This window comes from Paenibacillus sp. 01T424, from assembly GCF_056398745.1.
This window is the reverse complement of record NZ_JBFTPZ010000036.1, coordinates 1-57,671: the sequence shown is the minus strand read 5'-3', so window position 1 is coordinate 57,671 and position 57,671 is coordinate 1. Positions and strand designations below refer to the sequence as shown.

The 57,671-nt window shown below is 44.0% G+C and carries 54 protein-coding genes; 44 read left to right on the top strand and 10 right to left on the bottom strand.

What is annotated here, in order from left to right; translation table 11 throughout:
* Positions 1-196 precede the first annotated feature (196 nt).
* From AC1DPK_RS24320 to AC1DPK_RS24305, 4 genes are all read left to right on the top strand, one after another.
* Positions 197-640, top strand: a complete 444-nt coding sequence (locus AC1DPK_RS24320; protein WP_477511889.1) for a MarR family winged helix-turn-helix transcriptional regulator — start codon at positions 197-199, stop codon at positions 638-640.
* A 179-nt stretch (positions 641-819) separates the two neighbouring features.
* Positions 820-2,196: an MATE family efflux transporter gene (locus AC1DPK_RS24315; RefSeq protein ID WP_477511888.1), complete on the top strand. Its 1,377-nt coding sequence runs from the start codon at positions 820-822 to the stop codon at positions 2,194-2,196.
* A 160-nt stretch (positions 2,197-2,356) separates the two neighbouring features.
* Entirely contained in the window at positions 2,357-2,506 is a 150-nt protein-coding gene (locus tag AC1DPK_RS24310) for a hypothetical protein (RefSeq protein WP_477511887.1), read from the top strand.
* A 257-nt stretch (positions 2,507-2,763) separates the two neighbouring features.
* Positions 2,764-4,041, top strand: coding sequence for an ATP-binding protein (locus AC1DPK_RS24305; RefSeq protein WP_477511886.1), 1,278 nt, complete (start codon positions 2,764-2,766; stop codon positions 4,039-4,041).
* 53 nt (positions 4,042-4,094) lie between these two features.
* Here the strand turns inward: AC1DPK_RS24305 and AC1DPK_RS24300 are convergent, their stop codons facing one another.
* The 3 genes from AC1DPK_RS24300 to AC1DPK_RS24290 form a co-directional block, all read right to left on the bottom strand.
* Positions 4,095-6,002, bottom strand: a complete 1,908-nt coding sequence (locus tag AC1DPK_RS24300; protein ID WP_477511885.1) for a glycosyl hydrolase family 18 protein — start codon at positions 6,000-6,002, stop codon at positions 4,095-4,097.
* A 193-nt stretch (positions 6,003-6,195) separates the two neighbouring features.
* Entirely contained in the window at positions 6,196-6,474 is a 279-nt protein-coding gene (locus AC1DPK_RS24295) for a YxcD family protein (protein WP_076265783.1), read from the bottom strand.
* 2 nt (positions 6,475-6,476) lie between these two features.
* Entirely contained in the window at positions 6,477-6,893 is a 417-nt protein-coding gene (locus tag AC1DPK_RS24290; protein WP_076265784.1) for a hypothetical protein, read from the bottom strand.
* A 192-nt stretch (positions 6,894-7,085) separates the two neighbouring features.
* Here AC1DPK_RS24290 and AC1DPK_RS24285 point away from each other — a divergent pair, with 192 nt between their 5' ends.
* Entirely contained in the window at positions 7,086-7,628 is a 543-nt protein-coding gene (locus AC1DPK_RS24285) for a DUF309 domain-containing protein (protein ID WP_477511884.1), read from the top strand.
* A gap of 24 nt (positions 7,629-7,652) precedes the next feature.
* Here AC1DPK_RS24285 and AC1DPK_RS24280 read toward each other — a convergent pair whose 3' ends face one another.
* The gene (locus AC1DPK_RS24280) at positions 7,653-8,219 is read right to left on the bottom strand and encodes a beta-class carbonic anhydrase (RefSeq protein ID WP_441882522.1); all 567 of its coding nucleotides are present in this window, start codon (positions 8,217-8,219) and stop codon (positions 7,653-7,655) included.
* Entirely contained in the window at positions 8,216-8,545 is a 330-nt protein-coding gene (locus AC1DPK_RS24275; RefSeq protein WP_076265787.1) for an iron-sulfur cluster biosynthesis family protein, read from the bottom strand. Before AC1DPK_RS24275 ends, AC1DPK_RS24280 begins: the two co-directional genes overlap by 4 nt.
* A gap of 139 nt (positions 8,546-8,684) precedes the next feature.
* Here AC1DPK_RS24275 and AC1DPK_RS24270 point away from each other — a divergent pair, with 139 nt between their 5' ends.
* From AC1DPK_RS24270 to AC1DPK_RS24165, 22 genes are all read left to right on the top strand, one after another.
* Positions 8,685-10,199, top strand: coding sequence for a carboxypeptidase M32 (locus AC1DPK_RS24270; RefSeq protein ID WP_477511906.1), 1,515 nt, complete (start codon positions 8,685-8,687; stop codon positions 10,197-10,199).
* Between the two features lie 157 nt (positions 10,200-10,356).
* The gene (locus AC1DPK_RS24265) at positions 10,357-11,367 is read left to right on the top strand and encodes an ABC transporter substrate-binding protein (protein WP_477511883.1); all 1,011 of its coding nucleotides are present in this window, start codon (positions 10,357-10,359) and stop codon (positions 11,365-11,367) included.
* 27 nt (positions 11,368-11,394) lie between these two features.
* On the top strand, positions 11,395-12,192 hold the full coding sequence (locus AC1DPK_RS24260; protein WP_076265790.1) for an ABC transporter ATP-binding protein: 798 nt from the start codon (positions 11,395-11,397) through the stop codon (positions 12,190-12,192).
* 82 nt (positions 12,193-12,274) lie between these two features.
* Positions 12,275-13,072: an ABC transporter permease gene (locus AC1DPK_RS24255; protein ID WP_076266111.1), complete on the top strand. Its 798-nt coding sequence runs from the start codon at positions 12,275-12,277 to the stop codon at positions 13,070-13,072.
* A 38-nt stretch (positions 13,073-13,110) separates the two neighbouring features.
* Positions 13,111-14,079, top strand: a complete 969-nt coding sequence (locus AC1DPK_RS24250) for an aromatic acid exporter family protein (RefSeq protein ID WP_076265791.1) — start codon at positions 13,111-13,113, stop codon at positions 14,077-14,079.
* Positions 14,080-14,680: 601 nt separating this feature from the next.
* Positions 14,681-15,244 (top strand): outer spore coat protein CotE, encoded by a 564-nt coding sequence (locus tag AC1DPK_RS24245; RefSeq protein ID WP_076265792.1) that lies wholly within the window; start codon positions 14,681-14,683, stop codon positions 15,242-15,244.
* Between the two features lie 118 nt (positions 15,245-15,362).
* Complete coding sequence (locus tag AC1DPK_RS24240) at positions 15,363-16,802, top strand: putative amidoligase domain-containing protein (RefSeq protein WP_477511882.1); 1,440 nt, start codon at positions 15,363-15,365, stop codon at positions 16,800-16,802.
* Positions 16,803-17,813: 1,011 nt separating this feature from the next.
* Positions 17,814-20,513, top strand: coding sequence for a DNA mismatch repair protein MutS (gene mutS / locus AC1DPK_RS24235; protein ID WP_477511881.1), 2,700 nt, complete (start codon positions 17,814-17,816; stop codon positions 20,511-20,513).
* A 27-nt stretch (positions 20,514-20,540) separates the two neighbouring features.
* Positions 20,541-22,622 carry a DNA mismatch repair endonuclease MutL gene (gene mutL, locus AC1DPK_RS24230; RefSeq protein ID WP_477511880.1) on the top strand — a complete coding sequence of 694 codons (2,082 nt, stop codon included), beginning with the start codon at positions 20,541-20,543 and terminating at the stop codon, positions 22,620-22,622.
* Entirely contained in the window at positions 22,619-23,395 is a 777-nt protein-coding gene (locus tag AC1DPK_RS24225; RefSeq protein WP_441882510.1) for a class I SAM-dependent methyltransferase, read from the top strand. The genes mutL and AC1DPK_RS24225 overlap by 4 nt, the downstream gene beginning before the upstream one ends.
* The gene (gene miaA / locus AC1DPK_RS24220) at positions 23,392-24,405 is read left to right on the top strand and encodes a tRNA (adenosine(37)-N6)-dimethylallyltransferase MiaA (RefSeq protein WP_477511879.1); all 1,014 of its coding nucleotides are present in this window, start codon (positions 23,392-23,394) and stop codon (positions 24,403-24,405) included. The genes AC1DPK_RS24225 and miaA overlap by 4 nt, the downstream gene beginning before the upstream one ends.
* 17 nt (positions 24,406-24,422) lie before the next feature.
* Entirely contained in the window at positions 24,423-24,668 is a 246-nt protein-coding gene (hfq, locus tag AC1DPK_RS24215; RefSeq protein ID WP_076265797.1) for an RNA chaperone Hfq, read from the top strand.
* Between the two features lie 152 nt (positions 24,669-24,820).
* Positions 24,821-27,301, top strand: coding sequence for a transglycosylase domain-containing protein (locus tag AC1DPK_RS24210; RefSeq protein ID WP_477511878.1), 2,481 nt, complete (start codon positions 24,821-24,823; stop codon positions 27,299-27,301).
* A 17-nt stretch (positions 27,302-27,318) separates the two neighbouring features.
* Positions 27,319-27,957, top strand: coding sequence for a peptidylprolyl isomerase (locus AC1DPK_RS24205; RefSeq protein WP_339202718.1), 639 nt, complete (start codon positions 27,319-27,321; stop codon positions 27,955-27,957).
* Positions 27,958-28,180: 223 nt separating this feature from the next.
* Positions 28,181-28,738, top strand: a complete 558-nt coding sequence (locus AC1DPK_RS24200; protein ID WP_076265800.1) for a ribonuclease FAU-1 family protein — start codon at positions 28,181-28,183, stop codon at positions 28,736-28,738.
* On the top strand, positions 28,735-29,412 hold the full coding sequence (locus AC1DPK_RS24195) for a YdcF family protein (RefSeq protein WP_477511877.1): 678 nt from the start codon (positions 28,735-28,737) through the stop codon (positions 29,410-29,412). The genes AC1DPK_RS24200 and AC1DPK_RS24195 overlap by 4 nt, the downstream gene beginning before the upstream one ends.
* Positions 29,413-29,501: 89 nt before the next feature.
* Positions 29,502-30,491: an AAA family ATPase gene (locus AC1DPK_RS24190; protein WP_339202714.1), complete on the top strand. Its 990-nt coding sequence runs from the start codon at positions 29,502-29,504 to the stop codon at positions 30,489-30,491.
* Positions 30,492-30,516: 25 nt separating this feature from the next.
* Positions 30,517-31,806, top strand: a complete 1,290-nt coding sequence (hflX, locus tag AC1DPK_RS24185; RefSeq protein WP_477511876.1) for a GTPase HflX — start codon at positions 30,517-30,519, stop codon at positions 31,804-31,806.
* A gap of 92 nt (positions 31,807-31,898) precedes the next feature.
* Complete coding sequence (locus AC1DPK_RS24180) at positions 31,899-33,191, top strand: methionine gamma-lyase family protein (RefSeq protein WP_477511875.1); 1,293 nt, start codon at positions 31,899-31,901, stop codon at positions 33,189-33,191.
* 62 nt (positions 33,192-33,253) lie between these two features.
* Complete coding sequence (locus AC1DPK_RS24175) at positions 33,254-33,664, top strand: MerR family transcriptional regulator (protein WP_053376247.1); 411 nt, start codon at positions 33,254-33,256, stop codon at positions 33,662-33,664.
* 44 nt (positions 33,665-33,708) lie between these two features.
* On the top strand, positions 33,709-35,037 hold the full coding sequence (gene glnA / locus AC1DPK_RS24170; RefSeq protein ID WP_076265805.1) for a type I glutamate--ammonia ligase: 1,329 nt from the start codon (positions 33,709-33,711) through the stop codon (positions 35,035-35,037).
* 518 nt (positions 35,038-35,555) lie between these two features.
* The gene (locus AC1DPK_RS24165) at positions 35,556-36,185 is read left to right on the top strand and encodes a hypothetical protein (RefSeq protein ID WP_477511874.1); all 630 of its coding nucleotides are present in this window, start codon (positions 35,556-35,558) and stop codon (positions 36,183-36,185) included.
* Between the two features lie 111 nt (positions 36,186-36,296).
* On the opposite strand, the gene AC1DPK_RS24160 is transcribed toward AC1DPK_RS24165, so the two are convergent.
* Complete coding sequence (locus tag AC1DPK_RS24160) at positions 36,297-36,407, bottom strand: sporulation protein YjcZ (protein WP_083681511.1); 111 nt, start codon at positions 36,405-36,407, stop codon at positions 36,297-36,299.
* 156 nt (positions 36,408-36,563) lie between these two features.
* Here AC1DPK_RS24160 and AC1DPK_RS24155 point away from each other — a divergent pair, with 156 nt between their 5' ends.
* A complete protein-coding gene (locus AC1DPK_RS24155; RefSeq protein WP_477511873.1) occupies positions 36,564-36,740 on the top strand; it encodes a hypothetical protein in 177 nt (58 codons plus the stop codon).
* A gap of 312 nt (positions 36,741-37,052) precedes the next feature.
* On the opposite strand, the gene lexA is transcribed toward AC1DPK_RS24155, so the two are convergent.
* Complete coding sequence (lexA, locus tag AC1DPK_RS24150) at positions 37,053-37,673, bottom strand: transcriptional repressor LexA (RefSeq protein WP_054024635.1); 621 nt, start codon at positions 37,671-37,673, stop codon at positions 37,053-37,055.
* A gap of 158 nt (positions 37,674-37,831) precedes the next feature.
* Here lexA and yneA point away from each other — a divergent pair, with 158 nt between their 5' ends.
* The 8 genes from yneA to AC1DPK_RS24110 all read left to right on the top strand — a co-directional run bounded on the left by yneA (position 37,832) and on the right by AC1DPK_RS24110 (position 44,234).
* A complete protein-coding gene (gene yneA / locus AC1DPK_RS24145) occupies positions 37,832-38,206 on the top strand; it encodes a cell division suppressor protein YneA (RefSeq protein ID WP_430058841.1) in 375 nt (124 codons plus the stop codon).
* Between the two features lie 160 nt (positions 38,207-38,366).
* Entirely contained in the window at positions 38,367-39,086 is a 720-nt protein-coding gene (locus tag AC1DPK_RS24140) for an ABC transporter ATP-binding protein (RefSeq protein ID WP_475442493.1), read from the top strand.
* Positions 39,076-40,431, top strand: coding sequence for an ABC transporter permease (locus AC1DPK_RS24135; protein WP_477511872.1), 1,356 nt, complete (start codon positions 39,076-39,078; stop codon positions 40,429-40,431). The genes AC1DPK_RS24140 and AC1DPK_RS24135 overlap by 11 nt, the downstream gene beginning before the upstream one ends.
* Before the next feature lie 26 nt (positions 40,432-40,457).
* A complete protein-coding gene (locus AC1DPK_RS24130) occupies positions 40,458-41,540 on the top strand; it encodes an efflux RND transporter periplasmic adaptor subunit (protein ID WP_339202694.1) in 1,083 nt (360 codons plus the stop codon).
* A 121-nt stretch (positions 41,541-41,661) separates the two neighbouring features.
* Positions 41,662-41,853, top strand: coding sequence for a DUF896 domain-containing protein (locus tag AC1DPK_RS24125; protein ID WP_076265812.1), 192 nt, complete (start codon positions 41,662-41,664; stop codon positions 41,851-41,853).
* 45 nt (positions 41,854-41,898) lie between these two features.
* Complete coding sequence (locus tag AC1DPK_RS24120; RefSeq protein ID WP_441963228.1) at positions 41,899-42,888, top strand: aldo/keto reductase; 990 nt, start codon at positions 41,899-41,901, stop codon at positions 42,886-42,888.
* 26 nt (positions 42,889-42,914) lie between these two features.
* Positions 42,915-43,421, top strand: coding sequence for a hypothetical protein (locus AC1DPK_RS24115; protein WP_477511871.1), 507 nt, complete (start codon positions 42,915-42,917; stop codon positions 43,419-43,421).
* A gap of 24 nt (positions 43,422-43,445) precedes the next feature.
* Positions 43,446-44,234 (top strand): HAD family hydrolase, encoded by a 789-nt coding sequence (locus AC1DPK_RS24110; protein ID WP_430058852.1) that lies wholly within the window; start codon positions 43,446-43,448, stop codon positions 44,232-44,234.
* A 73-nt stretch (positions 44,235-44,307) separates the two neighbouring features.
* Here AC1DPK_RS24110 and AC1DPK_RS24105 read toward each other — a convergent pair whose 3' ends face one another.
* Entirely contained in the window at positions 44,308-44,856 is a 549-nt protein-coding gene (locus AC1DPK_RS24105; protein WP_477511870.1) for a 1,2-dihydroxy-3-keto-5-methylthiopentene dioxygenase, read from the bottom strand.
* Between the two features lie 166 nt (positions 44,857-45,022).
* On the opposite strand from AC1DPK_RS24105, the gene metH reads away from it, so the two are divergent.
* Together metH and rnz are read left to right on the top strand one after the other, a co-directional pair.
* The gene (gene metH, locus AC1DPK_RS24100) at positions 45,023-48,439 is read left to right on the top strand and encodes a methionine synthase (RefSeq protein WP_430059337.1); all 3,417 of its coding nucleotides are present in this window, start codon (positions 45,023-45,025) and stop codon (positions 48,437-48,439) included.
* Between the two features lie 110 nt (positions 48,440-48,549).
* The gene (gene rnz / locus AC1DPK_RS24095) at positions 48,550-49,491 is read left to right on the top strand and encodes a ribonuclease Z (protein ID WP_477511869.1); all 942 of its coding nucleotides are present in this window, start codon (positions 48,550-48,552) and stop codon (positions 49,489-49,491) included.
* A gap of 38 nt (positions 49,492-49,529) precedes the next feature.
* On the opposite strand, the gene AC1DPK_RS24090 is transcribed toward rnz, so the two are convergent.
* Both AC1DPK_RS24090 and AC1DPK_RS24085 read right to left on the bottom strand, forming a co-directional pair.
* Positions 49,530-50,141, bottom strand: coding sequence for an SdpI family protein (locus AC1DPK_RS24090; protein ID WP_477511868.1), 612 nt, complete (start codon positions 50,139-50,141; stop codon positions 49,530-49,532).
* A complete protein-coding gene (locus AC1DPK_RS24085) occupies positions 50,138-50,425 on the bottom strand; it encodes an autorepressor SdpR family transcription factor (protein WP_339202685.1) in 288 nt (95 codons plus the stop codon). The genes AC1DPK_RS24090 and AC1DPK_RS24085 overlap by 4 nt, the downstream gene beginning before the upstream one ends.
* A 236-nt stretch (positions 50,426-50,661) precedes the next feature.
* Here AC1DPK_RS24085 and AC1DPK_RS24080 point away from each other — a divergent pair, with 236 nt between their 5' ends.
* From AC1DPK_RS24080 to AC1DPK_RS24055, 6 genes are all read left to right on the top strand, one after another.
* Positions 50,662-52,908 carry a DEAD/DEAH box helicase gene (locus AC1DPK_RS24080; RefSeq protein ID WP_477511905.1) on the top strand — a complete coding sequence of 749 codons (2,247 nt, stop codon included), beginning with the start codon at positions 50,662-50,664 and terminating at the stop codon, positions 52,906-52,908.
* 2 nt (positions 52,909-52,910) lie between these two features.
* On the top strand, positions 52,911-53,036 hold the full coding sequence (locus tag AC1DPK_RS24075; RefSeq protein ID WP_477511867.1) for a hypothetical protein: 126 nt from the start codon (positions 52,911-52,913) through the stop codon (positions 53,034-53,036).
* Complete coding sequence (locus tag AC1DPK_RS24070; RefSeq protein ID WP_477511866.1) at positions 53,033-54,334, top strand: ribonuclease H-like domain-containing protein; 1,302 nt, start codon at positions 53,033-53,035, stop codon at positions 54,332-54,334. The genes AC1DPK_RS24075 and AC1DPK_RS24070 overlap by 4 nt, the downstream gene beginning before the upstream one ends.
* 135 nt (positions 54,335-54,469) lie before the next feature.
* Complete coding sequence (locus AC1DPK_RS24065) at positions 54,470-55,282, top strand: TIGR01457 family HAD-type hydrolase (protein WP_441882468.1); 813 nt, start codon at positions 54,470-54,472, stop codon at positions 55,280-55,282.
* Positions 55,283-55,320: 38 nt separating this feature from the next.
* A complete protein-coding gene (locus tag AC1DPK_RS24060; RefSeq protein ID WP_477511865.1) occupies positions 55,321-56,151 on the top strand; it encodes an Fpg/Nei family DNA glycosylase in 831 nt (276 codons plus the stop codon).
* Between the two features lie 28 nt (positions 56,152-56,179).
* On the top strand, positions 56,180-56,512 hold the full coding sequence (locus AC1DPK_RS24055; protein ID WP_477511864.1) for a cyclic-phosphate processing receiver domain-containing protein: 333 nt from the start codon (positions 56,180-56,182) through the stop codon (positions 56,510-56,512).
* Positions 56,513-57,671 lie beyond the last annotated feature (1,159 nt).

The window sequence follows — 57,671 nt, the reverse complement described above, 5'->3', positions numbered from 1 at the left end:
AGTAAGTTTATCGTACTTTTTAAGTAAATGGAAGTATTATTTAAGTAATTAGAAGTAAGTTATAAGTAATTTGAAGTGAATTATTGGACGAGCGGATTGGAATAAGGAGAATCAGTCCATATGTCAATTACGAGATTGACTTAGCAATCGATGTGATTTATTATTAGTTAGAAATCTAACGATTATGCGGAGGCTGATGGAAATCGAACATACTCTACAGTATCAAGTGCGCGCAATTGGCCACAAACTAAAAAATTATGCGGACAAAAAGCTTGAAGCTCATGGAATAACGTTCGAGCAAGCCAAACTCATTGAATATGTATTTCACAATGAAGAGAAAGGCGTGTCTCAGAAAGATTTGGAACGTGCATTTCAACGTAAAGGATCTTCCATTAGCAGTATCGTTCATAATTTAGAGAAAAACGGGTTTATTGAAAGGAAGACGGATGCTAAGGATGAACGCAAAAAAATAATGCGCATGCAAGCAAAAGGAAAAGATGTTGTTTTGGATTTTGAACAGTTTTTCAGTGAAACGGAGAACCTCATGATGAAAGGATTGAGCAGCGAAGATCAAGTGAAGCTATTTGCATTTTTGGATACAATCAATAAAAATCTTGATCAGGAAAATAAGCTGTTATAATACGTAACAGCAGTTATTTTCAGAATATAGTTAGATATCTAACAGTATTGCTCGAAATGATTTTTGTTTAAACATGCTTGGAATTTGAAAGAAGGATTGTTATTTTTCGATATTTAGTTAGATATCTAACTAAATTCACGGTTGTTGGCTCTTCAAAAAAACAGAAAGAAGTGATTTTCATGGAACAAGCCGTCATTGAATCGAATGAAAGTATTTATTATTTTGAAAAAGCCTCAATTCCCAAAGCCATTGCTCATTTTAGCATACCCATGATGTTAGGGATGTCTGCAAGTGTTATTTATTCTATAATTAATGCGTACTTTATAGGTTTCCTTCATAACTCAGAAATGTTAACGGCGATCACACTCACCTTGCCCATATTTGCTATTCTGATGGCATTTGGGAATCTAATTGGCGTCGGCGGGGGAACCTATATATCGCGGCTCTTAGGGGAAAAAGAATATCAAAAAGTGAAACAAGTTTCTTCTTTTTCATTTTATAGTTCGATTCTTTTAGGAGTTGTCATTTGTTTGGTTAGCATTCCGTTCATAAGTTCAATCGTTTACGGGTTAGGAGCGAGCTCCATATCGTTTCTCCATACGAAAGACTATGTGACCATAATGCTTATTGGAGCTCCGGCTGTTATCGCGAATTTTGCGCTGGAACAGACAGTTAGATCTGAAGGAGCAGCCAAAGTATCGATGTATGGCATGATATTAAGTGTGATTTTGAATATTGTTTTGGATGCTCTATTTATTTTTGTATTCGACTGGGGGATGAAAGGAATTGCTGCCGCTACTATGCTCGCAAACCTTGCATCTGTAGTTTGTTATGGCCAATATATTCATCGTAAAAGCCCATTTCTAACGCTTTCCTTGAAGGCTTGTCGAGTAACAGTAACTATGTTTCGAAATATTTTAAGTGTTGGTGTTCCTGTTTTTTTACTCAGCGTTTTTATGGGAACGACAGCTTTGTTTTTTAATCATTTTCTCGCCATTTATGGAGATACATCTGTTGCGGCCTTTGGAATATCTTCTCGGCTTATGCAATTTCCTGAATTTATTATTATGGGCTTATGTGAAGGCGTGATTCCTTTGATAGCCTATTGTTTTACAGCAAATAAGAAACGAATGAAAGAAGTCATCCAGTTTACTGCTGCTGCTGTCATTTCGATTGCTGTCTTATGCGGTACTATTGTATTCTTCATCTCGAATCATCTAATAGGTTTGTTCACGATCGATCAAGAGCTGATTGCAACAGGGAGTTATATTTTGAAAATAGTTTTTCTATCCTTGTTTATGACAGGTTTTACGCTTTTAATTACTGGTATTTTTCAAGCTACAGCACAAGGAAAGGCAGCTCTTGTTATGGCGGTTGCTCAGGGAGTTATTTTTATTCCAACTCTGTTTGTGATGAATCATTATATGCAGTTCCATGGTGTCATTTGGTCCATTGTCATCGCTGATTTTATGGCTTTGGGTATCGCTAGTGTACTGCTCTTTGTACTTCGTAATAAGCTGACGATAGCGCCGGAAATCGGCTCATTTGAGGGCTGAAACGTAAACGTTAGGAACAAAAACGGAAATTATGAGCATTTAGCACATTGTCAAATCTAATACGTAAGCCAAGTATTGTCTGAGGTCATTTTTGTGGAGACAAGAACCTATTTTTAAAGAATGTATATAATGGGGTATACGTCCACAAGGAGTGAAATAAATGAGTAATAAAGAACAGATAGATGAGGCTAAAATAACACTTTTTGGAAGATTATTTACGTTAGGCGGATCCGTTTTTTTCTTTATTGGTTCACTGATTGCAGTAATTATTGGATACCAAGCCTATGTAGATTTACTTAATCCTCAATAATGTATATATAAAAATCTAAGGAATATATAGTTTCTTTTCATGGCAGCAAAAACAGAGCGAAAAAGCAGAGAACGTAAGCCTAGGTTCCCAATATCTTAAACTAGCTCATGTCTTATGACATGGGTTTTTCATTTTTACTGATATCTTCCAAAAATTTCATGATTATTTTCTATTTTTTATGATATTATACAGGGGACAAGATCGTTCGAAAAAATGAAGGAAAAATAGCAAAAAGGAGAGGGAATTGATATCTAGATATGATAAATCAATTATTAATTCATCTAATTATCATATGTTTTCCGATCTTTATCCAACAATTTTTTTATTCTCGAAATAAATTAATTAATAGAATTTCTTATCAAGTTCTAAATGGATTTGTGTTTGGAGCATCCTCTATCCTTTGTATGGCTTATCCTATTTATGTGATGGGCAACTTTCATGGCGATTTAAGAAGCATTCCTTTAATTGTTCTGATCATTTATGGTTATGAGTACGTTGTACCTGGCATTATTGCCCTTGCTGCTGCCATCTTATACTGCTTGTGTATGGGAGGAGATGATGTCTTCCTTTCTACAGCAACATTGTTGCTAAGTGTAGGGCCGTGTTTCTTTTTTTTAAAGTCGTTGCGTAAAAAACAAGCTACCAGACGTATGCTGATTTGTATGACCTTATCGATTTATTCCGTTATTGTGTTCATTTTATCTTTTTTTGTCTATCTCGAGATTAACTCCTACACAAACGAGATTCATTCAGACTGTATTTTTATCATTTCGATTTTAGCTGCAGCATCATTTATTGGAATGGGTGTCTCTATATTACTGAAAGAGCATTTTATCGAAACGGCATATTTGAAAAATGAGCTGGAGCGTAGTGAAAAGTTGAAGATCGTAAGTCAAATTGCAGCTTCCGTAGCTCACGAGGTGCGAAATCCTCTGACGGTAGTGAAAGGATTTTTAYAGCTGTTGAAAGAATCTGTAGATGACAAAAAAAAGGATTACTTGAATATTGCTTTATCTGAATTGGATAGAGCAGAGTATATTATTTCTGATTATTTGAATCTTGCTAAACCGCAAGCAGATCAGTTGGAAGTAATCGAGATTTCCGAATTTCTGGTACATACATTGGAAATTATGAATTCTTATGGGTTAATTCAAAATGTGCAAATCCACTTAAACTGTAATCAAACGGATCTTTATATAAGGGCAGACAAACCGAAACTGACTCAAGTGATATTAAATCTAATTAAAAATGGGGTAGAAGCGATCCCAGATAAAGGTGAAGTGACTGTCAATGCCTATTATTACAAAGAAGAAATTTGTATAGAAATTATTGATACTGGAAAGGGCATATCCAGAGAGGAATTGGAGCAATTAGGTACCGTTTTTTTTACGACAAAGGAAACGGGGACAGGCTTAGGCATTTTGGTAACCTTTCGGATTGTCGAAGCATTAAAGGGTAAAATTGCTTTTCAAAGCGAGCTCGGAATGGGGACGAAGGTATTGCTGAAATTCCCTGCCGTAGAGCAATTGAAATAAGTCTATAAATGAAGAATAGCCCCATTCTCCATAGGAGAATGGGGCTATTCATGTTATTTATTGCGAAGCAGCATCGTCCACAAATCAGAGCTTTCATACCCGAGGCGCCAAGCTGCAACGCCAGCCAAATCGTATGTTTTGGCTATATCGATGCGAGCTTTGACCGTGTTTTCGGTTTCAGCCCAGAATAAATAGGTGAAGCCGTCTTTGGTATACTTATATTTCATCTGTCCAGATTCCGGGTCCATCTCACCTTGAGCGTTCGTATCTGCAATAAGCTTAGGTATTTCCTTCATAAAGATGGCACGGTTGCTGACTAGCTTATTCGTGCTGTCGAGCTTCCATTCACGTACGTAAAAAGGAATGCCTAGCATAAGCTTGTTACGCGGAATGCCATAGCTCAAAAATTGCTTAACGCCTTCTTCTACCCAGTTGAGGCCAGCAACAGAACCAGGTACCTCGCTTCCTTTCCAATGCTCATCATAAGCCATAATGATAATCGTATCGACGACTGCCGATAGAGCGGTATGGTCGTAAGCGGTTCTATCATTCCAGCTTAAGCTGCCGCGTGGCAAATCGATAGATATTTGCATACCTTTGTCATGCACGGCTTTAGCAAGTGCTGTAACAAAGGCGGTATAGGCAGCCCGATCCGTTCCAGCGACCTCTTCGAAATCAAGATTGATGCCTGCAACACCGAGCTGAGTAAGCTTCGCTACAAGCGTCTTAATGAATGCTTGCTGGGCGGTATTGTTCTTTAAAAATTCCGTCGTCATTTTTTTGTTAAATTGATTGTGAACGAGCGGCATTACCTTAATTCCTTGTTCTTTGAAAGTGTCTACGACTACTTGATCTGAAGTGTCGATCATTGAGCCATCCGCAGCGGAGAGCTCAAACCAAGTAGGGGAGTCAATCGACAATCCTTGCGTATTAGCGACATGGCTGATAATCGTTGCGCTTGTAGCGCTGCCATTCCATCCCATATAAACTAGGCTTTTGGTATTGCTGAAAATTTTACGACCTTCGCTCGTTTGAACAGTGCTGTTCGCAAAAGCCTTCGCATACGCAATTGCACCGGTCTTTGTATTAAAGGCTTTTAATTTCTTGTCGCCTTGATAAACGGCTAAATAAGGAATACCGGACCAATATACTTTCTCATTAAAGGTAACCTCTGCATTTGGTGTTTTTTTCGCAAGCTGTACAGCCCCATCTAAGCTAATAGAAGAGCCGACCACGGCACCATTTTGTTTTACTAAATAAGCGGGTACATTCGAATGAACGTTCTTACTCGTTGCTGTATTTAATACCTGACTGCCAGATATGGAATATGAGGCATTCATAGCATCGAGAAGGTAGGAGTAAAGCGGTAACTCTTCTACAGGTGCCCCATCCACAGTAATTTGATAGACAGGTGCAGCAGCGCGCTGCGCTTTAGTTTGTGCAGCTGTTTGGTTTCCCCAAACCCATTTGTTCGTTGTTAAATCGATTACATGGGCATTTCCCCATTTTTTGGCTTCCTGCTTAGCGGCAGCAAGTGTAAGGAAGGACCAATTGTCACGAGTGTTATCGCCTTGATAAAGCTTGAACTTGGTGTAGGATTGATAACTCCAGCCAATGTTTTCAAGATCACGGATATGTACGTTAGTTAGGTTTTTAGCAACAGATAATGCTTGATTGTAAGTGCTAAACTCCCATTTCGGGAGAGTTTGACCGTTCTGATAAACCTTGTAACGAGGGAAGTTATCCCATACCCAAGCACGGTCAGCAATTTTCTCGACATGACTGTAACCGAATTTCCCGGCATAGGAAATCGCTTGACCCTCCGTAGTGAACTCACGGAGCATTTGGTCATTTTGATAAACACGGAATTTTGTCATTTGATTTGCTGCAGCATCTGCAATGCCTGCCGTTGCTGTCATGATTGTTTGGCAAAAGAAAAGTAAAAGCAGTGCTGTACTCATTTTTTTTCTCATAGATTTGTCATATACACTCCTCTCTAGTCTAATGATTAGACGCAGGGAGGACGAGGATGTTGCTGGAAATCTATTAATATTTCTCTAGTAATTATTGGTAGAGCATTTTTTGGCACAAAAAAAAGCATCCGCTAGCTGCATATCCGTAAGATAATGCGAGCTATTGGATGCTTTTTTTAAGTTAATCGGAAATGTCTGCCCAAAATTCTTCATCCGCATCGAGCGTAATGTTGGAGCGGAAAACGCGCCGATTATATTGTGTGAACATATATTGCTCGATAGCCTCGAGGATATTCGCTTCAATGATGTACTGGCTGCGGCCCTTTACCCAAACCTCGGCCGTATACCCATACTCTTCTTCCCATGAGAGCTGCACTTCCACATCGGTAGGGTTAACTCCCCGTCGTTCAGACATATGAAGGCAGATAGCGTTTATAATCTCATCTGTATAGATGCGCACGATTAGTAGGGTCTCCGTTGATCTGGCGGGTTACGCTTGCTGCGCAGATATACGAATGCTACACGTATTAGCATGATGATGGCGAAGATAGCCATTAAATTAATCATTAGACCAAGAATATTACCGAATGCGCCCATGCCCGCGAACAAACCGCCGAACATCAAGCCTGCTAATCCGCCAATCATTAGGCCTTTCATCAACCCGCCGCCGCTAAAAAATCCAGGTTTTGTAGCGCCAGTAGTTGCTCCAGCTTTCTTGCCTGGATTCGATTGATTAACGTTATCCGATTTCTTAGGGTTTTGCGTAACGCTTTGTTTCGGAGATTTCATTCCGCCTCGTGGTTTTGCATCGGCATACTGTCCGAAACCTAGTGTGATGAATAGTGTGAGTGCCAGCATGACCATGAATCCCTTTTTCATCTGTGTTTTCTCCTCCTGATATCTTTAATACATTCTTTACAAACATAGATAATATACGGCTATTAGACATGATGGTTTCATTTATTTCTATAGGATTGGTTTAAATGTATGAAAGTATAAGCGACATATGCTAATATTTTTATTATTAATGAAACGATGAATTCGATTGGAACAAGTAATATGGAGGTTTTTATGATTTCTTTTCCGAAAGCGTATATTGCTTATTTAGTGGAGTTCCATGCATCCAGAGATTATTTCGAATGTCACGAGCTTCTGGAGGAGTACTGGAAAGAGAATCCCGGTGATCGATTTGCGGATACTTGGGTTGGACTTATTCAGCTGGCTGTTGGCCTCTATCACGAGCGCAGAGGCAATGTTCGCGGCGCAGTCAAAATGCTAACGCAAGCAGATCGCAGACTGTCTGCAGCCCCGCTTGATGAGCTTGGTTTAGGTAAGAACAGCTTGCAGATGCAATTAAGTGCGAGATTGGCTTATTTGCAGGCAGAGGACGAAACTCCCTATACAGATATTAATTTGCAAATTGTAAACGAAGACGTCGTTTTATTGTGCAAGCAGATGTGTGATCAAAGAGGATTGATTTGGGGAGCTACGAGCCCATTAGATGATGATGCAATCATACACAGGCATTCAAAGAGAGACAGATCCGATGTGATAGCAGCAAGACTTGCAGCTTATGAAGCAAAAAAACGGGAACGTAGCGGTATGATTGAATAACCGCTGTGTTCCCGTTTTATTTGTTTACAATTGAGGCGTTGCAGCGTCTACAAGCTCTAGTTCACCAGTTTCGGAATCAATAATCAATCCATGTACTAAAATATTAGCAGGCAGCAGGGGGTGATTGCGGATGATGCTTACACTGTTTAGAACACTGTCTCTGACGTTGTCGAAGCCAGTCAGCCAGCGCATCAGATTAAGACCTGAATGCTTCAAGGTTGTAATCGTCTCATTGGAGACGCCTCGCTCTTCCATATGCTGAATGATGAGTTCAGGGTTGAGACCAGTCATCCCGCAATTGCTATGGCCAACGACAAATACTTCGTCAGCTTGCAGCTCATATAAGGCGACAAGGACACTACGCATAATATTGCCAAAAGGCTGGGTTACGATAGCACCAGCGTTTTTAATGATTTTGGCATCGCCATTTTTGAGATTCATAGCTTTGGGCAGCATTTCTGTCAGCCTTGTATCCATACAAGTAACGATGACCATTCTTTTGTTTGGATATTTGCTCGTGGAATATTTCTCGTATTTCCGGTTCTCAACAAATTCTTTATTGTAATTTAAAATTTCATCAATCTTGTTCATGCTGCTCCTCCGCTTAGAAAACGAAGGTTTACCGTATAGATTTGGCTGTCGCTCTTGAGACTAAAGCTGCTTCGTTCCTCATTGTAATCAACACGCAGCTGGGGTTCATAATATATTTCATGGCGAGGTTCATAATAGAAGGGCAAAGGATCGCCTTGTGCGAGTTTGTCGTCCACCGTGGGCTCACTAATCAACTGAAGGGCAGGAACGCCGCTAACGACACAACCGCATCCTTCTGTATCATGAAGCAGTTTTAATTGGTTTTTCCCCTCTTTTAAATAAGGAGTTAACCGATCAGTAGCTGCTTTGGAAAAAATGATATGCATATGGTTTCCTCTCTTTCTATCTCTTGCACTGGATGTCTTGCAGGTTTAAGATGATTATAAGGATTGGAATAAGTAAGATCAAGTAAAGATCCCATGAATCATAATCAATGTAAAAACGAAGCAGGAAGGTGGAACAATGATGTCTACAAAACATACGGAAGCTCTGCAAAATTTCAGAGAAACCATTCGCAAAATTTCGAGCTATGAGGAAGCACTCGGAGTTCTATATTGGGATTTGCGCACAGGCGCTCCGCGCAAAGGAATGGATAATCGCTCAGAGGTCATTGGCGTGTTATCCGGTGACCATTTTAAGCTGGCAACATCACCTGAACTAGGAGAAAATCTGTCCACACTGGAGGATCGTTCTGTATACTCAGAGCTCAGTGAAATCGATCAGCGTTTAGTTGCGGAAACTCGCAAGGAGTACGATCGCAGCATCAAAATACCACCGAAGCTCTATCAAGAATATGTGGTGTTATCCTCGCAATCCGAAAGCAAATGGGAAGAAGCGAAGGAAAATAATGATTATACAAGCTTCCAGCCCTATTTGGAGAAGGTCATTTCCTATACAAATCAATTTATTGACCTTTGGGGACCGAAAGAGACTCGTTATGATACGCTTCTTGATCAATATGAACCGGGCATGACCGTTGCTGAACTTGACCGAGTGTTTGGCGGTTTACGCGAGCAGCTCGTACCGCTAGCATCAGCGATCGCAAACTCGCCGCATCAGCCAGATACTTCATTTCTGAAGCAAAACTATGATAAATCGTCTCAAAAAGCGTTTAGTCTATACATATTGGAGCAAATGGGTTACAACTTTGAAGCAGGCAGGCTCGATGAGAGCGCTCATCCATTCGCTACAGGACTTAATCCCGGCGATGTTCGAATTACGACAAGATATTTGGAGGACGATGTAACAAGCGCATTGTTCGGAACAATTCATGAAGGCGGTCATGCGCTTTATGAGCAAAATATTATGGAAGAGCTTATCGGCACAACGCTTTGCACCGGAACTTCCATGGGGATTCACGAATCGCAATCCCGCTTCTGGGAAAATGTCATTGGACGGAGTAGACCTTTCTGGAATCGTTATTTCGGCGAGCTACAACAACGTTTTCCTGGTCAGCTTGATGTGAGCGTTGATCAATTTTATCGCGGGAATAATGTTGTGCAGCCATCGCTAGTTAGAATAGAAGCAGATGAACTGACTTATAATCTGCATATCATTATCCGCTATGAGATCGAGAAGCTTATATTTAATGGCGGCGCGAAAGCTGCAGATCTTCCAGCTATCTGGAATGAAAAATACAAAGAGTATTTAGGCGTGACTCCGCAAAATGATGCAGAAGGCGTTCTCCAAGATGTTCACTGGTCTGGTGGAGCTTTTGGTTATTTCCCTTCCTATTCACTTGGCAATATGTATGCGGCGCAAATCGCAGATACGATGGAGCGTGATCTGCAAGGTTTCTGGGGCAGTGTAGAAAAAGGGAATTTACTGCCGATTAAGCAATGGCTTAGCGAGCGCATTTACAAATACGGCAAGCTGAGAACGCCTTCTGAGCTTATCCAAAGCGTTACTGGCAAACCGCTTGATCCACAGCATTTGGTTGCTTATTTAACGAAAAAATATACAGACATCTACAAGCTGTAGTAAGCAGCTAAATTTACTAACAAGATGAGAAGGCTGTCCAATCGTCCAATGACGATAATGGGCAGCCTTCTTTTTGTGCATGTATTCACCGCCCTTCGCTAAAGCGCATAGGCTGAAGTACATTTATTAAACGCATAGTTGCAGAAGGGACTCAAAAATGAAAAAACGAATGGTATTGACGATGCTGCTCGCCGCAGTGCTAGTCATGACAAGTGTACTGGCTGGATGCGGGAAAGGCGATTCAGGCAATGTGAAGATTCGTATCGGCGAAGTAACGCGCTCATTATTTTATGCACCAGAATACGTAGCTGTCGCGAAAGGCTTCTTTAAAGAGGAAGGGCTCGATGTGGAATTAACGACTACACCGGGCGGTGACAAAACAATGACGGCATTGCTCTCGAATGCGATCGACGTTGCATTGGTGGGATCGGAAACTTCCATTTATGTGTATCAGCAGGGGACGGATGATCCGATCATTAACTTTGCCCAATTGACTCAAACCGATGGTACTTTCCTTGTAGCTAGAGAGGCTAATGCAAACTTCGATTGGAACAATTTAAAAGGAAAAGTATTCCTTGGCCAAAGAAAAGGTGGAATGCCGCAGATGGCCGGCGAGTTTGCGTTAAAGAAGCTTGGCATCGATCCGAAAGCGGATTTGGAGCTGATTCAAAACGTTGATTTTGCAAACATACCTGCAGCCTTCGCATCGGGTACTGGCGATTATGTCCAACTATTTGAACCGACAGCTTCGATTTTTGAGAAGGAAGGCAAGGGTCATGTGGTAGCATCATTTGGTGAGGAAAGCGGACACCTTCCTTACACGGTGTTTATGGCTAAGAAAAGCTACATCAACAAAAACAAAAAAGCTGTTCAATCGTTCACGAACGCTGTTCATAAAGCGCAGCTCTGGGTTAAGGACAACAATGCAGAAGCAATTGCCGATGTTGTGCTGCCATATTTTGAAAATGTGGATCGCGATATTCTTATCAGCTCCATTGACCGTTACAAAAAACAAGGCTCGTTCGCGACAGATCCAATCATTGATGAAGGGGAATGGAACAACCTTCTTGACGTTATTACGAGCGCAGGAGAACTTCAGAAGCGTACCGAGCATAGTGAAATTGTAGATACTAGCTTTGCCGAAAAAGCAATTGAAGCAGTAAAATAACTGCCGGCATGAAATGGAGGCTTAGGCATGATGGATGTACCCGTGCTTGAGCTGCAGCAATTATCACATGTATATGTGAATGAAAAAGGAGCCTCCCTCGCGGTCGAACAAATTGAGCTGACGGTTAACCGCGGGGAGTTTATCAGCTTGGTTGGTCCTAGCGGCTGCGGCAAGACGACGGTGCTTAGTCTGTTAGCCGGCTTGTTTCCACCGACTAAGGGGCAAGTACTGCTAAATGGTGAGCGGGTTGTGGGACCTTCGCCCAAGGTAGGCTACATGCTGCAGCAAGATTATTTATTTCCATGGCGTTCTATCAAAGAAAATGCCGCAATTGGACTTGAAATAAGCGGACGCAAATCAGAAAAGGCGCTTCAAGCGGTAGATGAGCTGTTAGTTGAACTTGGACTACCGGAATCCGGGCGTAAATATCCTCATGAGCTATCMGGCGGAATGAGGCAGCGAGTCGCACTTGCAAGAACTTTAGCTACAGAGCCGGAAGTGCTTCTGCTCGATGAGCCTTTCTCAGCACTTGATTTGCATATCAAACTCCAACTCGAGGACTTGGTTCATCAGACATTAAAGAGACTTGGCAAAACAGCCGTTCTCGTCACACATGATCTGGCAGAAGCAGCTGCAATGAGTGACCGTGTTATCGTGCTAGGCAGAAACCCAGGACATATTCGATGTGAAGTGGAAATACCGGAAGAGATTCGTCAAGCAACCCCGATGGCGGCTCGCAAGCTCCCAGACTTTCAACAATTGTTTGATCGCTTATGGGAGGAGCTTGATGAGGACGACATGGAAGGGGGTGGAAATGGTGGATGAACGAAACGGGCGGGATATATTGAATAACGACAAAACAGGTAAAGCTGCTGTATCGGGTATTCAAGAGGATCGCCTGACTTGGATGGGCGAGCTGCACACTCGGTTCAAGGAACACAAACGGCGTATTACAGCTGCGGTCATCACAACACAGTTTGTGCTGCTGCTCCTGTTTATCGGTCTATGGGAAGCAGCTGGGCGCAAAAATTGGATTGATCCCTTGCTGTTCAGCTATCCCTCCAAGATGTTTCTACAGCTATGGAAGACGATGGTGGACGGCTCAATATGGCCCCATGTTGGCATGACCGTGACAGAAACCGTCGTAGGTTTCTTGCTTGGTACGATTTTAGGCACTGCGATTGCCGCTTTGTTATGGTGGTTCCCATTTCTATCTCGTGTATTCGATCCTTATTTGGTCGTCCTCAATAGTATGCCCAAAGTGGCGCTTGGTCCTATTTTTATCGTCGGACTTGGACCAGGCTTTATGTCGATCGTTGCCATTACGCTATCGATCACTGTCATTATAACGATTTTGAACATTTATAATCGATTTCGTGAGATTGACACCGGTTATATTAAGGTCGTAAGGCTGTTTGGTGCTTCTAGACTGCAATTATTTAAGCTAGTCATTTTGCCGGGTTCTTTTCCTGTCATTATTTCAACGTTGAAAGTTAATGTCGGGCTAGCGTGGATCGGCGTCATCGTGGGTGAGTTTCTCGTCGCAAAGCTAGGTTTAGGTTATTTAATTATATATGGCTTCCAAGTCTTCAATTTCACACTAGTGCTATCAAGCTTGATTGTGATTGCTGTAGTCGCTACGGTTATGTATCAATTAGTTGCAATGCTGGAGAGAAAGTTGACTGAGGGTTGGCGCGAGCGGTAGGATGTAGAAATAAATCCTACTTAACGTGAGGTTAATTCATGGGCATTCGTATTATCAAAACGGCGTTAGCCGCCATTGCAGCCATTTATACCGCAGTCTATCTCGGATTGGAGCCGCCGCTTGGCGCCGGGATTCTTGCCATACTTGGTGTTGAAGTGACGAGGATGAAGGGGATTAAGAGCGCATTTGTGCGATTTATCGCTTCTGTGCTCGGACTTTTTTTTGCTTCGCTTATCTTTACTGTATTTGGTTTTCACATTTGGGCAGTTGCTATATTCATTCTCATTACTTTTCCAATATTGTCGCGCTTCCAATTGAAGGATGGCATCGTTACAAGTTCGGTTATCGTATTCCACCTTTTCAATCGGGCTGAGGTGACAACCGACATTATTGGAAACGAAATTATGCTCTTATTTGCAGGTTTGGGATGGGCAACCATCGTGAACATCATTTATATGCCTAAGGATGAGCATCAACTTAGCTTCTTTCGTTCTTCAATTGAGCAAAACTTTGCCGTCATCTTTCAAGAAATGTCGCTGACGCTGCGAGATCCATCGCATATATGGAATGGCGGCGAAATTTTGGAAGCCTATAACGCGATTGAGGAAGGAGCCCAGCGCTCCGTTCGCAATCGCGAAAATCGGCTTTGGGGCCAAGAGCAATATTGGTCCACTTATTTTGAAATGAGACGTCAGCAGCTCGAATCCATCCAGCAAATGATGGTTAAGCTTGCTTTCGTATATGAAAAGTTTCCTCAAGCGATTATGATCGCAGATTTGTTTGATCAGCTGTCTAGCGATGTGAAATCAGATGTTTATAAAGGCAGCGTTGGAGAGCGGCTGCTAGAGCTGTCTCGATTATTTCAAGCGATGGAGCTGCCAAAAACAAGAGATGAGTTCGAGGTTCGCGCTTCGCTGCTCATGCTTTTAAGGGAACTTGAACGGTATTTAGGTATCGCGAAGCGATTAAAAAAAAGAAAAGTCATGACGTCCGAACTTCGACCATAGAATGTAAAGGGAAAAATTCGTTGCGAGGCAAGCGTAAATAGCTGTGGCGACATTCGTAGACATAGCTATTGTACCGCCTAGAAATTCAAATGTGATTATGGCGTAATAAGTAATTGCATGAATTTCTGGCGTATGCGGCTGTGGCGGCATTCGTAGACATAGCTATCGTATCACGTTGAAATACGAGTGGCTTATAGGTTTTAAACTATAGCCGCTTGAATTTCTAGCGTAAACGGCTGTGGCGACATTGGCAAACCTAACTATCGTTTTGCGCATATATGCGAGCGTGATTGTAGAGATAAAAGCTATAATCGCATGCATATCAATCGCAAGCAGTTCTGCAAGCCATTTCGGCACAGCATACGTTTAGCTGAGAAATATAAGCATCGTTATAAGTGTGGCACTTATGTATTCTTATATTTCAAGCGTAACGGCTATTTCCGACGTCAGGCGGCTCTAGCATCCGTTCCGCAGTGATCTATATGGATCGCTATAAGTATAAAACTTATATAATCTTATATTTCGAGAAAATAAACAGTCACCCTAGACGAATGTCCTGCATACACTTTAAATGAATGATTGTATGGAGGAGGTTAAATCAATGACTATTGCAGATAAACAGCTACAATACAGAGAAATAATTACGAAAGCTGTCTGCGGCAAAGGTCGTAAGTTTTCCACTGTAACCCATACCGTAACGCCGCCTCATAATCCAACCAGTATTCTGGGAGCATGGATCATCAACCATCAGTATGAAGCGGTTCGTTCGGGCGACGGCATTGAGGTAATTGGTACTTACGATATCAACATTTGGTATTCGTACAGCAAAAACTCGCAAACAGACGTAGCTAAGGAATCCGTGCATTACGTCGAGCATGTCAATCTATCCTATGTAGACCCGAAACATCGGCCTTCTACAGTGGAAGTGTCAGCCGAGGTAGTTCAGGAGCCAAACTGTATCGAAGCGAATATTTCTTCGAACGGTTCAGGCGTCGTGATTCGTGTAGAGCGTGAGTTTTCGGTAGAGCTAGTTGCCGAGACTAAGGTTTGTGTAGCGGTTCTTCCAGGCGGTTGCGACGACCTGGACGGCAAGGATTTGGAATTCAGCCTCGGCGATAATGATTATGAGGATTTGGATCCTGATCTGCTGGACGATGAGTTGTAAGCAAGCCGGGAAGCTTTGCTGTCAAGGTATCATATGCTGCGCGAGCGGCAAATTCGAGGGCGAAAGCCCTCTTTTTTTTTGAAATTATAAAAAAAGCGAAAATTGATGTATACATCCCTTGTTTAAAGGCGGGAAAGCAATGGCTTCGACGTGGATATGGCGGGGCAGCTACGATCGGCTGGAGAAAATTACATACGATGCCAACGAGCAGCATACCTCAGGCGAGCGCAATGGGCAGCCGCTGCATGCCGAGCACTGGTCAGCAGTGAGAGCAGGGGATGCTGTGCTCGCATGGTCAGACGCCCGCACAATCGATAGCAGCCGTTTCACAGGGATGTGGATTCTTAATGTCAACGGTCACATTGCCACAAATCTGCTTGATTCGGAGAAACAGCGCATTTGGCGCCGAGCTGGCTTGTGCGGCGGTCCTGCGATTCAGAGCGAACGATTGTACCGTATCAGCGTCGTCCATTTAGAGCCCGTCGAAATGCTGCGAATTGATGCATCGGGGAAAGTGATGCCGTATAAGTCTTTGCTGTCAATCAGCGGCGGTTGGCCTGATGATCCAGCGCTGCGAAGAGTGGCGCGTACCGCTGTAGCGGCACTTTATGCACTTGGCCTCGATATTGGCGAGGCCGAGGTGTGGCTTGGCGGGGACGGGCGCACAGCCGTCCGTGATGCTTGGCCGAAGCTGAGGGACAAGAGGCTTGAGGCCGCTTCGTTTAGGCGATTCGCCGCGTGGCATGCCGCGGCGAGAGCGGAGACTGTGGATCGGCAGCTGCTTATTGGCGCCGATCCGGAGTTTGTGCTTGTGACGCCAGCAGGGAAGATCGCGTCGGCGTCACGGTTTTTTGGAGCTGGCGTCGGCGGGGCAGCCGGTGCCGACGCCTTGCTCGTAGGGCGACGGCTGTTGTATCCCGTCGCCGAGCTGCGGCCCGAGCCGGCCGATAGCCCGGCCGCGCTTGCCGCGAATGTGCGGCGGCTGCTGCTGCGCGCCGCCGATCGCATCAGCGACCCGGCGCTGCGCTGGGCCGCTGGAGCTATGCCCGTGCCGGGGCTTGCGCTCGGCGGGCACATTCATCTTAGCGGAGCGCCGCTGACGAGTCGCTTGCTCCGCTTGCTGGACAGCTACGCGGCATTCCCGCTCGCGCTTGTCGAGGACCCCGCAGGGCGCGCCCGCCGTCCAAGGTATGGAACCCTTGGAGACTTCCGTCTGCAGCCGCATGGCGGGTTCGAATACCGCACGCTGCCGAGCTGGCTTGTATCGCCTGCGGCAGCCAAAGCCTCCTTCGCGCTCGCGCTTATATGCGCCCGCGAAGAACAAAATCTATCCTACATGCCGTCCCTGCAGGAGCGTTATGTAGCAGCATATTATTCCGGCGACCGCGCAGAACTAGCGAACTGCTTGGATGGCCTCGTTTCAACAATCTCGGCCACAGCAAGCTACTCTGAGCTCGCCCCATACATCGAGCCATTGTTTGATGCCGCAAGAAAAGGCAAGACATGGGATGAAAGCACAGATATACGTGTCAAATGGAGACTGCCATTAAGAAGATAGGCGTTGCGAAATGGCATCTGTAAGTCGCTATTGCTTGAGTTATTGCTTCTGAGTGTGTTAATTAACTCGTCGGCACACGCTGCACTTGTCTTTTATTATGTTTTATTTACTGTTGCAGCAATAAGAGGTGCAAAAGGGGAGTTGAGCTCCATATTGAACAGAGTATGGAGCGGATGTGTCGGCTTTCGATAACATTGATTTTTACCTAACGGACATACGATCCGCTATTTTGGAGAATCGGGCGCAAATTTGAATCTTACGGACATACATTCCGCTATTTGAGCAAAAGGGAGCTATAAACTAGCTCGAGGAGCCAAATAAGGGATTCTATGTCCGTTCGTAATGTGTAAACAGCCAAAATGAGCATAATAGCGTATCTGATGTCCGTTAGTTCATCGCAAAAGTCACCACACACATCCTAACGGACATAGGATCTGTTATTTCCAAGAATTGTGCACTTATTTGAATCTAACAGACACATTCCGCTATTTGCACAAAATGGAGCTGTAAACTAGCTCCCAGAGCTAAATAAGAGCTTCTATGTCCGTTAGTGTTGTGTATAAAATCAAAATGAGCATAATAGCGTATCTAGTATCCGTTAAACCTACTCCTTTCTCCCATTTCACAAGTTACCTCATCTCCACACAGTCACAAATTTTTAGCATTTCGCTCCGAAGCCAGCTAACATAAGCAATGCTACTGGTAACCATCAGCAAACACAGCTCCCATGAAGCCTCTCATTTAACTAGCTCCCAGCAGTTAACCCCACAAACCCCACAAACCCCACAAACCCCGTCCCCCCCCCTCCAAACCCCCTCCCACAAAACAAACAAAACCACCCACAACCCGTTTCACTTATGGCGCACATCTGTTCCGCTTGTTATAATGAATATCTACTGTTTACTGCATGGGCGCAAAAGGATTATATTATCGCACGCATGTAATTAACGATATTAATTATTTGAACATATACGGAGCAGCATGCTGCCTACGTTTTTGAGGAGGATCGGAATGGCTGGATATACTCCAATGATTTTGCAATACCTAGCTATAAAAGAAGAGGCAAAAGATGCTTTTTTATTTTTTCGATTAGGCGATTTTTATGAAATGTTTTTTGATGATGCAATAGCCGCTTCGCGCGAGCTGGAAATTACGCTGACAGGCCGAGAGGGCGGCGGCGAGCAAAAAATACCGATGTGCGGTGTACCCTATCATTCCGCTGAAAATTATATTAGCAGACTAGTGGACAAAGGCTACAAGGTAGCTATTTGCGAGCAGGTCGAAGATCCGGCAGCGGCAAAAGGTGTTGTCCGCCGCGAAATTGTTCGAATTATTACACCCGGTACCGTTATGGAATCGAAGGCGCTTGACGGAAATACGAACAACTTTATTGCTGCGATCGTTCGCTCCCAAGGCTTGTTCGGGCTTTCGGCTTGTGATTTATCGACAGGTGAGCTTTATGTAACCTCATTCCAAGAACATGTCGAAGCGCTGATTGATGAAATAAATGTTTATCAGCCATCGGAGCTGGTCGGGGACAAGGAATTGCTTGATCGTGTTCAGTCTGCAGCCGTGTGGAATAAGCAGCTGCTGCTAACGGCCCGCGAGCCAATGAATGCGGAGAAGCTTACTGAGCAGTTCGGAGAGAAGGAGCTTGCCAAAATATCTGGAGCACGGCTGCTGGCGGTAAGTGTACTTACGGGTTATTTGGACGAAACACAAAAACGCTCACTTGGACATGTACGTTCGATAACGAGCTATGAACCAAATCAATATATGATTTTGGATCACTATACACGTAGAAATTTGGAGCTAACCGAGACGGTTCGCGATCGCAACAAGAAGGGCTCGCTTTTATGGCTGCTTGATCGTACACAAACGTCAATGGGAGCGCGGCTTCTGCGCCGCTGGATCGACAAACCGTTATTAAATAGCGCTGCCGTTGAAGCTCGATTGGATGCAGTGGAGACCTTATATCTTAATTTAATTTTGAGAGATGACATACGCTCAGAGCTTCAGCCTATTTACGATCTTGAACGGCTTGTCGGCAGAGTAGCTTTTGGCAGCGCAAACGGGCGCGACTTAAATGCACTTCGCAGTTCGCTTCGCCGCATTCCGCAATTGACTGCTTTGTGTGAACAGTCTGGCTCAGAGGTCCTCAAAGCACTTGTGGATGGGACGGACAATTGCTCCGATTTAGCTGATCTGATTGAAACCGTGTTAGTCGACGATCCTCCAGTTACCATTAGAGAGGGCGGACTAATCCGAGCTGGCTATGATGACTATTTGGATCAGCTGCGCGAGGCAAGCACGAACGGCAAAAAATGGCTGGCTGAGCTCGAACGTCAAGAGCGCGAGGCAACAGGCATTAAAAATTTAAAAATCGGCTATAACCGCATTTTTGGCTATTACTTAGAAGTTTCTAAAGCAAATTTATCAAGCTTGCCTGAAGGCAGATATGAGCGCAAGCAAACATTGGCAAATGCCGAGCGATTTGTAACTCCTGAGCTCAAAGAGAAAGAGCGGCTGATTCTCGAAGCAGAGGATAAAATGGTCGATTTGGAGCATGAGCGTTTCGTCGAGCTTCGTGATCATTTATCTCAACATCTTCATCGGCTGCAGAAGGCCGCTGCCATTATCGCTGAGCTTGATGTTTACCAATCGCTGGCAACGGTCAGCGCTGAACGTCGATTTTCACGTCCGCGCGTGACTGAAAATTATGATCTGCACATAGAGGATGGAAAACATCCAGTCGTAGAGGCGATGATGGATGGTACGCCATTTATTTCTAATGGTACTGCGCTCCATAAGGACGAGCAGTGGATGCTCCTGATCACAGGGCCTAATATGGCTGGTAAAAGCACATACATGCGCCAAGTCGCACTCATTTGCATCATGGCTCAGATGGGCTGTTTTGTTCCTGCTAAGTCAGCGGTTATTCCGTTAATTGATCGCATTTTTACACGAATCGGTGCGGCTGACGATCTTATCGGCGGACAAAGCACCTTCATGGTTGAGATGAAGGATATCCAGCTAATGACGGATAAAGCAACGGCGAACAGCCTTGTTATCATTGATGAGCTGGGCAGAGGCACCTCAACGGGTGAAGGAATGGCAATCGCACAAGCGGTTATTGAGTACGTCCACCATCATATTGGATGCAAAGCACTGGTATCCACGCATTTCCATGAGCTGGCGCATCTCGAGGAATCTTTGCCATCTTTGACAAACGCACGTATGGCGGTTGAGGAAAGCGGCGATAATGTAACGTTTCTGCGAAAGCTGATTCCAGGTGCCGCAAGCACTAGTTACGGAATTTACTGTGCACAGCTTGCTGGATTGCCGCAATCGATCATTGGACGAGCGTATGAGCTGCTAGATGAGACAATAGCGCACGAAGCTCCAAAAGCAACAGCTGGCATTGAAAGTGCTGTTTCTAGCAATCGTTTCACTTACCCAGTACCGGAGGACTCTTCAGTGTTTTCCAATACTAGCACTCATAATGAGCGAGTTAAGGAAACTAGTGCAATGGTACAGCTATCGATTTTTGATGAGCCAGCAGCTGCTGTGGAAGCAGAGCCCGTGCGGAAGAAAGCGAATCCGAAAGCGGAGCAGCTGGCGGATCAATTGCGCAAGCTCGATTTGTTTAATTTGACGCCAATGCAAGCTATGCAGTGGCTTAACGATATGAAATCGAAATTAAATGACTAGTTTCGTGAAAGGGGGAACAGCAACGTCATGGCAAAAATTAATATATTGGACGAGCAGCTAGCCAACCAAATAGCCGCAGGAGAAGTGGTAGAGCGGCCTGCTTCAGTCGTCAAAGAGCTTGTTGAGAATGCGGTAGACGCTGGCAGTACAACGGTCGATATTATGATTGAAGAGGGCGGCTTATCGCTTATAAAGGTCATCGACAACGGCTACGGCATAGAGGCAGCCGATATCGTAACCGCATTTCAGCGGCATGCGACGAGCAAAATCTCTACAGCAAGCGACTTGTTCCGTATTGCGAGCCTAGGCTTTCGCGGAGAAGCGCTGCCGAGTATTGCAGCTGTTTCGAGGCTGCAGTGCACCTCTTCGGAAACGTCGACAGGACTTGCTCGCCGGATTGTGATAGAGGGCGGCAAGGTTACCATTGATGAACCAGCAAATGCGCCGCAGGGCACGGAAATGACCGTGCGGGATTTATTTTACAATACACCTGCGCGCCTTAAATATATGAAGGCAATTCAGACGGAGCTTGGACATATTTCTGACTATATTAACCGAATTGCGCTTGCTCATCCGGGCATTGCATTTATGTTCAAACATAACGGGAATGTACTGCTTCGTACGCTCGGAACTGGCGATCGACTTCAGGTCATTGCAGCCGTTTATGGCTCAAATACGGCGAAGGTGATGCTCAAGATCGAAGCAGAAACTTCAGATTACGAGCTGAGCGGCTATATCTCGAAGCCGGAGCTCACACGTGCGAATCGAAATGGGATTACTGCAATCGTTAATGGACGTTACATTCGCAGTCATACGATTAATCAGTCTTTGCTGCAGGCTTATCATACGCTGCTGCCGATCAATCGTTTTCCGCTTGCGATATTAGAAATAGGAATGCATCCAAGCTTGCTCGACGTAAACGTTCATCCATCCAAAATGGAGGTCAGGTTCAGTAAAGAACCGGAGCTTCGTACGATGATAGAGGATGCGATTAAAGCGGTGTTAGGTCGCCAGCGGCATATACCGGGCCCTGAAACAAGCAATAAGCTGGAGCGTTCAAAGCCATTGTTCGTTCAAGATGCGATTTCTTTCCATCGCCCTGAGCCCATGGCGGAATCGTTTAAGCCTTACCAACCAACAGCGACAAATAAGACTTCATCGACGCCTTATAAGCCGCCGGTTATTGATCGGGAATATGTTCCTAGGAATGCGGCAGAGAAGCTTTATGCTCCTCCTCCAACGTTTCCTATTGACAACTTTACTGTCCGTGAAGCTCCCACGCATATGGAGCAAGCGTCTAAAGATTCGGATTCTAATCTAAAATCACTTGAAACAGCCTTAGACACTGATTCGTTACAGAACGCTGCTCAAGAAGCCGCTGTGACCCTTGAATTCGCTGAGGCTCGAGCTTACCAGGCGGATGTGCCGCAAGAGAACCTTTTTGATGAGGTGCAGGCGCCAGTAGTTCAAGCCATGATCGCCGAGCTGCCATCAGAAGAAGAAACAGTAGAGGATCAACCATCCTTTCCTGAGCTTCACTGGATTGGACAGCACCATGGCACCTACATCGTAGCGCAATCGGAGGATGGTCTTTATTTAATCGATCAGCATGCTGCGCATGAACGGATCAATTATGAATATTTCTTTCAAAAATTCGGAAATCCTGAGGCAGCTAGCCAACAATTGCTTGTTCCGTTGACGCTTGAATTTACAGCAGGAGAAGCGATGCAATTAAAGGACCTTATTCCTATGTTCGCGCAAGCAGGCGTGGAGCTGGAGTCCTTCGGTCCTCAAACGTTTCTCGTTCGTTCCTACCCGGAATGGATGCCTCAAGGCGAGGAGCAATCCTTGCTTGAGGAAATGGCAGAGCTGCTCATCTCCGAGCGAAAAACGATTGATATCGGCAAGCTTAGGGAAAAGGCGGCCATTATGTGCGCATGCAAAGCCTCCATTAAAGCAAATGATCGTATGAACCGTGAGGAGGGCGAGACACTCTTGACAAGACTTGCAAACTGCAAACAGCCCTATACTTGTCCGCATGGCCGCCCAATCATTGTGCATCTATCGACCTATCAGCTTGAAAAAATGTTCAAGCGGGTGATGTCTTGATTGTTACAACGACGGCGAAGCCTTCAGAACGGGCTTTGGAGCAAGCAAGCCGGCTTTCTGAAGAGCTAGCCGCTTCGCTCAAAGCACGCGGAAACTTAACGGTTAACAAACTATTATCGTTAAGCAATGACAGTCAGCTAATCGTCGTAACCGAGGAAGAGGTTCGTTATTATGACGGACAATCAGAGACGCCGCTTTATTTTCACCCCAGCATGGCATATGTGCGGGTAAAACGGCTGCGGCGCGGTGAAACAGATCCTCTTATCCAGCTTTCGGGATGTTTGGAAGGGGATCAAATCATTGATTGCACAGCAGGTCTTGCTTCGGATTCTCTAGTGTTTTCTTATGCCTCTGGACCTAAAGGAGCTGTTACCGCGATTGAGAGCGAGCCTATCTTATGCGCTATCGTTCGAGAGGGTCTAGCAGGTTATGAAACAAGCCTTCCTGATGTGAATGAGGCAATGAGACGTATTGACATGAAGTGCATGAATCATTTGGAATACTTAAAAGCATTGCCTGACAATAGTGTAGATATCGTTTATTTTGACCCTATGTTCCGGAAACCGATTAACGAATCCAGCTCGATGGAGCCGCTTCGCGGCATTGCAAATATGGACGCATTGTCGGATGAAGTGATTGAGCAAGCAAAACGTGTTGCAAGGAAAAGCGTAGTTCTAAAGGAGCATCAAGCTAGCGGTGAATTTGCAAGACTCGGATTTGAACGCAAGCATGTGAATACTTCGAAAATTGCATATGGAGTGATAAAGCTTTGAGTGAAGAAATAAACAATACGCAGTTAGATCAAGAAGGGCTTCCGATTCGAAAGCAGCCATTGCTAGTCCTCATTGGTCCTACAGCTGTAGGCAAGACACGAATGAGCTTAGATATTGCAAAAGCCTGGAATGCGGAGATCATCTCGGGCGATTCCATGCAGGTTTATCGCGGCATGGATATTGGTACTGCCAAAATCGGACTTGAAGAGCGTGAAGGCATTCCTCATCACCTTATCGACATTTGTGAGCCGGATGAAGCGTATTCCGCTGCTGATTTTCAAGCTGGAGCAACGAAAGCGATCGCGGAAATATCGGAGCGAGGAAAGCTGCCGTTTATCGTTGGAGGTACTGGCTTATATGTGGAGTCCGTTTGTTATCAGTTTCAGTTTGCAGAAATTGGTTCAGATGCTGCATTCCGGCAAGAGCAAGAGCGTTATGCGGCTGAATTTGGCGCAGAAGCGTTGCATGCGCGCTTAGCTGCTATCGACCCTCCAGCAGGGCAGAGATTGCACCCAAATGACATGCGCCGCGTCATCCGTGCGCTGGAAGTTTATCACATGACTGGACAAACCTTTTCCGATCAGCAAGCCGGCCAAACTAAGGTGTCTCCATACGAGCTTTGCCTCATCGGTTTGACTATGGACCGTGCGGAGTTGTATCGTAGAATAGAGCTGCGGATAGATGAGATGATGAAGCTAGGTTTAGTAGATGAGGTGAGGCGACTACTTGAGAGAGATTTGCCGCCTGCAGCGGTTGCTATGCAGGGTCTTGGCTACAAAGAGATTGCACAATATTTACAGGGAGAATGCTCATTGGAAGCAGCGGTAGAGCTACTGAAAAGAGATACGAGAAGGTTTGCAAAACGCCAGCTTTCCTGGTTCCGTCATATGAAAGACATTCATTGGATTGATATGGGGGAAAATTTTCACAACAATTTGCAATCTGTTCATGATATAATAGCAGGAAAGTTTCAAGTTAATCTTGAATATACTTCTAATCAATCTTTTTAAGACGGGGGTAACGTCCAATGAACAAATCGATCAATATTCAAGATACGTTCCTGAATCAGCTTCGCAAAGACAACATACCGGTTACGGTTTTTTTAATGAATGGCTTCCAAATTCGGGGCGTTATTAAAGCGTTCGATAATTTTACGATTATCATCGACAGCGAAGGTCGTCAACAAATGGTATACAAACATGCTATTTCGACGTTTACCCCGCAGCGGAATGTTTCTCTTATGCAGCAGGATCATAACAGTTCCGATTCATAGGCTTAATCAGTTAGTGAAACTTTCTTATAACGTGTCTCGTTTAACTAGATAGCGGCAGGCAAGAGCAACCCCGCTCCAAGCTGGGTTGCTCTTTTCATTTTGTGGTAAAACTAGATTAGACAGACAATTGAACAACAGGAGGGGAGTCGGCTATGGCTGAACGACCAAGCAAAACAACTGCACCTAAAACTTCTAAACAAAAGAAGAAAAAGAAGATATCAGGAAAGAAATGGTTTTATGGATTATTTTTCACCGCTGTAATCGCCATCGTATGCGGCTTGATCGGATACTTGCTTATCGTGCTGAACGGTGAACGAGTTCTGACTGAAAATGCGAACAAACTGACTATGGGTGAAGCATCCATCATTTATGATGTGAATGGCAATGAAATTTCACGATTGTCCGATCCAAATGAAAATCGTGAGATTGCTGAATTTTCGGAAATTCCAAAGCAACTGCTTGATGCTATTGTAGCAACAGAGGACCAACGTTTCTATGAGCATTCAGGAATCGATTTTTTTGCTATCGGACGTGCTGTTGTGAAGGACGTTATCGCACGCAGCGCGGTTGAGGGAGCAAGTACAATTACCCAACAGCTTGCCAAAAACGTATTTCTAACTGCGGATAAGACGTTTTTCCGTAAAGCAACGGAAGCCTCTATTGCGGTAGCGCTTGAGCACAAAATGTCCAAGGAACAAATATTAACGATGTATTTGAATCGAATATTTTTTGGCAAGAGAGTACATGGCGTTAAGGAAGCAGCCAAGTATTATTTCGACACTGATCTTGATAAGCTGGAGCTTTGGCAGATTGCTACTATTGCCGCTATGCCGAAAGCGCCGAACCGCTACAATCCAATAAATCATCCTGAGGATTCGATGAACAGGAGAGCAGTCGTGCTTAAGCTTATGTACGATCAAGGCTTGATTACGGCAGCAGAGATGGCAGAGGCAAAAGCGGTCGTGTATGAAATTCCTAAAAATCATGAAGAAAGAAATACCGAAAAGTATCCAGCATTTATTGATTATGTGGTTGAAGAAGCGATGGAGAAGACTGGGAAATCCGAGGAAGAGCTTCGGATCGGCGGTTTCCGGATTTATACGTCGCTAAACCCGCAAGCACAGGATACGATGGATACACAGTTTAACGATGATGACAACTTTGAGAAGAGCAAGGATGACCAACAAGTGCAAGGCGCAATGATCATTATTGATCACCGCGATGGCACGATTCAAGCCTTAACAGGCGGCAGAGATTACGTGAAAAAGGGACTTAACCGGGTAGAGGTTCCTCGCCAGCCAGGTTCAGCTTTCAAACCGATTATCTCTTACGGTCCTGCCCTTGAAACGGGCAAGTATTATCCATGGACTGTACTTGCAAATGACAAGAAATGTTACGGCAGCTATTGCCCAACGGATAGATGGGGAGCAACTGCAGTTACGATGCAGCAGGCGATTAAGGATTCTCGAAATCTTGCCTCCGTTTGGATGCTGAATCAAGTAGGCTTGAAGCAAGGGTTTGCTTTTTCAAGCAAGCTTGGCATCGAGCTTGAGAAAGATGATCGTAATTTAACAGCTGCACTGGGGGGCTTGTCCAAAGGTGCAACGCCTATGCAGATGGCAACAGCTTATAGCGTATTTGCAAACGGAGGAAAGTCCGTTGATCCTCATGCGATTTCGAAGATTGAAGGCAAAAATAATTATAAGTATGAATATAAAGCTCCACCTTCCAAGCAGCTCATGTCTGAAAGCACTGCCTATTATTTGACCGAGATGATGCAGACGGTCGTACAAAAGGGCGGTACAGGTACAAGAGCAGCAATTGATCGTCCATTGGCAGGGAAAACGGGTACTACTCAGCATGGTATTCCAGGCTACAAAGGCTCGGGTATCCGGGATGCTTGGTTTGTTGGCTACACGCCGGAGTGGACAGCAGCCGTATGGATGGGATACGATAAGACAAATGTGGAACATATCCTTAAGACGGGCAGCAGTCAAGCGGCTTCCATGTTCTCCAAGGTTATGAAACCTGCAATGAAGGATGTAGCGAAGTCAAGCTTTAAGAAACCGCAAGGCATTAAAGAAAATAAACCGCCGGCAACGATAACAAATTTTAAAGCAGTATTTATTCCAGAAGAAATGAAGGTTCAATTGTCGTGGGATCCGTATCAGGATGGAAAGGTCACTTATCAGGTTTACCGCAAGGAAGCTTCAGAAAGTGACTTCATCCGCTTTGTAGACTCGCTCACTTCCACAGGGGTAGATGATATGAGTGCATTCCCGGGAATGACCTATGAATATTATGTTGTGGCTTATGATGCTGAGCAGGATTTGGAAAGTGCCCCATCTCAAAAAGTTAAAATCAGCATTCCGGAAACAGAAGTGAATCCGGATGTGCCAATGGAGCCGAATCCAGATGAGCCGGACGGAGGAGAGCCTACACCTCCAGTAGAAGGCGGTGATGGAGAACCGACGCTGCCTCCAACTGATGGTACAGATCCAGGAACAACTGAACCGCCAGGATCAGGAAACGGAACGGGTGAACCAACACCAACGCCAACTCCAAACACTGGCACAAATACGAACAACAGCAACAATGCTCTAGGAAATACTGAAACCGGCGGCAATACGTAAGAAACGGGTGGTTAGCAATGGCGAATAGAAAGAGAGCACCATTCTTGTATTTAATCATTGTTGTCGCAGCAGTTATGGTTATAGCTGGCTGCGGCAAGGATGGTTCAGGAAGGGATAGTGCTTCAGCTTCAGCCAAGTTGATGAACTGGGACAAGATGCCTGATATGCAGATTGATCTCGACAAGTCGTACTTAGCAAAGTTTAAAACGACTAAAGGCGATTTTACAGTCAAGCTGTTTACGGAAGACGCGCCGGTAACGGTGAACAATTTTGTTTTTCTCGCTCGAGAAGGCTTTTATGATGGATTAACTTTTCACCGTATTATTGAGTCTTTCATGATTCAAGGCGGAGATCCAAAAGGAAACGGATACGGTACTCCAGGTTATTCAATTCCAGATGAACTAAGTTCGGAAATGAAATACGAAGAAGGAATTGTCGCGATGGCAAACGCAAGCAAGCCTAATTCGGGTGGCAGCCAATTTTTTATTTGCACGGGACCTGATGCTGCAAATTTAAACCGCGAGCCTAATTATACGATTTTCGGCAAGGTGGAGAGTGGCATGGATGTTGTAAAAGCCATTTCGAAGACACCTTTGAAAAACAACTTGCCAACTGAAAATATCGTCATTGATTCGATTGAAATCGTTGAGCAATAAGAGGAATACCGCCTTTCTGGCGGTATTCTTTTTATTTTATCGCAAAGAGCTTGGTTTATTTTGGCTGTCGGCTGGAGATGGACGTTAAGTTATGGTAATCTTTTTTTATAGGTAAATTTCAACTGTCGTTGGTCGCAAAATGTTCGTTGTGTAAACAAAGCCAAGAAGAGCTGTGCAGGTTGCTTGCGAGCTTTTCCCAAATGAACGGAAGGGTACGTTCCGTATGAAGAGAAAATTTTCAGACCGAGCTAACTGGCGGCGTATCTTGCGTAAGAGCTATACGTGCCTAGCGCTGGACGGTGAAGAGTTCAAAGGTCTCGTGACGTTTTACCGGATTCATGAATTGCGTGAGCCGTTATGGAAGGAATATAACGGACGTAGATTATGTTTGGCAGATCGCGGATACTTGTGGATGCAGCATTTTCCAAGAGGCGAGCATTTTGTCGTCACGACGATGTTTGATGACAAGGGACGCGTCGTGCAATGGTATATCGATGTTTGCAAAACACAAGGCTTAACCGATCAGCAGGTGCCTTGGTTCGATGATTTATATTTGGACGTGGTTGTGCTGCCTAGCGGCGAGGTATTTCTCATGGACGAGGATGAGCTGGAGGATGCCTTAAGGCAAGGTGATGTTAATGGCAAGGATGTTGCACTTGCACGCAAAACAGCAGGGAAATTATTATCGAGCATACGAAACGGACGGTTCCGGTATTTTACGCTGAGCCTTAAGCATCGCAAGAGCTTGCTTGCAAAAACCGGGGAATTAAGCGAATCATGAGGAAGGCAACCGTCTCAAGGAGCAGCCCGCGCAGAAGATCGAAGAAAAAGCGACCGTGGCTGCTCTTGTTTCGTGTTGTTGCCTGGTTAATATGTGCAGGCGTGTTCTGGTGTGGATATTTACTGTGGTTAATTAACGGTTTCGATACGAATAAGCCGCTTGTTCCATCGGATGCAGGCATCGTTCTTGGTGCTGCTTTGTGGAATGATGTGCCAAGTCCAGCACTGAAGGAACGGCTTGACCTTGCTTGGCAATTATACAAGGCGGGTACGGTAGACAAGCTTATTTTGACAGGTGGATTGGATGGCAACGGTTCAAAGAAAACAGAAGCCGAGGGTATGAGGGACTATCTCATAACAAAAGGTATTTCAGCTGACAAGCTGTTGCTAGAAAATAAGGCGACCAGCACGTACGAAAATCTTGAATTCAGCAAGAAGATCGCAGAGCAGCAAGGCCTGTCAACACTAATTGTCATCACCCATGATTATCATGCTGCAAGATCAATGGAGATAGCCAAAAAGCTTGATTTTGTTCAGTTTCAAGTCGCTGGTACAAAATCAAAGGTGCTAAATCCTGTCTATAATGAGTCGCGTGAAGTACTAGCTTTTACAAAGTGGAAGCTCGACTCTCTATTGCTTAGTCTCGGATTTCACTCTTCCGATTCGAAGCTGTAAATCTGCTAATATGCTGCTGCAAAGTAGAATAAACTTGTAGTGCGGTTAGCCGCTACAGCTTTCGAAGCAAAGGATAGGTGATGCCACAGATGAGTGGACACGTCAAATCGGGATCCGGCAATGGCACTGCAAGGCCTTCCCGTCAAATCAATGTGGTCCTAAGAACGCAAGAAACATTTCAGACTGGGGCCTCTGCTCCTGCTTTAGAGACAGAACCGCTGCCTGCAGTGAAGCCGCTGCCGGGCGTCGATCATTATGCTGACATTCAGAAAGAGCTTGAACCGATGATTGGCATGGACAATGTGAAATCTCTTGTGTACGAAATATATGCGTTGCTTTATATTAGCCGAATGCGTTCTGAAGCAGGATTATTTGGCGGCTCTCATGTGTATCATATGATTTTTAAAGGCAATCCAGGGACAGGAAAAACAACAATCGCCCGCATCGTCGCGAAGCTGTTTCAAAAGATGGGTGTACTTACCAAAGGACATTTGATTGAGGTGGAGCGAGCTGATCTTGTTGGCGAATATATTGGACATACCGCTCAGAAGACGCGAGACCTCGTTCGAAAAGCAATCGGCGGAGTGTTGTTTGTTGATGAAGCGTACAGTCTAGCTCGGGGCGGGGAAAAAGATTTTGGCAAGGAAGCAATCGATACGCTTGTAAAAGCAATGGAGGATCACAAAAATCATTTTGTGCTCATACTCGCGGGTTATCCTGCCGAAATCGACGATTTTTTGCTCACAAATCCAGGCTTGCCGTCACGTTTTCCGATCCAAATCGAGTTTCCAGATTATTCGGTTGATCAACTGATTCAGATTAGTGAGCTCATGGCTAAGGACCGTGATTATATATTGCAGCCTCAGACCATATTTAAACTAAGACAGCATTTAATGCAGGAAAAGCTAAACACCATGTTCTCGTTCAGCAATGCCAGGTATGTTCGAAATGTGATAGAGAAAGCGATCAGGTTTCAAGCCGTTCGTTTGCTTACGCAGTATGCCAGTTCCGTTCCCGCAAAGCAGGAATTAATGACGATTAGACCAGATGATTTAAAGTGGGATACGAAACCAATATGATTGCGTAGTTTAGAAGGAGTATGAGATGAGCGAGATAACATTCGATACGAATACGAACATGATTGAAAAAGCGATACTGATTAGCTTAGTTACGTCAAAAGACAAGCGGAAAGGCGGAGACCCTGAGCTGTCGCTACAGGAGCTTGTACAGCTGACGGAAACAGCTGGGGTTGAAGTGCTGACGACCATTACGCAAAACAAAGAAACCGTCGATTCCAAATGGTTTATTGGCAAAGGAAAAGTACAAGAGGTTAAGGCTCTAGCTGATGAACTGGGCGCTACAACGGCTATATTTGATCAAGAGCTGTCCGGCGCTCAGGTTCGCAATTTGGAAGAATCACTGGATTTGAAAATCGTTGACCGCACCCAGCTGATTTTGGATATTTTCGCAGGTCGTGCCAAAACGCGCGAAGGGATTATTCAGGTTGAGCTGGCGCAGCTCAGCTATCTTTTGCCACGTCTATCTGGACAAAGCAAAAACTTGTCACGGCTTGGCGGAGGCATTGGTACCCGCGGTCCAGGTGAAACGAAACTCGAGACGGATCGCCGTCATATTCGTGATCGGATTTTTGACCTGAAGACGGTGCTTGACGAGGTTGTCCGCCACCGTAAATTGCATCGCGAGCGTCGCAAAAAATCCGGCGCCATTCAAGTAGCTCTTGTTGGCTATACGAATGCCGGGAAATCGACGCTGCTTCGCGAGCTTACTCATGCAGATGTGTATGTAGAAAATCAATTGTTCGCAACGCTTGATCCCACCTCTAGAACACTTGAGCTGCCAAATGGCCGAGAAATTATACTTACAGATACGGTAGGTTTTATTCAAAACTTGCCGACAGATCTTGTAGCAGCATTTCGGGCGACGTTAGAAGAGGTATGCGAGGCTGATCTAGTGCTTCATGTCATCGACAGCAGCTCTCCAATGCGGGATGAGCAAATTGCAGTCGTTAACAAAATTTTAGGTGAGCTTGGCGCCGCGGATAAACCCTATATTATGGTCTACAATAAGAAGGATATGTGTGTAAATAACGGTTCATTAGCAGATTTGCCGATTACTAGCGGCGACAATCTTGTCATTAGCGCGTACGATGCTGGGGATCTAGAGCTGTTAAAGCAAACCGTGCAAGATAAGCTCAGCGGAGACGTAGTAGTCTTTAACGTGCCAGCAGAGCGTGGAGATTTGATCGCACTTGCTTATCGAAGCGGCGAGGTTATCAATCAAGAAGTGAATGAAGAAAGCTTACGACTTACCGTTCATGTGAGTAAGCAGGAATACGAGCAGCACGGTCATCGTTTAAAACAATTTATTGAGTAGGGTTTGCTTACGAAGTAGTTTTGCTGTGCAAAATTTAGGCATATGCTTACGAAGTAGTTTTGCTGCGCAAAATTTAAGGAGAAGATATYATAATGAACAGGCAACATGTAAACCAAAGACTATGGGAGCACCTAGAGCAGCTAGCAGAGCAGTCCGAGGTGCTTGCCTCAGAAGCTTTTCGCAGCATTGACAAGATAGCTGAGCGGAATCAGTGGAAGGTCATAGAAGCGTTTCAACATCACAAAGTAAGCGATTTTCATTTTACCGGTTCAACGGGATATGGCTATAATGATCGCGGACGTGAAATACTTGATCTTGTTTACGCAGAGGTAATGGGAGCGGAAGCGGCTATTGTTAGGCCGCATTTCGTTTCTGGAACACATACGATCAGCTGTGCCTTATTCGGAGTGCTGCGCCCTGGGGATGAGCTCCTGTACGTTACGGGAAGACCTTACGATACGCTGCATAAAGTTATCGGCAAGCCTGGAGACGGCATGGGCTCTTTGCAGGATTGGGGCGTGAAATATTCTGAGGTAGCGCTCCTTGAGGATGGTGGATTGGACTGGACTCAAATTGAGCAAGCGATCTCGGAAAAAACGAAGGTCATCGGTATCCAGCGCTCGCGTGGTTACGATTGGAGAGCTTCATTTACCGTTTCGGAGATTGAAACTATCGTAAATAGGGTAAAAGCAATAAAGCCGGACCTGATTGTTTTTGTGGACAATTGTTATGGTGAATTTACAGAGCTGCTCGAGCCTACTCAAGTTGGAGTAGATTTGATGGCAGGCTCGCTTATCAAAAACCCAGGCGGGGGCTTAGCTGAAACGGGGGGCTATATTGCCGGGAAAGCTTTTGCCGTCGAAGCTGCTGCTTACCGCATGACTGCTCCGGGCATCGGCGGCGAGGTAGGCGCAATGTTAGGTACGCTTCGCTCCATGTTCCAAGGTTTATTTTTAGCCCCTCATTTGGTCGGACAAGCGATCAAAGGAAGTGTGCTTGCTGCTGCTTTATTTGAAGAGCTTGGGTTCGAAACAAAACCGAGATGGAATGAGCCGCGTACAGATCTCATCCAAGCGGTTCGATTTGGACAAGCTGATCATTTAATCGCTTTTGTTCAAGGGATACAGCAGGCAGCTGCTGTTGATTCGCATGTGGTTCCCGAGCCTTGGGATATGCCTGGATATGAGAATGCTGTCATTATGGCGGCAGGAACGTTCATTCAAGGAGGCAGTTTAGAGCTATCAGCTGATGCTCCAATACGCGAACCTTACATTGCATATATGCAGGGTGGACTGACGTATGCTCACGCTAAATATGGTGTTTTAACCGCATTATATCGCCTTGTAGACAGTGGTTTAATTGTGATTAAACCTTACATAACTTGACACATTTGCGTTGTAACGGTTAGAATGAACATATAAAAGAGCGACTGGAAGGTTGATGCGACATGGCTGATGATATTCGCAGAAATATGGCCTTATTTCCCATCGGCATCGTTATGAAGCTGACGGATTTAACAGCCCGCCAAATCCGTTATTACGAGCAGCATGAACTAATCGTTCCTGCAAGAACAGCAGGCAATCAGCGGTTATTTTCATTTAATGACGTAGAACGGCTTTTGGAAATTAAATCGTTAATTGAGAAGGGCGTTAATATCGCCGGCATTAAGCAAGTAATGAATCCTGTATCCAAGGAATCTGATGATGCAACAATTGTCAGTGAGCAATCGGAAGTGAAACGCCGTGAGCTATCCGATCAGCAGCTTCACCGACTGCTTAAACAGCAATTGCTGGAGAAGAGACCTGGACAAGCTTCGCTAATTCAAGGACAATTGACTCGTTTCTTAAATAAGCGCTAATTTAACATGATAACTATTGCTTCGCAAACTAAGGAGATGATTCTGTGAGTTACACTAAAGACGATATTAGACGTATAGCACAGGAACAAAATGTTCGATTTATTCGTTTGCAATTTACGGATTTGCTCGGAACAATTAAAAATGTTGAAATTCCTGTAAGCCAGCTTGAAAAAGCGTTGGATAACAAAATGATGTTCGATGGTTCTTCTATCGAAGGTTATGTACGTATTGAAGAATCAGATATGTATCTGTATCCTGATCTTGATACATGGGTTGTATTCCCATGGGTAACACAAGATCGTGTTGCTCGCTTGATCTGTGATATTTACATGCCAGATGGAACGCCATTCGCTGGAGATCCGCGCGGTATTTTGAAACGTGCATTGAAGGAAGCAGAAGATCTAGGATACACAGCAATGAACGTTGGTCCAGAACCGGAATTTTTCTTGTTCAAAACCGATGAGCGCGGCGAACCTACGACTGAGCTTAATGACCAAGGCGGTTACTTCGACTTAGCACCTATGGATATGGGTGAGAACTGTCGCCGTGAAATCGTTTTGACACTTGAAGAAATGGGCTTTGAAATTGAAGCATCCCATCATGAAGTGGCACCAGGCCAGCACGAGATCGACTTTAAATATGCCGATGCGATTAAAGCGGCTGACCAAATTCAAACATTTAAGCTAGTCGTAAAAACAGTTGCTCGCGAGCATGGCTTGCATGCTTCATTTATGCCTAAACCGTTGTTTGGCGTGAATGGTTCGGGTATGCACTGTCACCAATCGTTGTTTAAAGGCGATACGAACGTGTTTTACGATGAGAAGGACAAGCTTGGCCTAAGTGCTGCTGCTCGTCACTACATGGCAGGAATTCTGCTTCATGCGCGTGCAATGGCTGCCATTACGAATCCAACAATTAACTCCTATAAACGTCTTGTGCCTGGTTATGAAGCGCCTTGTTATGTAGCATGGTCTGCAAGCAACCGCTCGCCAATGATCCGTATTCCTGCTTCGCGCGGTCTTAGCACACGTGTAGAAGTACGGAATCCAGATCCAGCTGCCAACCCGTATTTGGCACTTGCTGTAATGCTCAGAGCTGGTCTTGACGGCATTCAAAACAAGCTGCCTTTACCAGCACCAACAGATCGGAACATCTATATCATGACAGAGGAAGAGCGTCAGGATGCAGGCATCCCGAGCTTGCCGCTTGATTTGAAAGAAGCACTGGACGAAATGCTCAGAAGCGACATCATCTGCGATGCGCTGGGTGATCATGCTCTTGCTCATTTCTACGAGCTTAAAGAAATTGAGTGGGATATGTACCGCACACAAGTTCACCAATGGGAACGCGATCAGTATTTAACGCTATACTAAAATTCAAAAACCTCAACGCTGCTGGCGTTGAGGTTTTTTTTGCGTACAGTTATACAGCTGAAATAAAGCCTAATGAAGTGAAGGCACAGGCATATGTTAATCATGTGTCGATAAGTAACCTATATCATCGCTCAGCAACGTCTAAGATGCGCTGAGTTTGGTTTTAAAGATTATTAGAGCCATAATTAAGCAGTGGACTCAAATCGCGCCTAAAGAAAAGTATACAGGTCTAAGAGCTACGGTCTAGTGCTTATATGTCGATGATATATATGCGTTATTAGTAAAATAAACTTTTATAGGATCAGTCAAATACATGGATAATGTGTTTGTGGCTGGTCTTTTTTAGGTTGACTAGAGCCAGTACCACATAGAGTTAGTACTATTCGGGTGGTTATATTGTTGTTATATTCATAACAGTTAATCAACCCAAGCTAATAAACGAAATCGTGACATATATCTTAAACTCAAAAATGACCTAACTATAACCTGGATAATCAAAGATAAATGAGGTGAGCATCATGACAGAAACTAGAATAGATGAAGAAACCAATGGCAGTATTTATGTGTTGCTTACGGACACGGGCACATGGTTTACTCGAATGATCAAATTATTTACTGGTGCACCCTATAATCACGCTTCACTTGCACTGGATATAAATCTGAAGAATATATACAGCTTTGGGCGTAAACGTGCGAACAACCCGCTAATCGCTGGATTTGTCAAAGAAAACGTCTATACTGGAACGTTTCGATATTTCCCTAATACGCGCTGTGTTCTTCTAAAGATTGCTTTATCAGAAAAACAACATGCCGCATTGCTTCAATACATTCGTGAGTTTGAAAAAAATAAAGAAAATTACCGATACAATTTAATCGGATTGTTAGGTGTACTGCTTGAGCTTAATATCGAGCCAACAGATTCATATTTCTGCTCCCAGTTTGTTGCTGAAGCCATGCGGAGCAGTGGTATAAACTTGTGGGAACGACCATCCGCGCAAGTTACACCTCATGATTTTCTTAAACATGAGCAAATGCAAATTGTATATGAAGGATTACTTTATGATTATCCGAAACTTGACCGCAAGAAGCTAATACGAATTTCTAATTTAAGAACAACAGCAGTATTGCTAAGAAAACGTGTAATTTAAAATCTCTCCATCTAAATAACAAAGTAGTGGTTGAAAGGAGCATGAATAGCAAAAAGAAGATCCATCAAATGGATCTTCTTTTGTTAATATGAAGAATGGCTCAAATACGAATTAATATCCGAAGCCAAAGCCGCCGCAACTGCAAGCAATGATCACCAGTAGAATGAATAATACTAAGATGATTCCTAAGCTTGAGAAAGCTCCACCCACGTAACCGGACATTTTTCAATGCACCTCCTTACGAGTTGAATACACAGTATGTTATGCGTRATAAATTCATAGTGATTGGGTGTTTGTCATTTGCTGATTAATTGATGCAGGCATTGCGTTTTTAAGTTAAAGAAGCAGGTTTGTATAAATAATTAGCCTCAGCTTTATATGTACGACTTTACAGAGTATACGGATGCTGCTGTAAATTCATTAGAATTATATACACAATTGTCCGATTGGGAAAATTATTGGCAGGAGACCGATGCTTATTTTCCTTATATCATTACTGTGAACGACGAGATCGCTGGTTTTGCATTAACCAAAAAAGTAACTGAATATGACTGACACTATAATTTACTTGCACATTTTTTTATTATGCGAAAATATAGAAGATCTGGTGTTGGTAAACAAGCAGCTAAGCTAGTTGTACAAAAGCATAAAGGAGAGCGGGAGCTGTATCAGCTTGAACGTAATGTTCCCGCACAACAATTTTGGACCCATGTCATTGGAGAGCTCACAAATCAGAATTTTGTTGAAAGACTTGAGAATGGCAGACGTTACCAAACCTTTAAGCAAGAAAGTTAATGTAATAGCCAAAGAAAAGGCTGAATCAACGTCGTTGATTCAGCCTTTTCTTTATGTACATATTAATTGGTATTAATGAATATCACGGAAAAGTCCAATGACTTTACCTAGAATCGTTACATTTTGAAGTAATATAGGCTGCATTGTGGAATTTTCCGGCTGCAAACGAATATGATTTTTCTCTTTGTAAAATGTTTTGACTGTTGCTTCGTCGTCCTCAGTCATTGCAACTACGATCTCACCATTGTTTGCCGTTTGCTGTTGACGAACGATAACATAATCTCCGTCATGAATACCTGCTTCAATCATACTCTCGCCCATGACATTCAATATAAAAACACTGCTGTCACCAACAAAATGGGAAGGAAGCGGGAAATATTCTTCAATATTTTCTGTAGCAGTAATCGGCACACCAGCGGTAACTTTACCAACAATAGGTACTCTAGCTACGGAAAGCGGGATAATGCCATCAGAGCCTTCTTGATCCAAAATTTCAATAGCACGCGGTTTAGTAGGATCTCGGCGTATTAAACCTTTTTTCTCTAGACGGTCCAAATGACCGTGAACGGTTGAACTGGACAACAATCCAACAGCTTCGCCGATTTCTCGAACGGAGGGTGGATAGCCTTTCTCCCGAACTTCATTCTTAATAAATTCAAGAATTGAATGTTGTCGGTTAGAAATCTTCGACACTGCAATCACTCCATTAGTAGGTTTGCAAAAAATTATAACATAGAACTCGAGTTCGTACAAACATAAGTTCTTAAGTACAGAGGTTCGTATTTTTTCGTTGACACCAAACGTTTGTTCGTGTAATCTAAAAACAGAACAAACGTTTGGGGTGTTGATAAATGATAACTAGTCCAAGTTTTTATAGAACCATTCATAAACAAGATACGAACAAAGCAACAAAGGTCAACCGCTTGATTAGGCATTTCATAAAGCGTCATACTGTTAAGCTCGTCGTTTGCACTGCTGTGTTTTTCTTATTGTTTACGAGCTTCCTACTTATGGGGACATACGCTTCGAGTAATACTCCCGAAGCCGCTTCCGCGGAAGAACAAATTATTAGGGTGCAATCAGGTGATACACTCTGGAATATTGCAAAACAAGTTTCAGATGGCAGCCATGATATCAGATATATCGTATATTTGATTAAAGATCGGAATGATCTGCAATCAACAGTTATAAAGCCAGGACAGAAGTTAATTATTCCTAGCATTTAGCTTGATTTTCCATTACAATTCAATAGTTCATACAAAAAATTACTTTCTATTTAAAGTAGATGCAGGCCAATCTACTTCTTTAGAAAGTTTTTTTATGTTTACTGCAGGGTTAACCCTTGGTTTTGCCGTCTATTAAAGGGGACTGAAAGGAGATGCTATTTTGTTACGAGTTGAAGAGTTATCCCACTCATTTATGAATGGGCATGAAACGACCGCTGTACTGCAGAAAATAAGCTTTCACGTACATAAGGGAGAAATGATTGCGTTGTTAGGGAGCTCCGGTTCCGGTAAATCTACTTTACTGAACTTAATGGCTGGCTTAATGAAGCCTACAGAAGGCCAAATCTTTATTGCGGACCATAATATTGTAACGATGAATGAAAACCGCTTGGCAGAGTTTAGACGGAAGCATATCGGATTTATTTTTCAAGCGTATGAGTTGATAGCCAACTTGACGGTTAGGGAAAATGTGGAGCTTCCGCTTGTATTTCAATCGATGCATCCTTCAATACGGAAGAAAAAAGCTCTTTCGTTATTAGAGCAGGTAGGAATTCCTGATAAAGCAGAGTTATTCCCATCTCAGCTCTCGGGAGGACAACAACAGCGTGTCAGTATTGCAAGATCATTGATAACAGAGCCATCGGTTATTTTTGCGGACGAGCCTACCGGTAATTTGGATACCAAAACAGAGGAAGAAATTATTATGATTTTGAAGCAGTTGAATAAAACGATGGATACTACCTTTATTATCGTAACCCATGAACGTGAGGTAGCAGCACAAACGGAAAAAATTATCACGCTGCGAGATGGTTATCTCGTAACGGATCAGGAAGCCGCACGAGAAAGTATGCTTGCGGGGGGAATTCAAATTGAGAATTAGTGATATTTCAAGATTATCATGGGATCAGGTAAGGCGTAGAAAGGTTGTAACGGCATTATGCGCTGCGGGTATTTCTATTGGATGCGCAGCAATAATAATCGCACTCAGTATCGGTGAATCTGCTCAAGTTTACATTGAGAAACAAATGAATAGTTACTTGAAGATGGATGAAATAACGGTCACAGCCAGTACAGGAGCATACGCTGGCGGCGGAGCATCCACAGCTGATGAAGATTCTTTGCAGAAAGGCAAGTTAACCAAGCAAAAGCTTGACATCATGAGACAAATCGAACATGTCAAAGCGGCATCACCATATCAACAGCTCAACTATATGGAGACGATGACGTTAGATGGGCTTACTTCACAAATTCAAACCGAAATTATAGGTACAGATATTGAGATGCTTTCCGCTTTTGGAAATGACATCAATCAAGGAGAAGCAACGAATGTATTAGGTACCATCGTTCTTAACTATGGAGCGACAATGGGATTTATTGATGAAGAGTCGAAACGTAAAATTCGAGAGCAAATTGATGCTAATCCCTATGATGAAACGGTTTATCAGCAATTTGAGAAGTTAAATCGTGTACCAGGGGCCTTATATCAAAAGCAAATACAGCTTCGTTCCTATTCACCTGATGGCCAAGTCGTGTTGAGCGGACCTCTTCGGGTAATAGGTGTGCTCAAGAAGCCAGCAGGAGTCAGTGATGAGCAGTCGATGTATGACAAAAAAGGTTATGTCTCATTAGAGACAGCGGAGCTCTTGAAGAAAGAGCTGAAGTTAGGGAGTGATGAGCAGGAAGCTTATAACTCTATTATTGTAAAAGTAGATAACCAAGCAAAGATTGAACAAGTAGAGAAGCAGCTGCAGAAACTAGTCGTTACGACGCGAACAAATCTACAGCAGAAGGAACAGCTCGCAAATGAATTTAAAATCATTAAAGCTGCGGCACTTGGTATTGGTGTGTTTATTCTGATCATAGCCTCGATATCGATCGTAGTAGCGATGACGATGTCTACCTATCAGAGACGTAAACAAATTGGGATAATGAAGGTGCTTGGTGCGAATTTGGCTCAAATCCGCAACATGTTCATCATTGAGGCAGCGCTGCTTGGATTGCTTGGTGGATTGTTAGGTGTACTTTTCTCCTATTGGATTGTATGGGGTATAAACGCTCTCATATATAACTTATCCGGCGAGACGGACTCTGTCATTATTTTTATTCCATTTATAACGATTCCAATAGGCATGGCTTTTGCTCTTGCTACAGGTATACTATCGGGTATTTATCCAGCAATAAGCGCTTCACGTACGGATGCTTTAACAGCGATTAGGCGCGATTAATTTATGGTTGAAGAAGGAGCTTACATATGAAAAGAAAAATAAAGTGGGGAATAATCGGTATTATTATTATTGGGATAAGTTTTGGACTATACAAAATAGGCAATCCTCCTAGGCAAACAGAATTCGTTTCTGATTCTCAGCCAATAACATTCCAAGTGACGAACGAAACGATTGCCAACACGGTTGAAGTAAAGGGAAAATCATTGTATGAGCAGGAAACACTCATCTATGCACCTTATGGCTCCGAGGTTAAACAGTGGGCGGTAGAAGACGGGCAGCAGGTGAAAAAGGGTGATATATTGTTTAACCTGGATCAGACGGCCGTGCAAAACGATATTTTGCAAATGGAGGCAGTTCTGCGAAAGGGTAAGCTTGAGGCTGAGTTAAACGATTACCTCAATCAATTGAATGACGAATCAGCGGCGATGGAGTCAACGGAAGAAGCACGAAAAAAAGTGCTCGTTGAAAGAGAAATCGCACGGTTATCCAAGGATGTTAATGAAGTAACAGCGAGCATTCAAGCCAAGGAGCTGCAGCAAAAGAAAAAAATGCTTAATGAATCCAGCTTTCGTTCACCAGCAACGGGAATCTTTTTATTCGATAATCCTAACAAACGGCCACAGGCATTGACCGTTAATGAGTATGTCGGCAAAGTCGTTGACTTGAACAAATTGCAATTTATCGCCTTAGTTGGCGAACAGGATGTGTTTCGAATTAAAGCGGGCATGCCAGTCAAGGTGAAGATGAATGCGATGAAAGAGCTGAACCTTTCAGGCAAAGTGCTTAAAGTTTCTAAATTCGCAAAAACCGGAACGGATCAAAATAATTTAAATCAAGCCGCACAATTTGAAGTCGTAATCGTGCTTGAGCCTAACGAGTATTTGATTGCCGGCCTTAGCCTCAGCGGTGCTATTGAAACTGAACGCAAAGAAAATGCAATTTCAGTGCCATCGATTGCGATTATTCGCGAGAAAGATAAACATTTCGTGATGCTCGATACAGGCAACGGTCAATATGAGCGTAAAGAAATAAAGATTGGCCTCGAAACGCCAGAACAAACAGAAGTGCTTGAAGGATTGAAGCCAGGCGATCAAGTTGTTTTGCAATAACGAATGCTGCTGTCTGTCGTTACTTTATTCGAGATGAGCTCTGTTGCCTTGACAACTGATTGGTGGAAATGTAAAAGTAGAGAGTAGAGTTTTTTTCATCATGAGAGGAGTAGAGCATGTAATGGAATTCGATAAAATTATAGAACGTATTAACGAGCTGGCTCGTAAAAATAAATCGGAAGGTTTATCCGATGAGGAAACGGTTGAGAGAGAAGAGCTTCGCAAGCAATACTTGACTGTTTTCAAAAGCAATTTCCGTCAACAGCTTGATAAGATCGAAATCGTTGATGACAAAGATAATGTTAAGCACTAATGAATGTATTGTGTAATCATTTAATATCCAAGATGGGGTGATTAGATGAATTTCAAACTATTAGGCAAAAGTGGACTAGCTGTTTCTGAGCTTTGTTTAGGCACCATGACATTCGGCAATACGACAAGTGAGGAAGATTCGATCGAGATGATCGATCGTTTTGTTGATCGTGGAGGCAATTTTCTCGATACGGCCGACGTTTATGTGAGCGGTCGTTCCGAGGAAATCGTCGGCAAAGCGATTAAAAACAAACGATCTGACATCGTTCTTGCTACAAAAGTGCGTATGACAACATCCAGCAATATTAACGGTGTAGGCTTATCTCGCAAACATATTATGGACGGTGTAGAAGCTAGTCTTAAGCGGCTTCAGACTGATTATATCGATCTGTATCAAGTGCATGTATGGGATCATGCGACTCCAATAGAGGAAACGCTGCGCACACTGGATGACCTCGTTACTTCTGGTAAAGTTCGTTACATAGGATGTTCCAATTTTTTTGCTTGGCAGCTGATGAAATCACTAGCGTATAGCGATGCTAGCAGATATGTGCGTTTTGTATCGATTCAGCCTCAATACAGCTTAGTGAGCAGGCAGATGGATCGTGAAATGCTGTCGCTTTGTTTAGAAGAGAAAGTCGGAATTATTCCTTGGGCCCCGATTGGCGGCGGTTTTCTAACGGGACGCTATACAAGGGAAGAGCCAAAGGAAGGACGTCTAACTTCCAAAGTAGGCGAGAGCGCGTGGAATCTGCGGTCTAATGATAAAAACTTTGAAATTCTCGACGCATTGCTGGAAGCAGCGAAAGAGCTGGATAAATCACCTGCACAGGTAGCTTTAAGATGGCTCATTCAGCGAGAAGGCATTACTTCACCGATTTTTGGTGCCAGCAAGCTGGAGCAATTTGAAGATAATATTGGCGCCATCGGCTGGGAAATGCCAAGCGAGGTTTGGAACCGTTTGGAGCAAATAAGTGCGCTTCCGGAAGATTATCCTAATCGTTTTATTGAAAAGTTTCGCAGACCGTTTGAATAAGGTATTTAATTAGGAGGAGAATTTGTTTGTCACGTTCCTGGGAGCRCAAAGTGCGCAAAAATATGGATGTCGTAAATAAGCAGCGCAAGAAGCAAGGAAATGGTCAAATCGTTTTTAATGCAGAGAAATCAGAAAAAATCGTAGGACGCAACTTTATTGCGCCTATACTTTTGATTTTGTTTATCGGCATGTATGTCATTTTGATGTCCAGCTCCTCTACATTTAAAATGGATACGATGTTTTGGATTACGGTAGGATGCTACATTTTGCTTGCGGCTTTGTTCTTTTTCCGCAGACCGTATATTACGATCGGCAAAGACTACATTCAATCACGTCGTCTAACGGGAGACAAGCGTATTCCAGCAGCCTCGATCAAAGGCTTCAGCGTGCAAAAAGGTTATGTGGTCGTGGAGATGCAAAAAGGCGGAAACTGGGTGTTCTCAAAATTGACGAACCGTTTTCCAACCGATGAAATTGGCGAGAAGCTGAAATTATTTGCAAATGCTAATGGAATCGCTTTTCAGCAAAAATAAATAGGCAGGAGAGTTCGAACAACGATGGCTAAACAAGCAGTATTATTTGATCTGGATGACACATTGCTGTGGGATGACCGCAGCGTTAAGGAAGCTTTTGAAGCTACATGCCAAGCGGCAGCAGCAGAATGCGGGGTTGATCCGAGCGAGCTTGAAGAATCCGTTCGCCGTGAGGCAAGAGCTCTCTACGAATCCTATGAAACGTTCTCGTTCACCAAGATGATCGGGATCAATCCTTTCGAAGGACTCTGGGCACCGTTTCTTGAAGGTGAACAGGAGGAATTCCGCAAGCTTGAGTCACTTGCTCCGGGTTATCGGAAAGCAGCTTGGACACAAGGCTTGAAAGCACTTGGTGTTGATAACGAGGAGCTAGGTGCGAAGCTGGCTGAGCAATTCCCGGCTGAGCGCCGCTTGCGTCCTATCGTATATGAAGAAACATTCCGCGTTCTAGATGCACTCAAAGGAAAATACAAGCTGCTTTTGCTTACGAACGGCTCGCCTGATTTGCAGCGTGAGAAGCTTGCTGGCGTACCGGAACTTGTGCCATACTTCGATCATATTATAATCTCGGGTGAATTTGGTGAAGGAAAGCCGGCAGCATCGATATTCAAGCATGCGCTTGAGCGTCTTGGCGTAGAGACGGATCATGGGATCATGGTTGGAGATAAGCTGACAACGGATATTCTTGGCGCAAATACGATTGGTATGACATCAGTTTGGATTAACCGTCACGGTGTTGTTCGCAATGACGAGATTGTCCCATCACATGAAATTAAACATTTGGAAGAGCTTCTTCCTTTGCTTGAAGTGTAAACTTGCAACAAAAAAGCCCCTCGCGGACAGCATGTGCTGCTGAAGAGGGGCTTGCATTATTTTTGGTTTAATATTAGGCCTGATTAGCAGCGAACTTGTCGTCAGCAAACGGATGAGCGATCCAGCCCTCTGTTTCAATGAAGAGACGAACGGCAACGATTTGACGATTATCCATTAGCGTGAAGAAATGCGGTTTGTATTCCGGTACGGAAATGACATCGCCAGCTTCAAGCTCAACGTCGAAATAACCAACATCATCAGTACCTTTTATAATAAAGATGCCGCGTCCTGCTGTAATCGCACGAACTTCATCTTCTGTATGCGTGTGTACATTTTCAAACTTTTTGAGCAGTTCGTCTAAGTTAGGCGTAGCATCGGACAATGCGATAATATCCCAAGTTTGATATCCACGACGCTTTGCCAAATCTTTAATTTCTTCGTCATATGTCGCTAAAATTTGCTGCTTCTCTTCATCGGAGAGAACGAATTTTTGCTGTAAATCTTCTGCTAGCTTGCTTGGATTCCAATGCTCGTAAAGCACCTCTTGCTGTTCTAGAAATGCACGAACAGCTTCTTCCCCTTGAATCCGTTCTTCAGTATTGCGAATTCTAATTTCAGCCATGAACATTCCCTCTTTTCCTATAGAGATTAAATGATATAATGATTATAAAACAAATCAAATGGATTGTCGATGGATTACCTTTTCACCACACAGGTATTCTGATAAACTATGTGTTAATGATTTTTGGGAAGGGTGTAGTATTTTGTCAAAACCGACCATACAACAAATGCTTCAGGAGCGCATACTTATTTTGGACGGCGCAATGGGCACGATGATTCAACAAGCTGGATTAACTGAAGATGATTTTGGTGGAGCGGAGCTGGACGGTTGTAATGAAATACTCGTTCTGACACGTCCTGACGTTATACAGTCTATTCATGAGCAGTACCTAGAGGCTGGCGCAGATATTTTGGAAACCAATACATTTGGTGCGACAAGCGTTGTACTCGATGATTATGATATTCCTGAAAAAGCGAGAGAGATCAATCTAGCAGCTGCAAAGTTAGCGCGCGATGCATGTGATAAGTACAGCACGCCAGACAAGCCGCGTTACGTTGCAGGCGCGCTTGGACCAACGACCAAAACTTTATCCGTAACCGGAGGGGTAACTTTCGATGAGCTCGTCGAGAGCTATTATGAGCAAGCGCTTGCTTTAATCGAAGCTGATGTGGATGCATTATTGCTTGAAACCTCACAGGATACGCTTAATGTAAAAGCAGGCAGCATCGGTATTCGCAACGCCTTTGACAAACTTGGCAAAGAGCTGCCGATTATGATTTCAGGTACGATTGAGCCGATGGGAACGACGCTCGCTGGTCAAACCATCGAATCGTTCTACATTTCGTTAGAGCATTTGAAGCCGATCTCCATCGGGCTCAACTGTGCGACAGGCCCTGAGTTTATGCGTGATCACCTGCGGACACTGAGTGAAATCGCAAACGCTGCAATTAGCTGCTATCCAAATGCAGGCTTGCCGGATGAGAACGGGCATTATCACGAATCTCCAGAGTCGCTGGCTAAGAAGATGTCAGCATTCGCTGAACAGGGCTGGTTGAATATTGCCGGCGGCTGCTGCGGTACAACTCCTGACCATATACGAGTGATGGCTGAAACCATGGCGAAGTATGCTCCGCGCACGAAGATGGGCGAGCATCCAGATGCGGTTTCAGGTATTGAGACGGTATTTATTGAACCGGAAAATCGCCCGATTATGATCGGGGAACGAACAAACATATCCGGTTCGCGGAAGTTCAAACGTCTGCTTAAGGAAGAGAAGTTTGATGAGGCTTCTGAAATTGCACGTGCACAGGTGAAGGGCGGCGCCCATGTCATCGACATCAACTTGCAGGATACCGATATTGATGAAGCGTATGCGGTACATCAATTTTTGCCGCAAGTCGTAAAGAAAATAAAGGCACCGCTTATGCTGGATTCGACTTATGATCATATCATTGAGCTGGGTCTGAAATATTCGCAAGGTAAAGCGATTATTAACTCCATTAACTTGGAGGATGGAGAATCCAAGTTTGAGAAGATTTTGCCATTAATCCATCGTTATGGAGCAGCAGTTGTTATGATTCTAATCGATGAACGCGGTCAAGCGGTAACGCGTGAAGCGAAGATGGAAGTTGCGGAACGTTCCTACAATCTTCTAACTCAGAAATACAAGATGAATCCGGAAGATATTATTTTTGATCCAAATATGTTCCCAGTTGGTTCAGGTGATCCGCAATATATCGGTTCAGCTGTTGAGACGCTGGAAGGAATTCGGATGATCAAGGAGAAGTTCCCGCGTGCCAAAACGATCTTGGGTCTGAGCAACATTTCCTTCGGTTTGCCAGATGCGGGTAGGGAAGTACTCAACTCGGTGTACTTGTACCATGCGACAAAAGCAGGGCTAGATTATGCCATTGTTAATACAGAGAAGCTGGAGCGTTATGCTTCGATCCCTGATGAAGAGCGTCAACTGGCTGAAGAGCTAATTTACAACACGACGGACGAGTCGCTTGCTGCGTTCGTTGCCGCATTCCGTGACAAGAAGGTTGAGAAGAAAGAAAAGATTTCGAATCTATCGCTTGAGGAACGTTTAGGCTCCTACGTAGTCGAAGGTACAAAAGAGGGGCTTATCCCGGATCTGGATGAAGCGTTGAAGAAATATACAGCGATGGAAGTCATCAACGGGCCGCTAATGCGCGGTATGGAGGAAGTTGGCCGTTTGTTCAATGGCAATGAGCTCATCGTTGCAGAGGTGCTTCAAAGCGCTGAGGTGATGAAAGCTTCGGTAACTTACCTTGAATCATTTATGGAAAAAAATGAATCCTCCGTCAAAGGTAAAATTATTTTGGCTACCGTCAAAGGCGATGTTCATGACATCGGAAAAAACTTAGTCGAAATTATTTTATCAAACAACGGTTACAAAATAATAAATCTAGGCATTAAGGTGCCGCCTGAGCAATTAATTGAAGCTTATCGCAATGAGAAGGCTGATGCTATCGGTTTGTCTGGCTTGCTCGTTAAATCCGCACAGCAAATGGTTATTACGGCACAGGATTTGCGTACAGCCGGCATTGATGCACCGATTCTTGTTGGCGGCGCGGCGCTAACACGGAAATTTACGAAAACGAGAATTGGTCCAGAATATGATGGACTTGTTCTATACGCAAAGGATGCAATGGACGGTCTTGATATCGCCAACAAGCTGATGGACCCTGAGCATCGATCACGGCTTGAAGATGAAATGGCCGCTTTTAAAGCATCTGGCGGAGTATACGAAGAAGAGAAGAAACCTTTGCCACAATTGACGCGGGCTGTTCGTTCCAAAATTTCACCGGATGCGCCTGTATTTACGCCACCGGATTTGGATCGGCATATTCTGCGTGATGTACCGCTTCCTCATGTCATACCTTATGTCAACATGCAGATGCTGCTTGGTCATCACCTCGGACTAAAAGGCAATGTTGATCAATTATTGAAGGATGGCAATGAAAAAGCAGTGCAGCTTAAAGCAACCGTTGATGAAATATTGCAAAAAGGAACAACCGATGGCATTATAAAAACCCACGGTATGTACCGTTTCTTCCCAGCGCAGTCCTCAGGCAATGATATAATTATTTACAACCCAGTGGACCCGCGTCAGGAAATTAAGCGGTTTACGTTCCCTCGTCAACAGGTGGAGCCTTACCTATGCTTATCTGACTTCTTGAAATCAGTGGATAGCGGCGTTATGGATTATGTTGGTTTCCTAGTCGTAACCGCTGGACACGGCATTCGTGAAATTGCGAATGAATGGAAGGATAACGGCGATTATTTGCGCTCGCATGCACTTCAGTCCGTAGCTCTTGAGGTTGCAGAAGGAATGGCAGAGCGTGTCCACCATATTATGCGTGATATCTGTGGTTATCCAGATCCTGCGGAGATGACGATGAAGCAGCGTCATGGCGCTCGTTATCAAGGCATTCGTGTATCGTTCGGATACCCAGCATGTCCAAACCTTGAGGATCAGGAGCCATTGTTCGATTTGATGAGACCCCAAGATATTGGCGTCGAATTGACTGAAGGCTGCATGATGGAGCCAGAGGCATCCGTATCTGCAATGGTATTTGCTCATCCAGAAGCACAATATTTCAATGTTGAGAAACTATAGCGTATAATAACAAAGAGCCCTTGAGCGTTCGTAATGACGAGCTTAAGAGGGCTCTTCGTTTCAATTCCAGAAGTCGAAGCCGCAGGGCTAAGAGTGGGGTGGATAATAATATGAATATGTGGTTTTTGGGTACGGGCGCAGGAAGACCTTCGAAGTATCGCAATGTAACAGCCGTGGCGCTACAGCTTCCTGAGCCAACGTGCAGTTTACTGTTATTCGATGCTGGAGAGGCAACGCAGCATCAGCTTATGAGAACATCGCTTAAACTGAATAAGATTGAATACATATTTATTACACATCTGCACGGTGATCACATTTATGGGCTGCCTGGCTTGCTCAGCAGTCGCTCTTTCGATGGCGGAATCACACCTGTACAGCTTTTTGGTCCTGTTGGGATTAGGAGCTATATTGAGACAACCTTTGCGATTAGTGCTACGCAGCTCGATTATGAGCTCATTATCCATGAATTAACGGGAAATGAAGGTGTTGTTTTTGACGATAATCGATTTAAGGTTGAGGTAGCGCCGCTTGAGCATCGAGTGACTTGCTTCGGCTATCGCGTAACTGAACAAGATCAGCCCGGCAAGCTGCTCGTCCACAAGCTGAAGGAGTACGGGATTGAAGCAGGTCCGCTTTACGGGGCGTTAAAAAGAGGGCAGTCGGTTACATCTCCCAGCGGATTGCTCATTCACACTGAGGATGTTACCGGCCCTACTTATATCGGGAGAGTAATCACAGTGCTCGGAGATACGAAACCATGTGATAATGCTATAACCTTAGCGAAAGATGCTGATCTGCTCGTTCACGAAGCGACCTTCGCTGCGGGCATGGAAGAGAAAGCACATGAGTTTGGACATTGTACGACGGCGGARGCGGCAGAAACAGCTGTTAAAGCAAACGCCAAGCGGCTGGTGATGACCCATTTTAGCGGACGCTATAGCAATGAGGATCTTGTACAGCTTGAAGAAGAGGCTGGCGTACACTTCTCACCTGTCATAGCAGCAACAGATTTTCTACATATCGAAATAAAACGTGCGACTCATATAGAATAAAAAAAGCAAAAACGTGAGGATTTCCTCGCGTTTTTGCTTTATTTGTTATCTTTGCCAAAGTGAAAGGATAGAAATACTGAAGCTAATACGATGATGACAACAATACCGAAAAAAATAAACATTTGGTAAGGGTTTGGAATAAAAGACGAGACAATCATCAGCAATCCGCCAACCACATAAAATTTGGATGCTGCTCGATGTGTTTTGTTCCAAACGTCTTCACTGCCAAGCGTATTAACGGTTTTTATTCCAATATAGCTGTTTGGTTGAAAATGCGGCATATACAAGCCTGCCACTGTGAAAATAATACCAATGATCGTGATGATGACTTTGGTGATATCAATAATGAGTCCGTAACCAGATGCAATGGTAACACCGTGAAGCACGAGCAAGCTGATCAAGACAACATTTTGAACCGTGTGAAGATTAGGCTTTTGATTTTGGGAAGCATGTTTTTTTGGCAGGATGACAATTAGGATGACCATAAATGCTGGTAAAAGCAGCAAGGTAAATGCTTTATGCGCCAATCCATCGAATTCAATATTCATATCCCAGTAAATCGCCATTTGCTCGGGTAAATCGGGATAGGTTACGATGCTGGCAATTAAAGCAATGGCAACAATAATCCAAGAGAAGATACTTGCTTTCATTTCTCTACAATCCCTTCGGATTCGCTCTGTTGAAAGGAATTCATCCAGTCCATTAAGTCGTGGAAGACAGCTGTGTTAAGTGAATAATAAATATGCTGGCCTTGACGTTCATCGGATACAAGCTCTGCTTGCTTTAACAGGCTAAGATGATGAGAGATGCTGGGCTTAGTCATTTGAAAATGGTCGGCTATTTCTCCAGCAGTTAAGTCACGTTCTCGCAATAGTTCTAAAATTTTTCTGCGAGTAGGGTCAGATAGTGCCTTAAAGGCTAAATTGATTGACATGTAAGCTGTCCTTTCCAGCTGACTTTTGAAGTCGTTAGATATTTAAACAACCATCTAATTGTAATATAAATTTACTATATTGGTTTTTGTTTCGTGTGTCAATTTGATAGGTGCGATGTCAACAAGTTTATGGCAAGCAAACAGTTTTACTTTGGCTCTGTATATCCAGAACTAAAGACTAGTAAAGGGAACAGATATTCGCTAATATATAGGGTATAGTGAGGTGCTAAGAAATGATAAAAAAGAAATCACTTTCAGAAATGATCCGAAATTTACGAGCCAATGAAAATATTATAAATTGGACTGAAATAGAGCCTCAAGAGGCAAAAACAAAACCTCTGCCAGAAAGTGTTGATCCAAGAATTAAATCGGCTTTCGCAAAAAGAGGAATAGAGCATTTATATACACACCAGCACTCAGCCTACGAAACGATACGTAAAGGTGAAAATATAGTCGCTGTAACTCCGACCGCTTCTGGAAAAACGCTTTGTTATAACCTTCCAGTGTTACAAGCGATAGCGGAAGACGACGGCAGTCGAGCTTTATATTTATTCCCAACGAAAGCTCTTGCACAAGATCAAAAAAGTGAATTAACTGAAATGATAAACGAAATGGGAATTGATATTAAAAGCTTTACCTATGACGGCGATACTTCGCCTGCTATTCGAACGATTGTAAGAAATGTAGGACATATCGTCATCACGAACCCCGATATGCTGCATTCCGCTATCCTTCCACATCATACAAAATGGGTAAGTTTATTTAGCAATCTTAAATATATCGTTATTGACGAGCTTCATACGTATAGAGGCGTATTCGGAAGTCATGTAGCAAATGTCATTCGAAGGCTCAAACGAATATGCAAGTTTTATGGTAGCGATCCACTGTTTATTTGTACATCTGCCACAATTGCTAACCCTAAGGAACTAGCAGAACAATTGACAGGGAATCCTATGCGATTAATTGATGATAACGGCGCACCAAGAGGGCGGAAACATTTTGTTTTTTATAACCCGCCCATTGTAAATAAGCCGCTCAATATTCGAAAAAGTTCTACTGTAGAGGTTAATCAATTAGCGAAGGAATTTTTGACGAACAAAATACAGACGATTGTTTTTGCTCGCAGCCGGGTAAGAGTAGAAATTATTTTGAGCCATATTCAGGAATTGGTTAAAAATGAAATCGGCACAAAATCCATACGAGGCTACCGTGGCGGCTACTTGCCAAATCAAAGACGAGAAATTGAAAGAGGATTAAGAAACGGCGAAATAATAGGCGTGGTCAGCACAAATGCTTTAGAACTAGGTGTAGACATTGGACAGCTGCAGGTCTGTATTATGACAGGTTATCCAGGGAGCGTTGCAAGTACATGGCAGCAAGCTGGACGAGCTGGAAGACGACATGGGGAAGCACTTGTACTAATGGTAGCTAGCAATACGCCTATTGACCAGTATATTGTGCAAAATCCCGAATATTTCTTTGATCGATCCCCGGAATCCGCTAGAATCAATCCGGAAAACTTACTCATTCTAGTTGATCACGTTCGTTGTGCCGCCTATGAGCTGCCTTTTAAAAAGGGAGAACAATTCGGTTCAATAGAAATAGTAGACATATTGGAGTATCTGGTAGAAGAACGGGTACTCACTCAAGCAGCTGATACGTTTTATTGGGCTAATCTGGCTTTCCCAGCTAGTGAAGTAAGTCTGCGTTCTGCCGCACAGGAAAATGTAGTTATCATCGACCAATCAGAAACAGCGAACGTGAAAATCATAGGGGAAATGGACCGTTTTAGCGCTATGACTCTTTTGCACGATGAAGCCATTTATTTACATGAAGGTGTACAATTCCAAGTAGAAAAGCTGGATTGGGAGCATAAGAAGGCTTATGTTCGAAAAGTCGATGTAGAGTATTATACAGACGCGAATCTGGCGGTAAAACTTAAAGTATTAGCAGAGGATAGGATAGAGAGCAAGCGAACTTCATCCATAATATATGGAGATGTTGTAGTAAATTTTCTCGCAACACTTTTTAAGAAAATTCGATTAACGAGTTTTGAAAATATTGGATACGGCCAAGTAAATCTACCGGAAGATGAATTGCATACCAGCGCGACCTGGATAGAATTGAAAGAGGTAGACCCAGCGATTGAAACAAAAACGCTAGAACAGCTGCTTCTTGGAATAGCGAATGTGCTTAGGCATATTGTACCTATTCATGTAATGTGTGACCGAAATGATATTCATGTCGTTTCACAAATCAGGGCTGAGCATACGCAGCTTCCTACGATTTTCATATATGACCATTACCCTGGGGGCATTGGACTAGCAGAGGACGTATATAAACGATTTGATGAAGTAAAAGAAGCTGCAATAAAATTAATCCGAAAATGTCCATGCGAAGATGGTTGTCCGTCTTGTATTGGCACTGAAATATATGGAATTCATGCAAAACAAACAAGCTTAGATCTGTTGAGGTCATTATGATTATGAAGGATTATATTGGCAAGTACGAAATACAGTTCGCTCATCGCGCTCCGCTTGGACCGATTCATGAGATTGGTGTGTCAAAGCAAACATGTTATCTTCTTAATGAAGCGGAGGGCAAACGATGAGCTTATTACGCGATAAAATGAATCGTTTGCGGGGAAACATCCGTGAGGAAGAGAAACAGCCAGCGGCGGTGGTTCCTGCCACTGAAGAGAAGATGGTACAACAGCCGGAAAATAATGAAGAATGGCTTTCACCCGTGTGGGAGACCTTCGATGTCAAGCTGGTTACGAATGAAGTTGGAAGCTTTTTGCTCCGAAAAATCATTTATCCGTCAGATTATCGCCATGGTCATCATGCATTAGTAGAACTGCACGAGGCTGCACCTGCCTTATCAGCGTTTCATCCTGATTCTTTAACATCTGCGGAACAAATTATGTTTCTTGATTTGGAAACGACAGGTTTAGGCGTTGGAGCAGGGAACGTTCCTTTCATGGTTGGCATAGGCTATTTGTCAAAGGACCAATTTGTCATCGAGCAAGCGTTGATCAGGCATCCTGCTGAAGAGCGGGCAATGCTTCATTATTTGATGGGGAAGCTGAACGATTATACTTTTTTGTCCACCTACAACGGAAAAACCTTCGATTGGCCGCTCGTTCAAAATCGTTTTATTATGAATGGACTTGGCCAAAAAATGTGGGAGCCTCAGCATCTTGATTTCTTGCATCCTGCAAGATCGATATGGCGTAATACGCTCGTTTCGTGTAAATTGAGCCATGTTGAAGAAGAGCGGCTCGGTATTCACCGGGAGGATGACGTTCCAGGATCACTCGCTCCTCAGCTTTATTTTCAATTTCTGGCGAATGGAGATCCAGCACCGCTTGAGGGAGTTTTTCGCCATAACGAAATAGATATGTTATCCCTAGCTTGTCTAGCGATTCGATTTGGACATTTGTTAAACGGAACGATTAAGTTGTATATTCCGTTGCCCGATGAGCCTGAGGAGATGGTGCGCACAGGTCTTTGGCTAGAGCGTATGGGTAAAATGGAGCTTCCTGATCATTTATTCGATTTAGCCATGAAGGAAGAGAACTCAAAACCTTCTACACTAGTCATGCTTGCCGCGCGGGACAAGAAGGCTGGAAATTGGGATCGTGCTGTGTTATTGTGGCAGAAGGCTATTATTCATTCTTCTAATCATTTTGGATCTGCTGCCCATGAAGCAAGCATTGAGCTTGCCATGTATTATGAGCATAAGATCAAAGATTTTGAGTCAGCTTTAGGATATGCGAATGCAGCTTTTGAACGTGCGCTGAATCATTCGCAGCTCATTCGGCCCGATGCCAAAAAAAGAGCGGAGCTCGATGCTTTGCGTAATCGAATAGCAAGGCTGCGCCGCAAATCAACCAAACATGTTCATTAAGAAGCTACTTTTTAAAATAGGATAAAAGCGTAAACAGACAGCTGCAGCTCAACTATATAGCTTATCTTTCAACGGAAAACGTAAGCTTGACCACTATAGTGGCGACTGCCGTTTACCCTTGGGAGGAAAACAACGATGACAACGGGACTGCCTGCCATGCGCGGCTTATTAATTGATCTTGACGGAACGTTATATCACGGTACTCATCAAATTGCTGGTGCAGCTGAACTCATCACTTATTTGAGAGAGATTAAGCTTCCATATCGCTTTGTTACAAACAACTCCTCTTCTACACCCGATGAGGTAGCTGAAAGGCTAATGAAAATGGGTATTCCAGCTGCTGCTGAAGAGGTATGCACGTCCGCGCAAGCGGCTTCTGAGCATATCGCTTCGATGAAGCCAGGTGCATCCGTATTTGTCGTTGGTGAAGCTGGACTAAAACAGGCTGTCCAAGAAGCAGACTTAATTCTCACAGAGGAACAACCGGATTTTGTTTTACAAGGAATTGACCGTTCGTTCACTTACGAGCGATTAACAAAGGCCGTTCGGTATATTCACAGTGGGGCTGAATTCGTTATGACAAATCCTGATTTGCTGCTGCCATCCAGTGATGGACTCATTCCGGGAGCAGGCTCTATAGGAGCTATGTTGAAGGCAGCGGGCGGCAAAGAACCTGTACTCATTGGCAAACCATCATCCATTCTTATGAGCTATTCATTAAGATCGATTGGCTTAAGCGCTGATGAAACATGGGTAGTAGGCGACAATTTGGCAACAGACATCGCTTTTGGAGCAGCTGCTGGCTGCGGTACGATTCTTGTGCTGACCGGGCTTACTACAGCGCAAAATATCGAGTATTATATGGAGCAGGCAGGGTGTAAACCAACTGTCATTTGCAATCATTTAGAAGAGCTTCGTTCTTATATATCTGATCATAGAGATTGTTAAGACTTATAACGAAGAAAATAGGAAGGAAGCGAGCTTTCATGCATGAATTGCCGGAACTGGAAAATTATCGGGCTTTATTGGCGGAGCAATTCGCTGGCGCCCAAATTACCGGTATCGAGATAACAAATGGTAAAGTTTTTCAAGCAAGTGAAGAACAAATTGAGCGTGACGTGGTTGGTAAAGTTGTATGGTTCGTTGAAAGAAGAGGTTTACATTTAGTTTTACACTTGGATAATGGAAAACGTCTATTGCTTCATTTGGGGCAAGGGGCTTATTTGTATAGAGGAAACGAGTCTGACAAACCTGATCGCAACGTTCAGATGAAACTGCTTTTCGGTGAAGCCGTATTGTATGGAGTCGGTTTGCGTGCGGATGATTTGCAGCTGTTGACTGTGAAGGAAGTCGAAGGGAAACTTGGACGCCTAGGACCAGATGCATTGGACAAAAGAGTGACATTGGATCGTTTCATTGCACTATTTGCCAAAAAACGTGTTGCAATCAGAACCGCTCTTAGCGACCAAAACGTGATTTCTGGAATTGGTGCTGCATATGCGGATGAGATTTGTTTTGCCGCAGCAATTCGCCCCGACACTAAAGTTCCAGTATTGGAAAACGAAGCATGGGAACGCCTATACGCAGAGATGCATAATGTACTGAAGGAAGCGATTTCACAAGGTGGAACGGGAGAGCATCCGTTCTTTGAGGGAGATAGCTTAACTGGAAAACATCGGAATCACTTTCAAGTCTTCGAGCGTGAGGGTCAACCATGTTCACGCTGTGGTGCTGTGATCGAGAAAATCGATGTATCTGGCCGCAAAGCGTATGCTTGTCCTGCTTGTCAACAAGATGAGGGATTAAGCGCGCTTTGAGTCTATCGGTTGAACGGGGGATTCATTTATGATTCATGTTTATTTAGACGATTATCGCACTTGTCCAAAAGGTTTTGTATTGGCAARCAACGCCGAAGAGTGCAAGCAGCTGATTGACCTTGAGGAAGTGGATATTTTATCGCTTGATTACGATCTAGGCTGGTCACAGCCGACTGGCTACGAAGTCGTGCGCCACATTGTTGAAACGGGTCGTTATCCAAGCCAAATATACTTACACACCTCAAGTGCCGCTGGTCGCATGCAAATGTACCATATGCTTTCAACGAATGCGCCGGCAGAGACCAAGCTGTTCAATGGTCCGATGCCGGAGGCTCTCATTAATAATATAGCTGGGCAATAAAATACACCCAGACCCTTTAAGGGTTTTTTACACCCAAACCCTCAAGGGCTTTTTAAACCCAGACCCTTTAAGGGCTACTACACCCAAACCCTCAAGGGCTTTCTAGACCCAGCCCCTTCAGGGCTACTACACCCAAACCCTTAAGGGTTTTTTAAAGTGAAATCTTTGAGGATTTTTAAAATTCCCGAACCTAAGAGATTTTCGAACCCACCCAAACCCTCCCTTCCAAGGGAGGGCCCCAAGGGTTGCACCCTCTGGACACCCGCAACTGGACTAACGTGGGAGCTTGATCGGCGCTTGAGAGTTAGGGTAGAGCATCGAACGCTTTCGTCCCTTTGGGACACGCTTTCACTAATGCGGGGGAACCCCAAGGTGGGTTCGAACCAACCTAAACCCTCGCTTCCAAGGGAGGGCCTTAGGGTTGCACCCTCTGGACACCCGCAACTGGACTAACGTAGGAGCCTGACCGGCGCTTATGAGTTAGGGTAGAGTATCGAACGCTTTCGTCCATTTGGGACACGCTTTCACTAATGAGGGGTAATTCCAATGGTTTTTCGAACCCACCCAAACCCTCCCTTCCAAGGGAGGGCCTTAGGGTTGCACCCTCTGGACACCCGCAACTGGACTAACGTCGAAGCTTGACCGGCGCTTGAGAGTTAGGGTAGAGCATCGAACGCTTTCGTCCCTTTGGGACACGCTTTCACTAATGCGGGGGGGAACCCCAAGGGCGTTTCGAACACACCCAAACTCTATATTTTTTAAGGACTTTGAAAGTTACGCTCTTTGGACACCTGCAGCTGGAATAACGTGGGAGCTTGATCGTCGCTTGCGAGTTAGGGTAGAGTATCTAACGCTTTTGTCCCTTTGGGACATGCTTTCACTGTGAGGCTTTCACCTTTTCTTAATAGATAGTCTCATTAGTTTGAATTATCAATTTGGATATTGTGTGAGCTGACCAGTTTTTATTTTTTCATGCAGTTTTATAAATAATATCAACTACATATTGTTAAGCCAGTTACACATAAGACTAATTTTTAGACTTATTTGGAGTAATTCGATTGGTTTGAGGGTAATAAGACTAGTTTTTAGTTCTATTTGTGCTCAATTTTACAATAAGCAGTAATAAAATTTATTTTTCTCTGGTTTAAGACTATATTCT

Coding starts and splice junctions, on each gene's coding strand:
- AC1DPK_RS24320 (WP_477511889.1), top strand. CDS start 197: ATGGAAATCGAACATACTCTACAGTATCAAGTGCGCGCAATTGGCCAC.
- AC1DPK_RS24315 (WP_477511888.1), top strand. CDS start 820: ATGGAACAAGCCGTCATTGAATCGAATGAAAGTATTTATTATTTTGAA.
- AC1DPK_RS24310 (WP_477511887.1), top strand. CDS start 2,357: ATGAGTAATAAAGAACAGATAGATGAGGCTAAAATAACACTTTTTGGA.
- AC1DPK_RS24300 (WP_477511885.1), bottom strand. CDS start 6,002: ATGAGTACAGCACTGCTTTTACTTTTCTTTTGCCAAACAATCATGACA.
- AC1DPK_RS24290 (WP_076265784.1), bottom strand. CDS start 6,893: ATGAAAAAGGGATTCATGGTCATGCTGGCACTCACACTATTCATCACA.
- AC1DPK_RS24285 (WP_477511884.1), top strand. CDS start 7,086: ATGATTTCTTTTCCGAAAGCGTATATTGCTTATTTAGTGGAGTTCCAT.
- AC1DPK_RS24280 (WP_441882522.1), bottom strand. CDS start 8,219: ATGAACAAGATTGATGAAATTTTAAATTACAATAAAGAATTTGTTGAG.
- AC1DPK_RS24275 (WP_076265787.1), bottom strand. CDS start 8,545: ATGCATATCATTTTTTCCAAAGCAGCTACTGATCGGTTAACTCCTTAT.
- AC1DPK_RS24270 (WP_477511906.1), top strand. CDS start 8,685: ATGTCTACAAAACATACGGAAGCTCTGCAAAATTTCAGAGAAACCATT.
- AC1DPK_RS24265 (WP_477511883.1), top strand. CDS start 10,357: ATGAAAAAACGAATGGTATTGACGATGCTGCTCGCCGCAGTGCTAGTC.
- AC1DPK_RS24255 (WP_076266111.1), top strand. CDS start 12,275: ATGGGCGAGCTGCACACTCGGTTCAAGGAACACAAACGGCGTATTACA.
- AC1DPK_RS24250 (WP_076265791.1), top strand. CDS start 13,111: ATGGGCATTCGTATTATCAAAACGGCGTTAGCCGCCATTGCAGCCATT.
- AC1DPK_RS24245 (WP_076265792.1), top strand. CDS start 14,681: ATGACTATTGCAGATAAACAGCTACAATACAGAGAAATAATTACGAAA.
- mutS (WP_477511881.1), top strand. CDS start 17,814: ATGGCTGGATATACTCCAATGATTTTGCAATACCTAGCTATAAAAGAA.
- mutL (WP_477511880.1), top strand. CDS start 20,541: ATGGCAAAAATTAATATATTGGACGAGCAGCTAGCCAACCAAATAGCC.
- hfq (WP_076265797.1), top strand. CDS start 24,423: ATGAACAAATCGATCAATATTCAAGATACGTTCCTGAATCAGCTTCGC.
- AC1DPK_RS24210 (WP_477511878.1), top strand. CDS start 24,821: ATGGCTGAACGACCAAGCAAAACAACTGCACCTAAAACTTCTAAACAA.
- AC1DPK_RS24205 (WP_339202718.1), top strand. CDS start 27,319: ATGGCGAATAGAAAGAGAGCACCATTCTTGTATTTAATCATTGTTGTC.
- AC1DPK_RS24200 (WP_076265800.1), top strand. CDS start 28,181: ATGAAGAGAAAATTTTCAGACCGAGCTAACTGGCGGCGTATCTTGCGT.
- AC1DPK_RS24195 (WP_477511877.1), top strand. CDS start 28,735: ATGAGGAAGGCAACCGTCTCAAGGAGCAGCCCGCGCAGAAGATCGAAG.
- AC1DPK_RS24190 (WP_339202714.1), top strand. CDS start 29,502: ATGAGTGGACACGTCAAATCGGGATCCGGCAATGGCACTGCAAGGCCT.
- hflX (WP_477511876.1), top strand. CDS start 30,517: ATGAGCGAGATAACATTCGATACGAATACGAACATGATTGAAAAAGCG.
- AC1DPK_RS24180 (WP_477511875.1), top strand. CDS start 31,899: ATGAACAGGCAACATGTAAACCAAAGACTATGGGAGCACCTAGAGCAG.
- AC1DPK_RS24175 (WP_053376247.1), top strand. CDS start 33,254: ATGGCTGATGATATTCGCAGAAATATGGCCTTATTTCCCATCGGCATC.
- AC1DPK_RS24165 (WP_477511874.1), top strand. CDS start 35,556: ATGACAGAAACTAGAATAGATGAAGAAACCAATGGCAGTATTTATGTG.
- AC1DPK_RS24160 (WP_083681511.1), bottom strand. CDS start 36,407: ATGTCCGGTTACGTGGGTGGAGCTTTCTCAAGCTTAGGAATCATCTTA.
- AC1DPK_RS24155 (WP_477511873.1), top strand. CDS start 36,564: ATGTACGACTTTACAGAGTATACGGATGCTGCTGTAAATTCATTAGAA.
- yneA (WP_430058841.1), top strand. CDS start 37,832: ATGATAACTAGTCCAAGTTTTTATAGAACCATTCATAAACAAGATACG.
- AC1DPK_RS24130 (WP_339202694.1), top strand. CDS start 40,458: ATGAAAAGAAAAATAAAGTGGGGAATAATCGGTATTATTATTATTGGG.
- AC1DPK_RS24125 (WP_076265812.1), top strand. CDS start 41,662: ATGGAATTCGATAAAATTATAGAACGTATTAACGAGCTGGCTCGTAAA.
- AC1DPK_RS24120 (WP_441963228.1), top strand. CDS start 41,899: ATGAATTTCAAACTATTAGGCAAAAGTGGACTAGCTGTTTCTGAGCTT.
- AC1DPK_RS24110 (WP_430058852.1), top strand. CDS start 43,446: ATGGCTAAACAAGCAGTATTATTTGATCTGGATGACACATTGCTGTGG.
- AC1DPK_RS24105 (WP_477511870.1), bottom strand. CDS start 44,856: ATGGCTGAAATTAGAATTCGCAATACTGAAGAACGGATTCAAGGGGAA.
- metH (WP_430059337.1), top strand. CDS start 45,023: ATGCTTCAGGAGCGCATACTTATTTTGGACGGCGCAATGGGCACGATG.
- AC1DPK_RS24090 (WP_477511868.1), bottom strand. CDS start 50,141: ATGAAAGCAAGTATCTTCTCTTGGATTATTGTTGCCATTGCTTTAATT.
- AC1DPK_RS24085 (WP_339202685.1), bottom strand. CDS start 50,425: ATGTCAATCAATTTAGCCTTTAAGGCACTATCTGACCCTACTCGCAGA.
- AC1DPK_RS24075 (WP_477511867.1), top strand. CDS start 52,911: ATGAAGGATTATATTGGCAAGTACGAAATACAGTTCGCTCATCGCGCT.
- AC1DPK_RS24070 (WP_477511866.1), top strand. CDS start 53,033: ATGAGCTTATTACGCGATAAAATGAATCGTTTGCGGGGAAACATCCGT.
- AC1DPK_RS24065 (WP_441882468.1), top strand. CDS start 54,470: ATGACAACGGGACTGCCTGCCATGCGCGGCTTATTAATTGATCTTGAC.
- AC1DPK_RS24060 (WP_477511865.1), top strand. CDS start 55,321: ATGCATGAATTGCCGGAACTGGAAAATTATCGGGCTTTATTGGCGGAG.